This is a genomic window from Sulfobacillus thermosulfidooxidans (genome assembly GCF_001280565.1).
Lineage (GTDB): Bacteria > Bacillota > Sulfobacillia > Sulfobacillales > Sulfobacillaceae > Sulfobacillus > Sulfobacillus thermosulfidooxidans_A.
In genome coordinates this window covers 1,720,591-1,778,261 of the sequence record NZ_LGRO01000001.1, presented here as the reverse complement: position 1 = coordinate 1,778,261, position 57,671 = coordinate 1,720,591, and the positions used below count along the sequence as shown (strand labels likewise).

At 48.5% G+C, this 57,671-nt stretch carries 57 protein-coding genes, 1 tRNA gene and 3 pseudogenes (1 of these 61 running past the window's edge); 45 read left to right on the top strand and 16 right to left on the bottom strand.

Annotation, left to right across the window (positions count from 1 at the left end; genetic code table 11):
* Positions 1-845: 845 nt before the first annotated feature.
* Positions 846-1,481 carry a histidine phosphatase family protein gene (locus AOA63_RS08960; RefSeq protein WP_053959373.1) on the top strand — a complete coding sequence of 212 codons (636 nt, stop codon included), beginning with the start codon at positions 846-848 and terminating at the stop codon, positions 1,479-1,481.
* A 150-nt stretch (positions 1,482-1,631) separates the two neighbouring features.
* On the opposite strand, the gene AOA63_RS08955 is transcribed toward AOA63_RS08960, so the two are convergent.
* Positions 1,632-2,162: a cupin domain-containing protein gene (locus AOA63_RS08955; protein WP_139061539.1), complete on the bottom strand. Its 531-nt coding sequence runs from the start codon at positions 2,160-2,162 to the stop codon at positions 1,632-1,634.
* A 499-nt stretch (positions 2,163-2,661) separates the two neighbouring features.
* Here AOA63_RS08955 and AOA63_RS08950 point away from each other — a divergent pair, with 499 nt between their 5' ends.
* The 3 genes from AOA63_RS08950 (at position 2,662) to AOA63_RS08940 (ending at position 5,062) form a co-directional block, all read left to right on the top strand.
* Complete coding sequence (locus AOA63_RS08950; RefSeq protein WP_053959371.1) at positions 2,662-3,894, top strand: MFS transporter; 1,233 nt, start codon at positions 2,662-2,664, stop codon at positions 3,892-3,894.
* A gap of 397 nt (positions 3,895-4,291) precedes the next feature.
* Positions 4,292-4,621, top strand: coding sequence for a hypothetical protein (locus AOA63_RS08945; protein ID WP_053959370.1), 330 nt, complete (start codon positions 4,292-4,294; stop codon positions 4,619-4,621).
* Positions 4,622-4,774: 153 nt separating this feature from the next.
* Entirely contained in the window at positions 4,775-5,062 is a 288-nt protein-coding gene (locus AOA63_RS08940) for a hypothetical protein (protein WP_053959369.1), read from the top strand.
* 166 nt (positions 5,063-5,228) lie between these two features.
* On the opposite strand, the gene AOA63_RS08935 is transcribed toward AOA63_RS08940, so the two are convergent.
* Positions 5,229-5,807: a metalloregulator ArsR/SmtB family transcription factor gene (locus tag AOA63_RS08935; protein ID WP_053959368.1), complete on the bottom strand. Its 579-nt coding sequence runs from the start codon at positions 5,805-5,807 to the stop codon at positions 5,229-5,231.
* 292 nt (positions 5,808-6,099) lie between these two features.
* Here AOA63_RS08935 and AOA63_RS19970 point away from each other — a divergent pair, with 292 nt between their 5' ends.
* The 8 genes from AOA63_RS19970 to AOA63_RS08895 all read left to right on the top strand — a co-directional run bounded on the left by AOA63_RS19970 (position 6,100) and on the right by AOA63_RS08895 (position 16,142).
* Positions 6,100-7,065, top strand: a complete 966-nt coding sequence (locus AOA63_RS19970) for a tetratricopeptide repeat protein (protein ID WP_197648383.1) — start codon at positions 6,100-6,102, stop codon at positions 7,063-7,065.
* A gap of 200 nt (positions 7,066-7,265) precedes the next feature.
* A complete protein-coding gene (locus AOA63_RS08925; RefSeq protein ID WP_053959367.1) occupies positions 7,266-7,892 on the top strand; it encodes an ATP-dependent Clp protease proteolytic subunit in 627 nt (208 codons plus the stop codon).
* Between the two features lie 186 nt (positions 7,893-8,078).
* Positions 8,079-10,628, top strand: coding sequence for a M1 family metallopeptidase (locus tag AOA63_RS08920; RefSeq protein WP_053959366.1), 2,550 nt, complete (start codon positions 8,079-8,081; stop codon positions 10,626-10,628).
* Between the two features lie 409 nt (positions 10,629-11,037).
* Complete coding sequence (locus tag AOA63_RS08915) at positions 11,038-12,618, top strand: hypothetical protein (RefSeq protein WP_053959365.1); 1,581 nt, start codon at positions 11,038-11,040, stop codon at positions 12,616-12,618.
* Positions 12,619-12,680: 62 nt separating this feature from the next.
* Positions 12,681-13,244 (top strand): GNAT family N-acetyltransferase, encoded by a 564-nt coding sequence (locus tag AOA63_RS08910; RefSeq protein ID WP_053959364.1) that lies wholly within the window; start codon positions 12,681-12,683, stop codon positions 13,242-13,244.
* A 416-nt stretch (positions 13,245-13,660) separates the two neighbouring features.
* Positions 13,661-14,908 carry a hypothetical protein gene (locus AOA63_RS08905; protein WP_053959363.1) on the top strand — a complete coding sequence of 416 codons (1,248 nt, stop codon included), beginning with the start codon at positions 13,661-13,663 and terminating at the stop codon, positions 14,906-14,908.
* 16 nt (positions 14,909-14,924) lie between these two features.
* Positions 14,925-15,491 carry a hypothetical protein gene (locus AOA63_RS08900; protein WP_139061538.1) on the top strand — a complete coding sequence of 189 codons (567 nt, stop codon included), beginning with the start codon at positions 14,925-14,927 and terminating at the stop codon, positions 15,489-15,491.
* A 198-nt stretch (positions 15,492-15,689) separates the two neighbouring features.
* Positions 15,690-16,142, top strand: coding sequence for a hypothetical protein (locus tag AOA63_RS08895; RefSeq protein WP_053959361.1), 453 nt, complete (start codon positions 15,690-15,692; stop codon positions 16,140-16,142).
* 1,482 nt (positions 16,143-17,624) lie between these two features.
* Here the strand turns inward: AOA63_RS08895 and AOA63_RS08885 are convergent.
* The 6 genes from AOA63_RS08885 to AOA63_RS08860 form a co-directional block, all read right to left on the bottom strand.
* Complete coding sequence (locus tag AOA63_RS08885) at positions 17,625-18,062, bottom strand: hypothetical protein (RefSeq protein WP_139061537.1); 438 nt, start codon at positions 18,060-18,062, stop codon at positions 17,625-17,627.
* On the bottom strand, positions 18,046-18,375 hold the full coding sequence (locus tag AOA63_RS08880) for a hypothetical protein (RefSeq protein ID WP_053959358.1): 330 nt from the start codon (positions 18,373-18,375) through the stop codon (positions 18,046-18,048). The genes AOA63_RS08885 and AOA63_RS08880 overlap by 17 nt, the downstream gene beginning before the upstream one ends.
* A gap of 767 nt (positions 18,376-19,142) precedes the next feature.
* On the bottom strand, positions 19,143-19,721 hold the full coding sequence (locus AOA63_RS08875) for a GNAT family N-acetyltransferase (protein WP_053959357.1): 579 nt from the start codon (positions 19,719-19,721) through the stop codon (positions 19,143-19,145).
* Between the two features lie 184 nt (positions 19,722-19,905).
* Positions 19,906-20,898 carry a hypothetical protein gene (locus tag AOA63_RS08870; RefSeq protein ID WP_139061536.1) on the bottom strand — a complete coding sequence of 331 codons (993 nt, stop codon included), beginning with the start codon at positions 20,896-20,898 and terminating at the stop codon, positions 19,906-19,908.
* A 679-nt stretch (positions 20,899-21,577) separates the two neighbouring features.
* Positions 21,578-21,925 carry a lipopolysaccharide assembly protein LapA domain-containing protein gene (locus AOA63_RS08865; protein WP_171822665.1) on the bottom strand — a complete coding sequence of 116 codons (348 nt, stop codon included), beginning with the start codon at positions 21,923-21,925 and terminating at the stop codon, positions 21,578-21,580.
* A 115-nt stretch (positions 21,926-22,040) separates the two neighbouring features.
* Entirely contained in the window at positions 22,041-22,433 is a 393-nt protein-coding gene (locus AOA63_RS08860) for a DoxX family protein (protein ID WP_053959354.1), read from the bottom strand.
* A gap of 124 nt (positions 22,434-22,557) precedes the next feature.
* On the opposite strand from AOA63_RS08860, the gene AOA63_RS08855 reads away from it, so the two are divergent.
* The 6 genes from AOA63_RS08855 to AOA63_RS08830 all read left to right on the top strand — a co-directional run bounded on the left by AOA63_RS08855 (position 22,558) and on the right by AOA63_RS08830 (position 28,525).
* Positions 22,558-22,926, top strand: a complete 369-nt coding sequence (locus AOA63_RS08855; protein ID WP_053959353.1) for a winged helix-turn-helix transcriptional regulator — start codon at positions 22,558-22,560, stop codon at positions 22,924-22,926.
* 254 nt (positions 22,927-23,180) lie between these two features.
* Complete coding sequence (locus tag AOA63_RS08850) at positions 23,181-23,690, top strand: GNAT family N-acetyltransferase (RefSeq protein ID WP_053959352.1); 510 nt, start codon at positions 23,181-23,183, stop codon at positions 23,688-23,690.
* 214 nt (positions 23,691-23,904) lie between these two features.
* Positions 23,905-24,825 (top strand): ornithine cyclodeaminase family protein, encoded by a 921-nt coding sequence (locus tag AOA63_RS08845; protein WP_053959351.1) that lies wholly within the window; start codon positions 23,905-23,907, stop codon positions 24,823-24,825.
* 31 nt (positions 24,826-24,856) lie between these two features.
* Positions 24,857-26,005, top strand: coding sequence for an NAD(P)/FAD-dependent oxidoreductase (locus AOA63_RS08840; protein ID WP_053959350.1), 1,149 nt, complete (start codon positions 24,857-24,859; stop codon positions 26,003-26,005).
* Positions 26,006-26,106: 101 nt separating this feature from the next.
* Complete coding sequence (locus AOA63_RS08835; RefSeq protein ID WP_053959349.1) at positions 26,107-26,634, top strand: DNA topology modulation protein; 528 nt, start codon at positions 26,107-26,109, stop codon at positions 26,632-26,634.
* Between the two features lie 421 nt (positions 26,635-27,055).
* Positions 27,056-28,525 (top strand): MFS transporter, encoded by a 1,470-nt coding sequence (locus tag AOA63_RS08830; RefSeq protein WP_053959348.1) that lies wholly within the window; start codon positions 27,056-27,058, stop codon positions 28,523-28,525.
* A gap of 153 nt (positions 28,526-28,678) precedes the next feature.
* On the opposite strand, the gene msrB is transcribed toward AOA63_RS08830, so the two are convergent.
* Positions 28,679-29,122, bottom strand: a complete 444-nt coding sequence (gene msrB, locus AOA63_RS08825; RefSeq protein ID WP_053959347.1) for a peptide-methionine (R)-S-oxide reductase MsrB — start codon at positions 29,120-29,122, stop codon at positions 28,679-28,681.
* 404 nt (positions 29,123-29,526) lie between these two features.
* Between msrB and AOA63_RS08820 the strand changes: the two genes are divergently transcribed.
* The 13 genes and pseudogenes from AOA63_RS08820 to AOA63_RS08775 all read left to right on the top strand — a co-directional run bounded on the left by AOA63_RS08820 (position 29,527) and on the right by AOA63_RS08775 (position 40,287).
* Positions 29,527-30,993 (top strand): spore germination protein, encoded by a 1,467-nt coding sequence (locus AOA63_RS08820; RefSeq protein WP_242848304.1) that lies wholly within the window; start codon positions 29,527-29,529, stop codon positions 30,991-30,993.
* A gap of 2 nt (positions 30,994-30,995) precedes the next feature.
* A complete protein-coding gene (locus AOA63_RS08815; RefSeq protein WP_053959345.1) occupies positions 30,996-32,057 on the top strand; it encodes a hypothetical protein in 1,062 nt (353 codons plus the stop codon).
* Complete coding sequence (locus AOA63_RS08810) at positions 32,024-33,202, top strand: GerAB/ArcD/ProY family transporter (RefSeq protein WP_053959344.1); 1,179 nt, start codon at positions 32,024-32,026, stop codon at positions 33,200-33,202. The genes AOA63_RS08815 and AOA63_RS08810 overlap by 34 nt, the downstream gene beginning before the upstream one ends.
* Before the next feature lie 394 nt (positions 33,203-33,596).
* Positions 33,597-33,749: a hypothetical protein gene (locus AOA63_RS19750; RefSeq protein WP_171822664.1), complete on the top strand. Its 153-nt coding sequence runs from the start codon at positions 33,597-33,599 to the stop codon at positions 33,747-33,749.
* 286 nt (positions 33,750-34,035) lie between these two features.
* Positions 34,036-35,565: an RNA-directed DNA polymerase gene (locus AOA63_RS08805; protein ID WP_053959343.1), complete on the top strand. Its 1,530-nt coding sequence runs from the start codon at positions 34,036-34,038 to the stop codon at positions 35,563-35,565.
* 135 nt (positions 35,566-35,700) lie between these two features.
* Positions 35,701-35,847, top strand: coding sequence for a hypothetical protein (locus tag AOA63_RS08800; protein WP_171822663.1), 147 nt, complete (start codon positions 35,701-35,703; stop codon positions 35,845-35,847).
* A 136-nt stretch (positions 35,848-35,983) separates the two neighbouring features.
* Positions 35,984-36,202 (top strand): annotated as a pseudogene (locus AOA63_RS08795) (IS256 family transposase); the annotation flags it as partial.
* Positions 36,203-36,519: 317 nt separating this feature from the next.
* Positions 36,520-36,657 (top strand): hypothetical protein, encoded by a 138-nt coding sequence (locus AOA63_RS20035; RefSeq protein WP_206742823.1) that lies wholly within the window; start codon positions 36,520-36,522, stop codon positions 36,655-36,657.
* Positions 36,658-36,760: 103 nt separating this feature from the next.
* Entirely contained in the window at positions 36,761-36,946 is a 186-nt protein-coding gene (locus AOA63_RS18925) for an integrase core domain-containing protein (RefSeq protein WP_082343849.1), read from the top strand.
* A gap of 398 nt (positions 36,947-37,344) precedes the next feature.
* Positions 37,345-37,632 carry a hypothetical protein gene (locus AOA63_RS08790; RefSeq protein ID WP_053959340.1) on the top strand — a complete coding sequence of 96 codons (288 nt, stop codon included), beginning with the start codon at positions 37,345-37,347 and terminating at the stop codon, positions 37,630-37,632.
* Between the two features lie 15 nt (positions 37,633-37,647).
* The gene (locus tag AOA63_RS19335; RefSeq protein ID WP_139061534.1) at positions 37,648-38,415 is read left to right on the top strand and encodes a hypothetical protein; all 768 of its coding nucleotides are present in this window, start codon (positions 37,648-37,650) and stop codon (positions 38,413-38,415) included.
* A gap of 583 nt (positions 38,416-38,998) precedes the next feature.
* Positions 38,999-39,196, top strand: coding sequence for an aspartyl-phosphate phosphatase Spo0E family protein (locus AOA63_RS08780; protein ID WP_053959338.1), 198 nt, complete (start codon positions 38,999-39,001; stop codon positions 39,194-39,196).
* A gap of 509 nt (positions 39,197-39,705) precedes the next feature.
* Entirely contained in the window at positions 39,706-40,287 is a 582-nt protein-coding gene (locus tag AOA63_RS08775) for a helix-turn-helix domain-containing protein (protein ID WP_053959337.1), read from the top strand.
* Between the two features lie 401 nt (positions 40,288-40,688).
* Here the strand turns inward: AOA63_RS08775 and AOA63_RS08770 are convergent.
* Positions 40,689-41,405 (bottom strand): annotated as a pseudogene (locus tag AOA63_RS08770) (MFS transporter); the annotation flags it as partial.
* Positions 41,406-41,719: 314 nt separating this feature from the next.
* Positions 41,720-42,466 carry an AAA family ATPase gene (locus AOA63_RS08765; protein WP_053959335.1) on the bottom strand — a complete coding sequence of 249 codons (747 nt, stop codon included), beginning with the start codon at positions 42,464-42,466 and terminating at the stop codon, positions 41,720-41,722.
* Between the two features lie 194 nt (positions 42,467-42,660).
* Here AOA63_RS08765 and AOA63_RS08760 point away from each other — a divergent pair, with 194 nt between their 5' ends.
* The gene (locus tag AOA63_RS08760; protein ID WP_053959334.1) at positions 42,661-43,212 is read left to right on the top strand and encodes a GNAT family N-acetyltransferase; all 552 of its coding nucleotides are present in this window, start codon (positions 42,661-42,663) and stop codon (positions 43,210-43,212) included.
* Here AOA63_RS08760 and AOA63_RS08755 read toward each other — a convergent pair.
* Entirely contained in the window at positions 43,209-43,406 is a 198-nt protein-coding gene (locus AOA63_RS08755; protein WP_053959333.1) for a hypothetical protein, read from the bottom strand. The genes AOA63_RS08760 and AOA63_RS08755 overlap by 4 nt on opposite strands.
* A gap of 271 nt (positions 43,407-43,677) precedes the next feature.
* Here AOA63_RS08755 and AOA63_RS08750 point away from each other — a divergent pair, with 271 nt between their 5' ends.
* The 8 genes from AOA63_RS08750 (at position 43,678) to AOA63_RS08710 (ending at position 51,255) form a co-directional block, all read left to right on the top strand.
* The gene (locus AOA63_RS08750) at positions 43,678-44,619 is read left to right on the top strand and encodes a PepSY domain-containing protein (protein WP_053959332.1); all 942 of its coding nucleotides are present in this window, start codon (positions 43,678-43,680) and stop codon (positions 44,617-44,619) included.
* A 62-nt stretch (positions 44,620-44,681) separates the two neighbouring features.
* Complete coding sequence (locus AOA63_RS08745; RefSeq protein WP_139061533.1) at positions 44,682-45,248, top strand: PepSY domain-containing protein; 567 nt, start codon at positions 44,682-44,684, stop codon at positions 45,246-45,248.
* A 15-nt stretch (positions 45,249-45,263) separates the two neighbouring features.
* On the top strand, positions 45,264-45,935 hold the full coding sequence (locus AOA63_RS08740; RefSeq protein ID WP_171822662.1) for a response regulator transcription factor: 672 nt from the start codon (positions 45,264-45,266) through the stop codon (positions 45,933-45,935).
* On the top strand, positions 45,928-47,313 hold the full coding sequence (locus tag AOA63_RS08735; protein WP_053959329.1) for a sensor histidine kinase: 1,386 nt from the start codon (positions 45,928-45,930) through the stop codon (positions 47,311-47,313). The genes AOA63_RS08740 and AOA63_RS08735 overlap by 8 nt, the downstream gene beginning before the upstream one ends.
* A 389-nt stretch (positions 47,314-47,702) precedes the next feature.
* A tRNA-Leu gene (locus AOA63_RS08730) sits at positions 47,703-47,787 on the top strand.
* Between the two features lie 333 nt (positions 47,788-48,120).
* A complete protein-coding gene (locus tag AOA63_RS20030; RefSeq protein ID WP_206742822.1) occupies positions 48,121-48,381 on the top strand; it encodes a hypothetical protein in 261 nt (86 codons plus the stop codon).
* A 1,914-nt stretch (positions 48,382-50,295) separates the two neighbouring features.
* Positions 50,296-50,880, top strand: a complete 585-nt coding sequence (locus AOA63_RS08715) for a hypothetical protein (RefSeq protein WP_053959326.1) — start codon at positions 50,296-50,298, stop codon at positions 50,878-50,880.
* 168 nt (positions 50,881-51,048) lie between these two features.
* Entirely contained in the window at positions 51,049-51,255 is a 207-nt protein-coding gene (locus AOA63_RS08710) for a superinfection immunity protein (RefSeq protein WP_053959325.1), read from the top strand.
* 63 nt (positions 51,256-51,318) lie between these two features.
* On the opposite strand, the gene AOA63_RS08705 is transcribed toward AOA63_RS08710, so the two are convergent.
* Both AOA63_RS08705 and AOA63_RS08700 read right to left on the bottom strand, forming a co-directional pair.
* Positions 51,319-52,323, bottom strand: coding sequence for a hypothetical protein (locus AOA63_RS08705; RefSeq protein ID WP_053959324.1), 1,005 nt, complete (start codon positions 52,321-52,323; stop codon positions 51,319-51,321).
* Entirely contained in the window at positions 52,323-52,922 is a 600-nt protein-coding gene (locus AOA63_RS08700; protein ID WP_053959323.1) for a ParB/RepB/Spo0J family partition protein, read from the bottom strand. Before AOA63_RS08700 ends, AOA63_RS08705 begins: the two co-directional genes overlap by 1 nt.
* A 205-nt stretch (positions 52,923-53,127) precedes the next feature.
* On the opposite strand from AOA63_RS08700, the gene AOA63_RS08695 reads away from it, so the two are divergent.
* Positions 53,128-53,481: a YgjP-like metallopeptidase domain-containing protein gene (locus AOA63_RS08695; protein ID WP_053959322.1), complete on the top strand. Its 354-nt coding sequence runs from the start codon at positions 53,128-53,130 to the stop codon at positions 53,479-53,481.
* A gap of 18 nt (positions 53,482-53,499) precedes the next feature.
* Here AOA63_RS08695 and AOA63_RS08690 read toward each other — a convergent pair.
* Positions 53,500-54,606: pseudogene (locus AOA63_RS08690) on the bottom strand (IS256 family transposase); the annotation flags it as partial.
* A gap of 187 nt (positions 54,607-54,793) precedes the next feature.
* On the opposite strand from AOA63_RS08690, the gene AOA63_RS20205 reads away from it, so the two are divergent.
* The 3 genes from AOA63_RS20205 (at position 54,794) to AOA63_RS08675 (ending at position 56,349) form a co-directional block, all read left to right on the top strand.
* On the top strand, positions 54,794-54,970 hold the full coding sequence (locus AOA63_RS20205; protein ID WP_242848303.1) for a hypothetical protein: 177 nt from the start codon (positions 54,794-54,796) through the stop codon (positions 54,968-54,970).
* Positions 54,954-55,904, top strand: coding sequence for an IS3 family transposase (locus AOA63_RS08680; protein WP_053959321.1), 951 nt, complete (start codon positions 54,954-54,956; stop codon positions 55,902-55,904). The genes AOA63_RS20205 and AOA63_RS08680 overlap by 17 nt, the downstream gene beginning before the upstream one ends.
* 121 nt (positions 55,905-56,025) lie before the next feature.
* Positions 56,026-56,349, top strand: coding sequence for a hypothetical protein (locus AOA63_RS08675; protein WP_053959320.1), 324 nt, complete (start codon positions 56,026-56,028; stop codon positions 56,347-56,349).
* Positions 56,350-56,423: 74 nt separating this feature from the next.
* Here AOA63_RS08675 and AOA63_RS08670 read toward each other — a convergent pair whose 3' ends face one another.
* Entirely contained in the window at positions 56,424-56,999 is a 576-nt protein-coding gene (locus tag AOA63_RS08670) for a hypothetical protein (RefSeq protein WP_053959319.1), read from the bottom strand.
* Between the two features lie 543 nt (positions 57,000-57,542).
* Between AOA63_RS08670 and istA the strand changes: the two genes are divergently transcribed.
* Positions 57,543-57,671, top strand: partial view of an IS21 family transposase gene (gene istA, locus AOA63_RS08665; protein WP_242848302.1) — the 5' portion only. Its footprint extends 1,080 nt past the window's final position; the window shows 129 of its 1,209 coding nt (coding positions 1-129); the start codon lies at positions 57,543-57,545; the stop codon falls past the right edge of the window.

The following is a 57,671-nucleotide window of genomic DNA, read 5'->3' as shown; positions in this document are numbered from 1 at the left end:
GTGGGACCCATCATCCAAAACTTATAGGTTGTTTTGTGTTTCGGTATTAGTCAGCACATGGCAATGCTGGTACGCTAACAATGCGGAAACCTCAATCTCATTAAGACAGCCGGTGAAATGGATGGGGAGATGAGGGAGAAAAGGGAAGTTGTTCAGGTCCTTATATTCACGGGACTATGGCAGAATTTCGGCACGGTTTGGCTTTTGATATTCCTAAAACTCCTGTGCACCCGTGAGGTCACGAACAAAAAGAAATGCCCATAAAGACGGAACGGGTAAAGCATAATTCGTGTATCGGTGACTGTAGGAATTTTAATAAAGATCGGTTTTCATGATTAATGGTCCACTCATGGTAAAAAGTGAAATGTGTGCCATGTATCATTTAACGGCGTGAAGAAATGCGGTTAAGCCGTGTGTGACTGATGTAGCAAAGCTAGCGGAATCTGAAGGTTGAGACAATCTGAGCACTGGGAAAACCGGATGATGGAGGGACTCCCTTGGGCCAGGATACGGACATATTTGCGGTAATCGCTGATAATTTGTCATCTGCCCACGCTCGCAGTCCGCCGATTCTTTCGTGGGAATCTATCGAGACAAAATTATATTGGGAGAGACAAACATGCTATCTGGTCCCCTTAATGTATTTGTTAAAAGAAAACCATAATAGGCGAATGGAATGTATGATTCATGGATAGCCTGGGTCATATTGAACTCAAGGTTCCGCTCCATGTCTGTAGACCTCAAACACAAAAAAACAGCTTATTCCGAGAGCCTGTTACCGAAACAAACTCGGTCACAGAGCGAACACCACAAGATTCATCAACATAGGGGGAACGACATTGTCGATGACCACGTTTTACTTTATTCGCCACGGAGAGACCGAGTGGAATCATAATCAAAACCGCTATTGTGGGCGCTCAGATATTGCGTTAGCCGAAACTGGGATATTTCAATCGCAGATGTTAGCCAAAATGTTAGCGGCTGTCCCTTTTGATAAGGTCTTTGCATCACCGCTTCTTCGCGCTCGCACCACGGCTTTACCCATTATAGACCGTTTGGGACTGCCATTGAATCTCGATAACCGATTAAAAGAAATCGATTTTGGAGACTGGGAGGGATTGACACAACAAGAAATCGAATCCGATTATCCCGAGCAATGGCAATCATGGCTAAATGACCCATCTTCAGTTAAAGCCGGCGGACATGGGGAATCAGGAAATGAGGTGGTCCGACGCCTAAGGAGTTTTGTCGATGACCAGGTCGCCACTCCCTTTGAGACTCTCCTAGTGATCACACACAATACGGTTCTGCGGCTTTTTATAGCACACTCTCTAGGTCTTCCTTTAACGAGTTACCGTAATTTTGAAATCGACAATGGCGATACATGGGTATTGAATATCGATGAATCGGGCATGGTCAAATGGAAAGCCGGGCTGCATATGACTCAATGCATGACTCACGGTCTAGAACCCTTGGTCTAAATATACCTATATGGGTGAGAAGTTCTTGCGGCCGTCTTTGCCTTTTATTTCCTATGAGGTGCCAAAATGTCCAATATGGCTTAGCAAATTGGTTGTCGCATGGAAAGAATCCTCCGGCCTTAAACACCAATTAAAATAAACCCCGGGGGATTAATCGGGTTCTCTGGGGGCTGTTCCCGGAATATTGGCCGAACGCCAACTGCCATCATCCTGTCGAACATAGCCATCATCGTAATGTTGAAAAAGATCCTCGGCAGAGCTTAAGGATGAAAAAACCTGGGCGCCACGCCAACCCTCGCCTCGCCATAGCAGTTCATGCTGATCAGGGTAATAAACGATGTCCTTGCTCCTCAGTTCACGGTCTGGCCAAATTTCCATATCTAGCACCGTGATGCTTTCTCCAAGAGAGGTAACCAAATGACTCGTTAAATCAGGTCCTGTGGGTTTCCCAATGAGAGTCCCAGGACCTACCTCCAACTCATGAGATCCCATTCTCAACAAAGCGCGTCCAGATAATACTAAGTAGTATTCGTCCACGGCGGAATGGCTGTGGAGGCGGGCGGTGGCACTACCGGGCGGAACTATCTCTACCCGCATGAATGCGCGACCTACGCCTAATAGCGGCATGACATAGTGCGCCGCCTCGTTGCGTCCATGAGCTGATATTGCGCCAATGGGCACATGTGTCTACACTCGTTCTTGATGGAGGATAATTGACTCCATAATCTCCAACGGATGGGCACGACTGGTGGAATCTTTGATAATCTGGTCGAAGAGCACAACGGTTTCGACGACTCTAGTGCTTCCCTGGAAAGGGTTAGAGCGGACACGCACGATTGATGCCGATGGGATATTGAACTGCGTGGTGCCTAATGCCTACGTTGAGCCTGACATAACAAATTCGGGCACAAAACGCTTGTTATTTTGTGAAATCTTGAGTCCAACAAGTAGCTTTATACGCCTCTTCGCGATTTTCCAGAAATGGAGTTTAGACGTTCTGGTTGAGCGATTAAATTTCTCGAACATATACAGTTTCTTTATCATGATGATGTCTAATATATCATCATCTCAATGCTTACAGTAGTATTTATACGGAACTAGACAGCGATTTTGTGTTGCACCGCTCAATAGACTCGAATTTCGCTGAGTCGTGGCACATCTGGACCAAGGAGTAGACAATGTGAATGGTTACCGGAGACTTATCAGCAATCGGATTTTTATCCTATATTGGGGCGGATCGACCTTCGTACAGTTGGCCTTGCAGTTCGTCACCATTGCGCTCGCATGGTTTGTTCTCCAAACTACCGGATCCCCCATGCGTGTCGCGTACGTCTTGGCGGTTATTCCCATCGCGCGAATGTTCACGAGCCCGTTTATTGGCTACCTCATCGATCGCCTTCCTCGCCGTGCTTTGATGATCCTTGATAACACAAGCCAAATGATTCTTTATGCGTCCATACCCATGCTGGAATGGCGGCATGTCCTCACATTTCCCCTGTTACTGGCGGTGGTAGGGGCAGCGGCGGCGTTGTCGCCGCTATCCATGATAGGACGAGGTGTTCTCTTACCGAACATTGTTTCCGAGCATGATTTAGAACCTGCCAACGGGCTCATTCAATTACGTAGTAGCATGGTGTACTTGATGGGCCCTGCATTAGGAGGGATGTTAGTGGCGTTCCTTGGGGCACCGGGGACGTTGCTCGTCACAGCAGGCTGCTATGCGGTGTATATCGCATCTTTATTAACGATTCCGGTGAGGACATATGATACGGGATCCGGTGACCCGCTTGCAGCTCAGACGCATTCCCGGCTTAAGCCATGGCATTTTCTTCGGCATAATCCGGTGCTCTTGATCTTGGGCGTGGTCACGCTATTCTTTAACATTACCTACGGACCTTTGGAGCCCGCCCTGCCGATTTTGGTTTCGCGCGTCTTTCACGCTGGAGCCTCTACGTTGGGGCTCATCTGGAGTAGTTTTGCAGTCGGCGCGTTGGGGGGAACCCTAATGTGGGAGCGGGTCCGGCCGCGATGGTCTCTGCGCTTTGTCGTCGCCGGAATCATCATGAGCTGGGGTCTGTTCAGTGCCTTGGTCGGTTTGACTCAACATCCGTGGCAGGCGATGGCACTGCTGTTTTGCGGGGGATTCACGTACGCACCCTATAACATTGTGGCGACAACGTGGCAACAACGACTAATTCCCAATTCGATGCGCGGAACGGTCTTAGGCACGATCCAGTCGGTGACGAGCGCGGGACTTCCCATAGGTCAACTCCTTGGCGGAATGGTGGTCAGCGTGGTCGGTGCCCAGACGACGATTGCGATGGGGGGAGCCGCCACGGTGGTTCTTGGACTGAGTGTGGTCTCACTTCGTGCGTCATGGGCTCATTTACCGCGTGAAAACAGCTCTTGCTAGTAACAACTGTACCCGATAATCTGATGAATCGGCTGAGAATTATCGTTTGTTGCCCTATGTATCGAATGGGGGGATAGGATTGCTGAAGGCTGCTCTTCACCGAGCCATAGTCATTGACGCGGAATGAGAAGAGCTAATACTGCAAGTTTGAGTGAAAGAGGGGTTTGACTGAATGGCGCAGCAACTGACCGTGTCAAGACGATTTCTTATGGCTCTTAGTTGAGAACTCCATTGAGTCTTCCGTTGTGCAGATGCTGCGTTGTGAAAACAAGGTGCTTCTTTGGATATCCAAAACATTATCAAGGACGAATCATGGGAACTCACATCGTTACGTGAACACTTTGCAATCCTATCCATATTATGGAATGGTAACCAGCAAATTGGAAGGAGAATGACAATGCGGGTTCCAAAACGATTGGATCAAGCTTGTGGTCCTTGCCGTTATGGGCAAAAACCAACTCCCATACCCTCTCTTCCTCTGCCGACACCGATTCCCGAAATCGATGCAAAGGGAGATCATAATGTGCCGCCTGCTCCTTATACCGAACCCTCGGAAATTTTCAATTTTCGCGGGCGGGTGGCCACCGCTATTTTGGCAGGATGGGGCCGTGACCATGAAGGGCATATAGTACGCTTTGGAGGTCCAGGCACTGACGTGCGCTTTATGCAGGGCGAGTATGTGACGGAGGATGGAGAAAAGCATTACGGCACCTTTATTCATCTTTGACTCGATCTTTATCCAAGCTCAGTGAGCTTTCCCAGTGTCAATGACCAGTTGCACAGTTTTCATCAGCCGATTGCATCTAACGGACTTTTTTGGACCACGCCTATCCCAGATGATGCACTGAGGATCAGCAAAGATGGACAGGTGGCCGAGGTCGTGGTTTGTGATTATCCGGTGATTGATCAACCCAAATTTCCTGCCCCTGGCCCTACTTATCAGGCCACAGTGAGTGTTCGCATTCGCTGGAAAGGTCTTGGACCGGAAATTGGTTGGTCTAATCCCCAAGAACAATATCAAATAGCTTTTCACCGGGCTACAGCGTCGATTGTGTTTGAGGCTTCTGTACCGGAATTAGGTTTTTCCTTCATGAGCCGGGATTACGACAACTCGGAATCATTGTTTGCCATGATTGGTAAAGAACGTAATGGCTTTTTCTTTCAATAATTCTCATGCTGTATATTCGTCGGGATTCTTCAATTGTGCTAACCCTCATGGCTTCCCGACTTACCCCGGATTTCCCGTGCTTTTTGGCGAATCCGGGGTATTGTTCTTAAGCTATTTGGTCGCATTCACCAGGGCAGCAGAGCTTTCTTGACAGCATGAGTTGACGTTAATCATATGAGGTGACAGTTTCGGGCTTTGTGCGCCAATAGATTCCCTGAGTACGTGCTAAGAGTTGGTGACCGATTAATTCCCGTCTTAGAGTCGCGTAATCGGGGTGATGCCGTTGGATAATGGCATTCACCTCGGATTCTTTATAACGCACATCCCAGGCAAACTCGTTGGCTAGCCATTGCAAAATAACCAGACGTTTTTTCCGGCTTGCGGGAATTTCTTTGAGTTCTTCCCCATTTAAGAAATCCCGTAAGACTTTGCGTTCCCACGCATCTTCGGGTATCGCGCCGGTTAACGTCGATAAATGTTCGGGTGTGAGTAAACGACTAAGCTGCTGCAAATTCTCGGTACGCAACTTGTAAATATGCGTATTACCTTCGGCACGCATATAAACTAAGTTCACTTCGCGTAAACGGTTTAGATGGTGGGATACGGTGGGGGGCTTTAAATTGAGTGCTGCTGCCAATTCTTCAACACTGGCATCACGTAAGGCTAATAAGCCTAAAATACGTAAACGGCTCATATCCGATAACACTTTGAGAAACGTGATTAAGGCGTCCTGATCATCATTCATCCGTTTGCTCCTTTTAACATGCCATATTGTCTAGCCCAATAATCTTATCATAGATATCTAATTAGATACAAATAAAATTAGTTGAATGAAATAATAAGAAAATCATAATGTGATCTGGAAGCTCAAAACAGAGTAGGAATAAGATTAGCGTCTAAAAACCGCAATGCATTCCAAAAGCTGCCCTTAGGATTCTATATTTGTGGTGATCTGGCCAGAAACGATTAAAGATGAGAGCATAGAGCATATGGCTATCACATCTTGGACTTGGGAACAAGAGGCAAGGAGTGTGCTCATGAAGGATAACGATATCGAGGAAAAGGCACGGCAGGGATGGACCGTATTCGGAGATGATGCCGAAGCTCTGAGCACCTACTTTAAAAATCTTGCCGAGGCCTATCCGGACTCTGGACGCGCAAAATTCGAATGGGCGAATGTGCTCGATTTTCTCTCCCGGGAACATGAAGCGATTGCCCAGGGATTAAATCCCGAATATGAGGCGTATGCCAAGGTGCAGTGGGCCAGTTCCTTATGCAATGTGGGGCGCGCCGAGGAAGCGGTTGGGCTATTGCAAGAGGCATTGGCTGTCTTTCCTCATTTTCCCGCATTTGCGGTATTTATGGGGTTGGCGCAAGACAAGCAAAGAAAGCCACGAGAAGCGCTTCAGTGGGTTCTCGATTGGATCTTGAACCACATTCAGAGTCCGGATTTGGATCGCTACCGCCGTGCCCTCACAGATTATGTCCAAGCCATGGGACCTTCTGTTCCTATGAAGGGCGAGACAAAACGTTCCCCCTCATATGATTTTCACCCGGTAACAAATGCAGAAGACATTCCATGGTCCTTATTATTATTGGCAGACCCATCAATAAAACGCATTAAGAGCTATGTCCACAAAGGACAATGCGTGATAGCGAAGGGGTCCGGTGCCGTCATGGGCGTCTACGTGGTGGCAGAAACCCCAGAAAAACACATTGAGCTCATGAATATTGCTGTGCATGAAGATTGGCAAAGGCTCGGAATCGGCAAAGCTCTTTTGGATCATGCTGTAAATTGGGCTCGTGAACAGGGATACCAGTGGATGGAAGTAGGAACAGGTAATTCCAGCCTAGGTCCTTTAGCTTTTTATCAACGTGCAGGTTTTCGTATAAGCGGTATCATCCCAGATTTTTTTGTGAACGATGATGATCCTCCGATTATAGAGAACCACATTGTCTGCCGAGATATGATACGGTTAAGAAAGAACTTAGGTGAAGGCTGATGTCACAAGATATTTGGACATGATGACTAGCACCCAAGATCTTGAAAAACTGGGCTGAGTGGGAAAAATTTTCATCTTATTAGGTTTTTTAGGATAAAAAAGAGAAGACACAGACAGCGCGGGAGATTATCCTTCGGGTGTTGACCGCTGTTTGTACAGCAAGTGCAAGAGGAACTAAAGGACAAACAGGAGGGATAGCCTTGCCATTAGTGCCCATTGTAGTAGAACAGACTAACCGTGGGGAACGATCGTATGATATTTATTCCCGCTTGTTAAAAGAGCGGATTGTGTTCTTATCCGGTATGGTACAAGATGACATGGCTAATTTGGTTGTGGCTCAGTTACTCTTTCTCGAAAGTGACGATCCCGATAAAGACATCTATTTATACATAAATTCTCCGGGAGGATCAGTAACAGCGGGCATGGCCATATACGATACCATGCAGTACATTAAGCCCGACGTTGCTACCTTGTGTGTGGGTCTTGCCGCGAGTATGGCCTCGGTATTGTTAGCGGGAGGAGCACCGGGAAAACGCTATGCATTACCCAATGCGCGGATTATGATTCATGAGCCCTCAATTCAGCAATTAGGCGGAAAAGTGACCGACGTGGACATTTCAGTGCGGGAACTCATTGCTACGCGAGAACAATTGGCAAAGGTACTATCGCAACATACCGGACAATCTATTGCGACCTTGCTTCATGACCTGCAAAGAGATTATTGGATGACCGCCGACGAGGCGAAGCACTATGGCCTCATTGATGATATTACAGTTCCTCGCCGTGTAGCGCGAGAAGGAGAGTCTAAAGAAGGTGCTCCCCAATAATGAGGTAATCTTGAGTGCCGGACTATACCGAGAAAATCCCCAACATGATGATGAGCCTTAAACTAAGGGAGCACGCCCAGCATCTATGGGGTTTAACACAGTTCTTTACTGTCCGGATTTTCAGAGGAACGGTGTAATGCTTTTAGGATATGTCAAAATGGGCAGGATTTGACCAGGAGGGATTTCATGACCGAGAATGCACAGCAATACCGGTTGCCACGGACCGTCATTCCGCACCGGTATCAAATCGAGATCACACCGAATTTAACGACGGAAACTTTCCAGGGACTATTACGGGTTGAGGTTGAAATATCCAGTGAAACGCACAGCATTATCATGAATGCGGTGGATTTGTCTTTATCAGACGTCGTGATCATGGCCAAAACCGGAGAAAATTACCCGGGTACCGTTAGCTATGAACCGGAGTATGAGCGGGTCAAACTGGAGTTTGCCTCTTTATTGACTCCCGGATCATGGACATTGTCTTTAGCCTTTGAAGGTCACTTAGGCCACGATCTGCGCGGATTTTATGTGACAACGGTCAAACAAGAGAATGGGGAGAGTGTCGTTATCGCTTCCACACAGTGTGAGGCTACCGACGCACGCCGCATTTTTCCCTGTTGGGACGAGCCAGACTTCAAGGCCGTATTCGCCATCACCTTGGTCGTGGATGCCGATCTTACGGCGTTGTCTAACGCTCAGGAAGTGAGTAGTGTGGTGGATGAAGCGGGGAAAAGACATGTACAGTTTGCCGATACGATTCCTATGTCTACCTACTTGGTCGCTTTAATAGTCGGGCCATTGGAATTAACCGATCCTGAGCCCGGACAACGCATTCCTTTACGCGTGGCGGCGCGCCCAGGATTTTCGTCCCTAACAAGCTATGCCCAGGCGCAGGCGGTTAACGCGCTCAATTTTTTCGAGCAATATTTTGATATTCCCTATCCTGGAGATAAACTGGATCATGTGGCTATTCCAGATTTTGCTGCAGGCGCGATGGAAAACTTGGGCTGTATTACATACCGGGAGGAAGCCTTATTAATCGATCCGGCGCATTCCTCACCCATGGAGAAATTGCAAGTGGTGGGCACCATTGCTCATGAGACGGCACACATGTGGTTTGGGGATATGGTCACCATGCGTTGGTGGAATGGCCTATGGCTCAATGAAGCCTTTGCCACCTTTATGCAATTGTTAGCCACGGATAGCTTGCATCCGGAATGGGATGTTTGGACCAATTTTGGGGTGCACCGATCCTATGCGTTTAAAATTGATGGATTAGCATCGACACGGCCGATTGAATATCCCGTAATTTCCCCCGCGGATGCTCAAGGCATGTTTGATGTTCTTACATATGAAAAAGGCGCTTCGGTTCTGCGTATGATGGAACAATATTTGAGCCCGGACGTGTTTCGCCAAGGTGTCAAAGCCTATCTTACCCGCTACCGATTTGCCAATACGGAAACCCAAGACTTATGGAATAGTCTTGAAGCGGTATCAGGTCAACCCGTCAGGCAAGTTATGGAGTCCTGGGTATTCCAAGGTGGATATCCCTTGGTCCGGGCTCAATGGAATGAAAAAAATCAGGAAATTGTTCTGTCCCAAAAACCCTTCCGGTATGAGGGAGAAGGAACGGGAACATGGCAGGTTCCCGTTGTGTTAGGGATCCATACCCGTACCGATGATGTGGCTAAACCTGTTTTGTTAGGATCAAAGAGCATAAGCATGACGGTGCCCAATGATGTGGAATGGATTATGGTCAATCGCGGGGGCTATGGATTTTACCGTGTCGCCTATGATGAGTCCTTATGGAAACGATTGATGGGAGCATTGCGACAAATGACTCCTTTGGAACGCTTAACCTTAGCCGATGACATCTGGGCTGAGGTATTAGCTAATGAGGTGCCGCTCTCTCAAGCGGTTCAGTTATGGCACACGCTTGTTGATGAAGATGAACCCGATGTGTGGAGTTTAGTGTCGGGGCATATGATGCTGGTGGATCACATAGCCGATGATTCCGGCCAAAAGGCATTGCAGGCATTGGTGAACCATGTTGCCGGACCTCTCTTCCAGCAATTGGGTTGGACTGCCCAAGAGGAAGAGGATATTAAGATGGGACGATTGCGGGCTCAACTGGTGCGTATTCTGGGGACGTTGGGAGCCAATGAGATGGTGCGATCCGAAGCAAAAGCCCGGCTCGATGCCCACTTTCAAGGTCATGAATCTTTGTCCCCGGATCTCATTTCGGCCGTAGTGGATGTCGTGGCTAGCAATGGCGGCGAAAAAGAATGGGAAAGCATGTACGAGCACTTTAAACAGGCCACCACTCCACAAGATGCGGAACGCTATCTGATGGCGTTAGGCAAGTTTCCCGATCCGGCATTAATGGTGCGCACATTTTCGCTCTGTTTGTCACCGGAAGTGCGTATTCAAGATGGACTGTATGCTATTGGTCAAGGATTACATACTCGTCAGGTACAAGAAACCACATGGACTTTACTAGAAGATCATTGGGATAAGGTGACCGCCAAGTTCCCGTCCTATATGATGCATCCCGTGGTGTATGCGCTACCGAGTATCATTGATGATTCATTGGCTGAACGGACGGTGCAGTGGTTTAAAGCCCATCCCTTACCGGAAATGGCCCGGCAGTTAGAGCAAACCATGGAGTTACAGAGGGTGCACCGCAATTTTGCGCACCGTGTGAAAGGACACCTGGCGAGTATTGTGCAGTAAATGAGTACACCTGACAAATAATGAGGAACCCAAGTCGAGAAATGGCCTTGGGCCAGGATGATTTCTCTCGGTTAAAAAAATGAGCGTCGTTATAAACTGCACTGCCCTTTTTCAGGTTACGACTTAAGAGAACAGTGCCGGAACACGACCTCGCAAGATAACCCCGCGACACAAATGCTGGCATTTTGTCGTGGGGTTTTATTATTCAAAAACTTCCGCTCTTTTGTTGGTTCTTTCTTCTTCTTTCTTCTTTCCTTGACTTTCGGTTAAGAAGCGTATAGTTGTTTCCACATCTTTGTCTTTTCAAGATTTTAAGACGATTTTGTCTGTGAGTTATCCCATTAAGAGGACTTTAGACGTGTGGTAGCGAAAAGAAAATGTGAAGGTCAAGGCGACAGGGGAGGACACTATGAAACAATTAACACGGTCCATGATGACAGAAGATGTGGAAGAGTTAGTGCAGTTGTTGGTAGAGAGCCATCCCGATCCTTTTCGCCACTTTGGCGGTCCCGTGTCTTTTTACGATGCGGCCACCCGGCTTCTTGATTCATTGCCTGAGACGTCTTCGCCGACGCAGTTTTGGCGGCTGCTTAGCCCTTTTGTGGCGCGACTGCGCGATGGGCATACGCGAATTTTGTGTGAACAGCCGCCTGACGCGGGGCGTTGGCCAGCCGAGTTTGGGATAGTAGGGGAACAGTTGTATGTGCAGTCGGTTCGGCAAAGAGACTTGTTGCCGTTGTTAGGGGCACAACTCATGGGAATTGATGGCGTGTCGTGGTCAGAATTATGTGACCGCCAGCAACAGTTGCAGGGATCAGATAATGTAATCGATAATCTTCGCAGGTTGACCCAGAACATGGCTTCGCGTTCATTATTGGCAGCGCTTTTGGATTATGACCAGAAAATGAACACAATGCGCTTTGCACTGAAGCGGCCTCATCACCAGCAAAGCGAGATCTACGAATGGTCGTGGGATGCGTATGACCACGATGTGATAGTGCCCGCTAGTACGGTTCACTGTCCGCCGTTAGATACGGGCAGCATTACTTGGGGATTTTTAGACGAGAATCACGATATTGCCTGCCTTCGTGTCGGCGAATTAATGAATTACCGGGAAGCTTTTGAGGAGTGGAATCACATGGGATTCCAGCGCCCCATTGAAGCCGCATGGTCGAAGCATTTTCCTGATGAGCCTTTTCAGGTCCAGGCACTGCCAAAGCTTTTATCCCGCATTCCTTCGGCTTGTGAGACGCTGGAAAACTTGTGGCAAGCCGCTCTGACAAATCACACAACCTGGTTAATCGTGGATTTACGCGGGGCGATCGGGGGAAATTCTCTATTTGAAACCATCTTGCTCTATGGATTATATGGACTCGATGCCGTTTTGGAGAATGATGGCGGTTATCAAATTCCCCGGTATTCGCCATTATACCTTAAAAATTATCGAGTTTTGCCGGATGGTGCCTCACTAAAATTGGGCGGGTATGATTTTCGTGATCAAAGGGAATGGCAAAAAAGGCGGCGTACGCCTCTTTGCTCCGCCAGTCGGAAACAGGCAGAGGCGGAGAAGCAATGGGAGCAATGGATCGAAAGTATCCCGACTTTAGCCAAGTGGGTTCATCGTCAAACAACAAAGAAGACGCGTTGGAGCCCCAAGGTTCTTATGGTAACCGGCGCGAATACTTATAGCGCCGGCTTTGATGTGGCGGCGATGTTATGGAGCCATGGTGCGAAACATTTTGGTACGGCTCCTGCACAAGCTGGCAACTGTTTTATTGACGTACTGCATTTTGCGCTTCCTCATTCGTGTTGTTATGGGACGATTTCCTATAAAGAAAGTTGGCGATTTCCGGAAAATCCTGAAATCGGCACAATTTTGACCCCGCAATTTCCTCTAACTTATGAAATGTTAAGCCGGTATGATTTTGATCCGAATGCATCGATTCGGATGGCACTCGAATACATTCAAAGACGCAGGGAATCAGTGTAAAACGTCCTGAAAAAAACCTGGTGATAGCTGATGGATTTGATTAAATAACTCGGAGGTGTGCCATGTTTTCTTATTCTATTAATGAGAATGTGTCCTTACGGTTGTTGGAGGTGCGCGATGCGGAGCGTGTCTACAGCCTTGTACGAGAATCCGAAAGTTATTTAAGACAGTGGTTACCGTTTTTGGACAATGTCCACTCGGTTCAAGATATTATCCATTTTATTGAGTCGGGACTCAGCCGTTATGCGCATAATAACGGAGCGGAAATTGGCATTTGGTTTCAAGGACACTTCGCGGGTATCCTCGGCATCCATTTCATAAATTGGACGGATCGGACAACAAGCTTAGGATATTGGCTCGGTGAAAAATTCCAAGGCCGCGGAATTATGACCCAAGCCTGTAGCGCTCTTATTGATATCCTGTTCGGGGAGTATGAGTTAAACCGTGTGGAAATTCACATCGCCGTCGACAACCGAAAAAGCCGCGCCATTGCTGAGCGTTTGGGATTTCGTCAAGAAGGCTGTTTGCGGCAAGTGGAATGGCTATATGATCATTATCTCGATCACGTGGTGTATGCACTTCTAAAAGACGAATGGCTGGCGGAAAAACAGGCAGCACAGACCTAAGAGAAGATGTCTGCGCACAACTATGTCCTATTATTTCATGCCCCCGGTAAGGATGGGGAGGATGACAGAATTTTTGGCGGGTTTCTGAGATGAACAGCATCTTTGTCAGACACAATACTCTGTCTTTACGCCGTTTACTCTCGGTATCTCACGTTGAAGGGATCTTTGATCGTGCCGTATGTCACAATCTGCTGAAAATGTGTGGAATTAGATATAGAACTGCAACGAGGTTTCGCAGACATCAACGAGTAGTGGGCGACTTTTCAAGTACAGAAGTGATAAAATCGCGGCCTGCTTTCACTTCTGTAAGAAGCTTAAGCCGCAGATTAATGTTTGACTTGTTGATTACAGCATTTGAATAGAGCAATGAGAACGTCGCCAAAACTGCCCGCTATGTAACGGAGGGGGAATATCTGTTGAAACTTCTCTCGATTAATGATTTCATCACCCGACTTCATGACGCGATACAAGATTTAGATGTTGACGCGGATATTCTTCCTATTGGCACATCCAGATCCGGGCATGTTATTGAGGCAATCAAAATTGTTCACATGCCCCGCCATGCATTGTTTTTGGGCTTCCCTCACCCTAATGAGCCACTCGCCGAACTTATTATGGAGGCCATCGTTGAAGAGGCTGCTCTTCGGCAATCGCCAAACAACCACGCCTGTTGGTATCTTGTTCCTGTATGGGATGTTGATGGAGCCTTGAGAAATCAAGCATGGTGGTCCGAAACGCTTTCTATCGGAAGCATGATCGCCCATTGGTATCGTCCGGCTCCCTCAGAACAGGTCGAGTGGACCTTTCCCTTGAATTATGGGGGCGTGCATTTCGATCAACCGCTTCCCGAAACAGAAGCGGTCCGGCGATTGATTGACATGGTGAATCCTGAGTTGCTGGTGTCTTTGCACAACGGTATATTCCCAGGTGCGTATACATTGATTTCTTCCCACGGTTCGCAACTCGCTCCAAAAATCCGCGATGTGTTCCACACTTACGGTTTGGATCTCAAAACGCGAAGTCCCATACCCTATGTCGAAACCTTTGCAGAAGGGGTGTTCGGGCTACCGCACGCACGCTTGGAAATTGATTATCTCCGAAATCTTAAGTTAGAAGGATCAATTAGCTTCTATGATAATGGTGGTGCCAGCTTCGACTACGTTAATGCCTCGTGCCTGTCTCTTGTCATGGAGCTACCGTTGTTTAAATGGATTGGTGGATCTTTGGTAAATTCCCCAGTTCGTCGGCGGGATCTGGCGGAGCGACAGATAACATGGTGGGAATCGTTGGAACAAGATTTGGCTGACGCCTTCGCCGATCCAGAACTACTGTACAGTGAACATCCCCTTCTGTCTTCTCCGCGTTACTTTTATCAGCGACGCGAATCTGACTTGGCAACAATCAAGCAAGAGTTGGCTTATGCACTAAAAAATGATGACCTTGCGCAAGAATCCGATCTTACAAATTATATGTCTGCGTTGTTTACGGTCTCCACACAGTACTCGCAACTATTTCGTGGTTGTGGACGGTATACGAACACTGCCAAGAGCGTTCTCCACGAGCTCGAAACATTATCTAAAGACCATCTCAGCGAACTGGATCCGCGTGTAATTACCAATGTAGGACGTACCATTATCCGTCACGTTCTTGATAGGGTGCGATAACATGGAGCAGGGCGCAATGACAGACCAATGGCAACCTAACTTTTCGTGGGTCACGGTGGTTCAAGACGGTGAAGATGATTTCGTCATTGGTAACGGGTTATTGTTTGTCTATATTCCAGAAGTTGGGGGCACATTAATAAAATTGCTAGACCGATTTCGCACGATTGCTGAGGCTGATTATCTACTCGGCAAAAGGCTGGGAATGGAGGTCGATGCGCTAGATTTCTTCGTTCAAACCCTAAGAAATGCACCCATCCTAGACCGACCGCCAGTGCAACATAGTCAGTGTGAGAAGTTGCGCCCAAATCATGTGATCTGGCTATTTAGTTGGCCATCCTTTAGTGGAGTGGCTTTTCTTGTGGTCTCGTCACTTATTACCTTTGTGACACTTCCATACTATTTTGCTAGGTACTCTTCTGTGTATCCACTCAGCATTGATTTCCATGGTTATTTTTCTTATTGTCACTTGGACATCAGTATTTCTTCACAAAATGAGTCACATAGCTGCCGCGTGTTCGTTAAACATTTCCGTTTCCATCTCTGTCGGGACGTGTTTCCAATTTTTGGTTGTGAAGGAGTCTGATCCGGACCAAATGTTTACCGTTCTCAAGACACTGGGATCCATTTCCTTCGCTGAAGAGGGTAACCGGCTAGTTTGCATTATGGAAGCTTGCGGACGGAGGCGTTTCGTTAGCAAGTGAAACACTCGCCCCATATGCCGTGAGAATGGCAACAAATCATGCTCCAAACGTAGGAGATATATTGAAGGGAGTGAGACTTGGTGACTATCAGAACCACGCTGTTCGTGGCGATAATTGGTGTGACCATCGCTTTCGCTCTATGGATTTTTTTCGTTCGCCAGCGTTATGCTTCGTGGCCAATTTGGGGCGCTTGGGCCGTTTTGCCTTTAATAGCGGTTGTTAGCCTATTATGGCCGACGAAACAGACTGGTGCTAAGATCCCTTGGGCCTGGCATACGTTAGCATCAAGTAACCATTTCAGCATTGCTCTGCGAAATCAGACTGGCGAAACAGCTTACCATGTCTATTTAGTTGTTGCTGGGAACGAACACACTCTCCAAATAGCCATTCCTGGAGAAATCATGAATGCTGCTGAGGTAGAGCACGAGGTGATAGGACCGTCGATTACAAACCTGTCCCGCATCATGATTGAGTGGCGGTCGAAGCCCAACGGGCGAATTCATCGATTTGAGCAGCGCTACAGAGCGCGATAACAGGGTAAAAGCCGAAAAGGGCTTAAAATAAAGATGAGAGGGTAAAGGGCGCATGTCTTTTTTTCAGGTGGGGAAAGAAGTGGGAGAGATGGAGAACAGAGAAATCCGTCGAGCGAAGAGTGCGAAGATCGAATGAGTGGAACGAAAAGACCAGCCGACAGGTAGAGGCCGGTGAGGTTGGAGTAGGAGAGCTCGCATATATTCTTGTCTTCATAAAAATTCCTCCTGTGGGCGAACCCGATGAGGCTTCACGGTCCGGTTCCCCTGATTGTCAGGCTGTGAGGGGTTTTTTTATGCTGGTCTCACAGGTCGGGAACGGGATGATGGCCGTTACCGACAGTGAACGGGTGATGGTACAGCGGGTCGCACAATTTTCTTCATGTGGCTCGTCTATGTACCTGCTCTATATTCGTTTAAGGGGAGCCAACTTGCTTTTTTTGCATGACTTGTCCTTGGATGGTTACGTTAGTTGCTTCGTTAATGCGGGCAGATTTTCTGTGCCATTAGTGTGGTGATTTTGAACCTTTAATTCCCTCGAAGCGCAGACCGTCAACTTTTTGTCCCGGCGGATCACACCTAGCCGGTGGCGACCATTTTAACCGCGTTGGGCTTCAACGACACGATTACCACGCAGATGCCACGCCACCATCGGGATAAATTCCACTTCTTTCACCCATCACGTGCGGAAGAGTAGCCATACGGTTCGGTAGAGCAGGATTCGCAATGTGAAGTAAATGTTAGTTATAGAATCGTGCAAGCCGAAGCCCAACCCGTCGCCGGTTAGGAATGGCGCCGACAAGGCTGCCGCAAAAGGTGGTCTCAATGCGAGGGAAACCCCAGCTCCCGAACGTTAACGACATTTCGATACGCGTCGACTAGCGTTTCCAGCACTGTCACAAAATGTCCCCAGTTAATTCACGGTTCATAGAGGCTCGCGCAGCCATGAGGACTATGAACTAGGACTAAATCACTGGAACATCTGAGTGATCATCATTACAGATCTTGGCCCCGGCTTTTAAGGAGAGCTACCTGTTGATCAATGGTGGCGGCGGGCTTTACACTTTATGCCATATAGAGTGCCCTTGATCACAGCAAATGGCCTACCGGGTGCCCATCGCTTGCGTAGGCGGGACGAGTACTATCATTAGTAATCGTATAAAAAAGGACATCTATTCTTGTCAATCCTGTTGTATCCGGCTTATAAGCGTCAGGATGATGTCATAAACGTTAGACTGAAGCACAACACCAGGCATTGTCCGACGATTGGCCGCTGCCGAATATACGGCGGATAAAAGTTCCGCAAGACTTCTGGTCTGTGCAGTTTCATTGCCGGATCGGCTATGCCAAATCTTCTCCGTCGTCACGGTTCCCACATCCCGACTCTTTTGTGCTGTCCCGCCTTGTCGCGCGCAAAGCGGGATGGTGTTTAGTGTGGTTTCGCTTTGCACGCCATGCCACTTTCTTTGCGAGGCAACCGAGGGTTTAACATGGTTCGACATTAGCCGATTGGTTTAGAGCGAGGAATCGGACGATATATTCTGTTAAATCGACTTCCCTCAATTCGCGCATATTATCCCAACGAAAAAACCGGATGCGTTGCAATATGTTTCTCAGATTATTACACCGTAATAGTTGCAAGATCAGATTACCTTTTGCTGTTTGAGTTTTCGAGGGGGTTAATGACGCTGCCGCATTTTTTATTAAAAACCGGATTATTCCTAGCAAAGCGTCGATGAGTTCCAAACCAATCTCTTTACCCTTAGGAAGAAATTCTGGCTGTTGAGGTACGGTAAAGTGCTCACCTCGATATAAGGCCTGAAGATTTAATTGTTTATATAAAATTTCCGGCAACTGTAAGGTGCGATATTCTGTTGCGTCCTCAATCATCACATGAGCGTATGCGTCATAAGGTCTTTTCATAAATGAGCTGGTCGACGAATTTCGCGAAATGGGCTGTTTGACGTCCCGGCGATTGATAGGCAATGACATTTCCGGTTATGAAGTCTGCATAAGGAGCTACCACGCGTATTAATTCAATAAAATGATTCTTGGTCGGCTCATGTCCCGAATAGTCCGCCCAATGCAAGGACATCTGGCGGTTTTGAAGACGTTGGGACAAATCCGCAAACGGGGAATGCGAATATATGACGCCAGGAATCGCCAAAGCTCCCATCAAATTGAGTCCGTTCGAATCGTTTTTTCCACTTTCATCAAAAAATATTCTTAAATCCATAAAAACCTCCAAATTTTTTGAGTTAAAATCAGTATATCGTGTCCACAAGGCGCTATGTTGACTGGTCTTGATCAACAACGTATACTTTACTTAGAATTAGTGTTTTTCCCTTCGCCCGATGGACGGCGGGAATCATTAGTCAGCTCCTTCGCCCGATGGACGGCGGGGCTGTTTTGTTTGATGTATCAAACAAAGAATTATTGCGCATAATTCACGTATGCGGTGTTCCATTCTCAATCCGTGCGGCATCGGACGACCCAGAGCGGCGTCTGACACGGACGCATACCCGGAATCCGTCTGGCACTGGACAAATCCACGATCCCACAGTGGTTTATTCAAGTAAGTTGGTTCTATCGGCATATGGGGAGTTCCTCGAAGTTATGGCGCATTGGCCCTATTCCTGTCACGGCGTTTCCGCCGTGGAGCACTGAAAAAGAATTCAGATTAAGGCGATAGACTTGGCGATGGCCATTTACCAGGATCTTCTAAAAAGCCCCCGGGCCTCTCTGACCGATGTGAAGTAGCCTCCCAGTGGATTCCGCGAGGATACCCGCCCACCCGCGCGTGTCAGTTCGCCGGAGTGGCCCGGGCAACGCCTTAGGTTTGGCGGATGCGATGGCAACGCTCGGCGTCATGGACGTCGAAACGGGGAGGAGGTCGACCCCGCCAGGGCTCTGTGTGGATGTCGGGCGGAACCCAAAGGGCCGAAGGCAAGTCCTGGAATGGCTCAGGGCGTTGATAACGGTCGGCGACGGACCATGTTATAGCTATCGGACGTGGATCACGTGGCTCCTCGGGAGACGAGAATGGTAACGCTTTCGTTCCATAAGCCAGCAGTCGTGGTCAATCCCTTCGTGCCGTTCATGACCTATGAGTCGCTTGACTTTACGAAATCCGCATTTTTCATAAACATGAATGGCGCGCAAATTGTCGATCCGGGGATCGACAACAAGACAATCAGGCTGGTGATGTGTCTCCAGCCAGCTACATACCGTCTGCATTAGAAACGTACCGATGCCATGGTTCCAATACGCCACTTCGCCAATAAATTGATCCATGCCCAAGATTTTTTGGGAATAACAATACCCATAGGCGTCAAATTCTTCGCGAGATAAGGGATAAATTTGCATATATCCTATGGGCTGCTCTTGCCAAAGGATAAGCTCTCGGTTAATATGACGGGCGCTTTGGGTGAAATACTTGGCGCGAATCATGTCTCGCGAAAAGGGATGATCCCGTCCCTCATAAAACGCTAAGACACGCTCGTCCGTGAGCCAGCGCTGAAGCGCGTCAATATCCTCAGGGTGTAAAGGGCGAACGGTTAAGTCGCCTTGAGAAATATGCATGACCCACCTCACAGTTAAGCAATTATCTTTGATTTTCAATCCGCATAAATACCAAAATCGGTGTATCGACATTTGTCAATGCGACATGCTTATTGAGTCTGATGATGGTGGTAAAAGCCTATAAATGATGGCTCAGATAGGCGCCTGGTACCTGAAATTAAGAAGGCCTTGGGTTTGGGAATATTTAGGATAACAGACGCGCAGGTTTGGGATTTGACGAGGGCACCGGACTTTGCCCCATATTATTCGGTACCGGATTCAATCCGAGATAAACAACATACCAACCTCTGTTCGTATAGGCTTCGATAAACGTCCATTGAATATACCCTTCGGCCCAATGAGAACCATCACGGAATACAATGGTTGACACGGGTTGACCCACTAAAATCGTTCCCGGCCCTTGTTCGAGAGTGTACCCTCTAGGAAGCTGAACTTGGGGCGCACCGCCTTGTCCGGGGACATAAGCGTGAAATACCGTATAATTCACCGGCCCGTGGGCAGAAGCCGAATACGTGGGCGCCAAAAAATTGGTGCCGACACTCACAATCTGAATGGCATGCGGATCACGTTGCTGAAATCCTTTGACACCCATGGTTTCGGTAAACAAGGTGGGAATATAAAGATTTTGAAATCCCGGATTTTGGTCGGCGATGCTGCCATGAAGTTCCTGGTCAATGGTATTTAAGTTCGACGATTGAAAAATAGTACCGGCTCCCTTAAGGACATCGCGGGATACCAGATTAAACCGCTTGGGATAAGCAAGATTGTCCACGGTATCCACCATCAGCAACATCGGGTTATTCCGGGTAGTTGTTCCTTGATAATACCACGGCACATGGTGAAGAGACGGCCCAAAAATCTCCGGAATTAACTGTTTCAGAGGGAGCTGAGATCGTCCGGGATAACTAGGAGAAAAGTCTGGAAGATTAATAGAGAATCCGTCTGCAATAAAAGCGGGTAAAGAGCTATGTATGGATTGTGGCAAGACTTCGGTGGCCGGTCGTGTAGGCGCTAGCACGGTGGTTTGGGGAATTCCGCCTGGAAATTTATTATTGTTAATGGGGTGTTTGGCGAACAATACGGACGGTGCGGAAACGTTACTTGGCTGCACTCCGCATCCTGCAATGACACCCAAAAGATTTGCCGCCATTATGCTGGCAATCCACCTGATTTTCATCTCCATGTCGCTCTCCTTACCTGGATGATAGTGGACCATTGCTGGCATCCGTGATTAATGCCAGTGTGCCACAGCACCCCACATTGTATCATGCACTTTGTGGTGAGTTTGGACTAACTCGTTAAACTAGTCGTGCCTGATTACGGGCGAAAGAACGTGGCAAAGCAAGTAGCGATCACAGGAATTGGAATCTCTCCTAACTGAGGACACCAGAGATTTTGGGGAAATCACCATGGCTTTGTCGTTGAATCATGAATCATGGGAGCTGTTCTCCAGAGTGCCACCCTTAACCCATCAGCAACATCGGCCGCATTTGGCCGCCAATACGCCTTAACAATCCGCTCAAGGGACTGTTAAGGGGATAGGTGTTTCGTGAGACGACGAACAGTGTCCGGGAGCGAAGGACTCCATGCATCTGGTTGAGGATCTTCACTGTCCCGCACCGTCACCGTGTGCCAAATACCCCAAGCGCTCCCGATAGATAGGCGTTGCCATCTGGTTGAGATAGCTGCAGTGCGGATGCGTTTTGGACATTTAGGCTTCACGAATTTTCACGAGAAAGATGCCATGACTGTTCTAAGTCTGTTCCAAGCGCCAAAACGTCATTGCTGGAGTTTCTTAATCCGCGGGTTTGATAAGCCTGCCTATGTTCAAGGCAATTTGGTAATAGTTCCTTATCTTATTGTGAAGTGGTATCTGGTGGGGAAACTGGAGAATCATCAGGCATACCGTCTATTGGAGAAGAAGACAACATAGAGGACGGGTCGTCCTCGGGAGGAGTAGGAGCAACATGTTTCATTCGATTTTGAGATTTGTAACGGTCCCATAACATGCCGCCGGCCCCAATGCTGGCGCCAAGTAATAAACTCAACAATACAACCAAGGCTAATGAAATGTGTGGAAGCTGCCAAAAAAAGACATGTAATGAGACAGGATGTTGATTTTGCAGCGCTAAAATAGCAATAATCACGGCACCGAATAACCACACAATAACCTTTCGGAGACCACGACTTTCAGGATTCACCACGATCCCCTCCGCTCCGACATATAGAAAAATATGTCTTTAAGAAATATTTTACCACAAATAGACACCGGGCCGATTTGTGGTGGCATACCGCCCGGCGTCCTATGCAGTCAAAATCTTATGAGAAGAGGTGAATTGCGTAAGAACCCGGACCAATGATGGTCATAGCGAGGATGACGACAATGAGAATGAATGGATATTCAAAACCATTTTGGGTAACCCAGTATCCGTTTTTCCTATGTACCGTGATGATCGCAACGACCATGGTGACAATTAACAAAATCGCGGCAATAGGCCATAGAGTTCCCGCTGCAAATAAGAGTCCCCCAATGAGTTCAGAGAGTCCAGCTAAAAGGGCCATCAGCTTTCCCGGTTTGAGTCCGATCGATTCCATCCACTGGCCAGTTCCGGTTAAGCCGTAACCGCCGAACCAGCCAAATAGTTTTTGACTGCCATGACCCGCGTAGGTCAAACCAATAACAATCCGCACGAAAGCTAACGCGGAATTCATCTCATCACATCCTTAATGTAATTAACTAACTTAAAATAATTATCTTTACATACGTAATAATAGTAAGCCGCTTATTCATTGTCAACAGCTATGGTAAAATAAGTAACAGAAAGAAGGGATTAAGATGGATGATTTGAAAATATGCCCCAAATTTGAAGCGGCTTTCGCCTTGTTGGGGCAAAGATGGACAGGCTTGATTATCCGTGCTCTTCTTTCAGGACAACACCGCTTTTCAGACATTACCCAAATGATTCCTCATTTAAGCGACCGGATGTTAGCCGAGCGGCTCAAAGCCCTCGAGGCGGAAGGTATCGTAAAGCGTATCGTCTATCCAGAAACTCCGGTGCGAGTGGAATATGAACTAACCGATAAAGGACGAGAACTAGAACCCGTGATGGATCAAGTTCAGAGATGGGCCGACAAATGGTATAACTATTTGAGCCCTGAATTGTCCTTGTCTCACCCGGATTCAAATTCCTTAGGTGATTCCTAGGAGTGCGGATGGGAATCTTTCTCGTGCATCCCGTAGGTATCTAGGAAGTCTTTCGACTAGGGAGTCCTCATAAATATCAATAAAACAAGATGTCACAAGATCCCTCGTTAAGATGTCGTGACGTGACGGATAAAAACAAGAAGATATCTGGCTACGTAAAACCGCCACTTTCTCACATGCATCTACATCATTATTTAGAGATAAGGATTTTTACATGTATGATGAACAGATATGCACCGTAGGGAGGACAGGCTGTGTGGACAATTCGGCTGATTGACAAGAAGGATGCCGGAAAATTCATGGATTTGCAAAACGCGTTGGACCAAGAGACACGGTATATGTTAATGGAGCCTGGTGAACTTTCAGATAGCGTGGTCGAATGGGAAAAACGTATTTTACCCTTCATTGATCAACCGCAAAATGTCTTTTGGGTTGTCGAGAATACCGATGGCGCATTGGTCGGATTTTTACGTGCTAGGGGTCATACTCCACGTCGCCTGGCGCATTCTGCCTTGATTGTCATTGGCATTCGTCAGGCCTATTGGGGACAGGGCATAGGGACTCAACTATTTCAAAAAGTTGAAGCATGGGCCAAAGAGCGCGGGATTCACCGATTAGAATTAGAAGTCATGGTGTCAAACCGCCGGGCTCTAGGGTTATATCACAAAATGGGCTTTGTGGTTGAAGGATTACGCCGTCATGCCATTCGTTATGCTGATGGACAATTTGTGGATGAGTATATGATGGCCAAATTGCTTGATTAAATCACCTAATGGGCATAACTACAGATTTTCCCGCTGCTTAGTAAATGGGGCCATAACCGATAAAGAGTGGAATATGGACATTGTGATTCTTGCCATGTCCTTTGTTATAGTGGCCCTATCGACAAAGGACAGAATTCGTTAGTGTGAGATCGGAGAGAAAACACCCTGGCTAGGGGTTTGACCCGGTAAAACGGGAAAAGATGGAGGAAAACTCATGTGGCTTGGAGCTAAGGATCTGGAAGCCCTGCTTGATGACGAGATCTTGCGGCGGCATGTGGCAATGCGACTTACTGCGCCATTAGCCGGAGAACCCGTGCGCGTTGTCCAATCGGATGACAAGGGCCATCTCATTTTAATGGCAGCGAGCTGGCAGGATTTGAGTCTTTCTGTGGTTAAGGTTCTGTATGAGCGGCCAGACAATAAGTCCAGAGGAAAGGGTAAGCCAGTTTTGAACGGAACCGTCAGTATTTACCGTGATGATGGGGAAGTCATTGCCGTGGCTGATGGAGCGGCCTTTACGGGACTACGCACCGCCGCGATCGCAGCACTAGCGACACAGTGGCTAAGTGTATCTCATTCCTGTCAATGTATCATTGGCGCAGGATTTGAGGCCTATTATCACGCCAAAGCGCTTTCTTGTTTGCCTGGTGTTCAGACAATTCGCTTGTGGAACCGGACACCTGAAGCGGCATATGCTCTTCAAGAAAGGTTGTGTTCCCTTCCCCGGTTTTCGCACTTGTCCGTTACCGTCCACAGGGCAATCGAAGAGGCGTTAGCCGATGCAGATGTTATCACGACGGTAACATCCTCGCCAACTCCCTTATTGGACGTACGCATGATTAAACAGCCAGTGCTCATTAACGCCATGGGAGCTTACTTGCCTAACACCCGAGAACTTTCCAGTGATATTGTGGCTCAGGCTACCTTGTATGCTGACTTTCTTCCGGCTTGTCTCAGAGAAGCCGGTGACTTTCTGATTCCTGCTGGGGAGGGCCTTGTGGATTTGACCAAAATACGTCCTTTGGCCAGTGCACCCCATTATGGGCCCGAACAGGGTATTACGGTCATGAAAAGTGTCGGCTCAGCTGTTTTTGATTTGGCCTGTGCGGAATGCTTAGTCGAGTTGATAGAATAAACGCCTAATGCCAAAGAGAAGGAGAGAGTAGATGGCGGATAACGCGGAAGTGATTATTATCGGGGCTGGACTTATTGGCTTATCCATTGCGTATCATTTGGCCAGCAAAGGAATTTCCAATGTGGTAGTAATTGAGAAAGAGTCTCTATGGGGCCACGGCTCGTCAGGGCGCAGTGCCGGTGGGATACGTCTTGAATTTTCTCACCCGAGCGCCGTCAAATTTTCTCAGTATGGCCTCGAAATGTTTCGCCATTTTGAAGAACTGTTCGGCATTTCTGCCTCGTTCAATCCATGCGGTTATCTGTTTTTGACCCGAGACCCCGGCAAGTGGAACGTGATGCAAAATTTATCCTTCATGCAGCAGTCTTTGGGTGTCCCTGTAACGTGCTTGTCGCCTCAAGAGGTGTCTTACCGGTTTCCGTATGTGCAAATACCAGACCTCGTAGGGGCAACGTTTTGTCCAGATGATGGTGTTGCTGATCCGGGAGCGGTCCTTTACGGGTTTGCCAAACGGGCTATGGACCTCGGCGTCACGATTCGGCTCGGCGAACAAGTGACCGGGATTCTCGTGCACCATGATCAAATCGCCGGGGTAAAAACTAGCAAGGGGATGATTAGTGGACGGGTGGTGGTTAATGCCGCAGGACCTTACGCCAGATCGGTAGGTCACATGGTTGGCGTGGAGATCCCTGTGCATCCTTACCGCCGCAATATTTATGTCACTACGCCCTTTATGAAACTTCCCCAAAATATGCCCATGACCTTGGACTTGGAGACTACCTCTTATCTTCGTCGCGATGGCGACAGCATCTTATTGGGCATGTCCGACCCCGATGAACCGAGTAGTTATCATACCGAAACCGATCATCAGGCCTTGGAAAAACTGATTGAAACCCTGTTGCACTGGGTTCCCATTTTGGCGGATGCCTCCATTTTGCGCGGTTGGGCCGGATTATATGAAGTGTCCCCGGATGACACGGCAATTATCGGTGAGGTAGAGGGCATCTCAGGCTTTTATTGTGCTAATGGCTTTAGCGGCCATGGTTTTATGCATTCTCCCGCGGCAGGCCGGGTTATTGCCGAGTTGATTACGGGGGAAGAGCCTTTCGTGGATCTGAAACCTTTTCTCCTCAAGCGATTTACGGACAATCAGCCCACAACGGAGACATTTGTGATTTAATTGACCAAAAAGGAGTGGGTTTTACCTGGGTTGGACAAGAACAAGTAGGTGAGACCTAGTCCCCGGCTCATCGCAAAATATCATAAGGAGTCTCCCGCATTATGAAAAAGGTTCTCGTGATTGGATCGCCTGGTGCGGGCAAATCCACCTTGGCCCGGCGTTTAGGCGTTATCACTGGACTTCCCGTTATCCATTTAGACCGCTTATATTTTAAGCCGGGATGGATTGAGACGCCTCTTTCTGAATGGATCCGCATCCAAGAAGACTTAGTCAAGCAGGCGGAATGGATCATCGATGGAACGTATGGGAAAACACTTGATATCCGACTTCGGCAAGCTGACACCGTGATCTTTCTCGATGTTTCTCGCTACATTTGCTTATGGCGTGCGATGAAACGCATACAACAGCACTACGGTGATACCCGAGGTGACATGGCTGAGGGCTGTGAAGAGCGACTTGACGGCGAATTTTTGCGCTATATCTGGCGATTTCCCCGTGATCAGCGTCCCCGAATTCTCAGCCAATTGCAGCAAGCTCACTTACGGGGGAGCAAGATTATCCATCTCCGCCATTCATCCGAGATTTCGCATTTCCTTGAAAGCCTCATGACCGCTATAGAAAAGGAATAACATCGCTTTGGGTCAGGCTCCTTGTGCACGATGAACCTCGCGAATCGTTCTTTGTGTCATATTTTGCTGATCTCTATTTCCACAGTGGATTAATGGAACCATTTGCTTTGGCGTGGAACGGCATGGTGGCTGGAAGCCGTCACTTTTGCTATACTATATATAGTATTAATTTAAGGATTATCCTCTATATCATCACGTTTTACGAGAAGACCATATTGACATGCTTTGGACACAACGACACGGATGCGTGGTGGTATGGCTCTTAATCGTATTCCTATGATGGATGAAAACGCCTATGATGCTTCCGTCCGAAGATTAGGTGCTTCTCGACAGACACCGTGTATGCACATCATCAGGCATGGATTGCGCCCCGAATTACACTGGGTGCAATACAGTCTGCGCAGAAAGGTGGATGACGACGATGACAAATGATGAAAACGCTGTTTATCGTACGGATATTCCGGCCCGATTAGATCGTTTGCCATGGAGTCGGTGGCATTGGCTGATTATTATTTCGTTAGGCATTACGTGGATTCTTGATGGCCTGGAGGTAACGATTGTCGGTTCGATTGGCTCGGTCTTGCAAGAAAGGGTGGGACTAGACCTGACAGCCGGCCAGGTGGGTTTGGAAGCTGGATTATACTTAGCAGGCGGTGTCAGTGGTGCCTTGGTTCTGGGATACTTAACGGATAAGTGGGGACGAAAACGGTTATTCCTGTGGACTTTAATCTGGTACGCACTTTTTACGGTATTAAGCGGATTCTCATGGAATTTCCTAAGTTTTGGTATTTTCCGGTTTTTAACCGGCGTAGGAATTGGTGGAGAATATGCAGCGATTAATTCGGCCATTGATGAACTGATTCCAGCTTACAGACGTGGATGGACGGATTTAGCCATTAACTCGAGTTGGTGGATTGGCACAATGATAGGAAGCGTGGAAAGTATTATTTTGCTCAATCCCCACGTTGTCAATCCGTATTGGGGATGGCGACTAACCTTTTTGCTTGGCGCAATTTTAGCGGTGGCCGTGTTGTTAGTACGAAAGATGGTTCCCGAAAGTCCCCGGTGGCTTTTAACTCATGGACGCGGACAAGAAGCGGAACGCGTCATGAATCAAATTGAGCGGGTCGTGGTGTCGTCGACCGGTAAAACTCTGGAAAAACCGCAATGGACTATCGATATTGATCCGAAAGAGACCACGTCGCTCCGAATGGTAGCGCGCACCCTCTTTCGGCAGTATCCGCGCCGTACAGTTCTTAGCTTGTCGTTAATGATTACGCAAGCATTTTTGTACAACGCGATATTCTTTACGGAATCGTTAGTTTTAACTACGTTTTTTGGGGTCCACGCGGCAGATGTCGGTTACTACATTTTTCCTTTTGCCATTGGTAATCTTTTGGGACCGTGGCTCCTTGGCCCGTTGTTCGACCGAATAGGCCGCAAGCCAATGATTGCCGGAACCTATTTACTCTCGGGATTCTTACTATTTATATCGGCCGAATTGTTTTTGCACCACGTGTTAACGGCGACGACCATCACCATCGCCTGGTCGGTTATTTTCTTCTTTGCTTCGGCAGGAGCGAGCTCAGCCTATTTAACCGCTAGTGAAGTCTTTCCTATTGAAAGCCGGGCCATGGCCATTGCTTTCGTTTATGCAATCGGAACCCTGGTGGGCGGTGTCGTTGCCCCGCCAATTTTTGGAGCTCTCATTCAAACCAAATCCGTCGGCAATGTGTTTACCGGATATCTTGTGGGAACATCATTAATGGCCCTTGGGGGCGTTGTCGCGTTGTGGCTAGGGGTTCAGGCCGAGCGGCAACCGTTAGAAAAGGTGGCCCGTCCGCTCACGGAAAGGGTGGCCAAATCACTGCATTCCGTCAAGAATGCGTAAACCGGTAAACATTCATAATCTCGATAACGGAAAGGGCAATGAGGATTTGAGGCATTAGCTCACCTCATTGCCCTATTATTTGGTACGGTCAAAATTTCGAAATCAGATGGTCCGAAGTATGGTGCCATATTGTTGGTGTTGTCTTTTATGCCATTAGTCAGGATTCGAGTCGTCAAATAGATAAAGGTAATCTCCGTATCCTTCTTTTTCCATATCATCCTTGGGAATAAACCGCAGAGCGGCTGAATTGATGCAGTAGCGTAATCCGCCCTTATCAGGTGGCCCATCGTTAAAAACGTGTCCTAAATGCGAATCAGCCGTATGACTGCGCACCTCGGTACGAATCATGCCATGGCTGAAGTCTGGCTTTTCTTCAATTTCTTGCGGATTAAGAGGGCGAGTAAAACTGGGCCAGCCACATCCACTATCATATTTGTCACGAGATGAGAATAGCGGAACTCCTGAAATGATGTCGACATAAATCCCCTCGTCATGATTGTCCCAATAAGCATTGTGAAATGGGGGCTCAGTCGCGGCATGTTGAGTGACCTCAAATTGCAAGGGGGTTAATTGATACCGTAACGGTTCCTTATCCATGCTCCTGCACTCCTTTTTCTGACTAGACCCTCAAAGAGACCTTCTTATTGCTTTTAGTATAACGGTTTGATGAAAGAACACACCGTTTCATAGACAATACGTCTCGCAACGTTGGCTCGTGATCCGCGGTAATCCTTCGAAAGAGTTTGAGACATCGCCGGCATGGCTAAGATGCTGTTCTTTACTTCTGGATAGAACTTAACCAGTAACAGCATAAATCGGCCACACTTTGGAAAGGATTCTTTTATGCACAGTTCATTTTACGGGTAGGAGGTTGAGGTGCTCTGGACCCATCTCATGTTAAAGCGGTAAAACATATTCAACAAGCCGCGTCCCGCCTGCTCGCAGAGATTAATGCCTGGAATCCCCAGGTTCCTGATGGCATTGCCAAAGATATCACGGCGGTGGAAAAATATTTAAAAGAGCAATTACTAAAAAGTCCAGACTTCATATCGCGCATTATCAAAACCGCACGAGGCGAACGGGTTTTGATAGCGTACATTGACGGACTCGTTGATACCACCATGGTCGATCAAGATATTATTAGTCCTTTATTAAAGACCACGGTTTCCTCATCATCGTGGAATCACGAGTCTTTGCATACCGGACATGTGAGCCGGGAATCGCGGTGGGAGAAAATTTGGCCCAAGTTGTTGTCTGGAAACACCATCTTAGTTCCTGAAGGATCTGCATATGCCTGGATAGTGGATACGGTGAAATATATGCAGCGCTCTATTGGACGTCCCGAAACGGAGGCGTCCATTCGTGGGCCGCAAGAAGCGTTCAATGAGGTGGTCCTCACGCAAATGAATCAGATTCGCCGCCGCCTGCGTGATAGCCGACTCAGCTTCCAAGCGCTGCAATTGGGACATCTTGATCATCATCAGGTCATTGTGGCAGCATTACGCGGCGTGGTCAACCCTGGTTTGTTGGAAACGGTGTTGTACCGCCTAAGGCGCATCCGAATTGATGCAGTACCTAATGCGACCCAAATTGGTAGCCTCATCCGTGACCATCCTTACAGCATCTTTCCGACCTTGCGCTATAGTGAACATGTCGATTTTGTCGTATGGGCGCTAGAACAAGGCAAAGTGGCGGTTCTGGTGGATGGGGATCCTTTTGTGATAATTCTGCCGGCAACGATGTGGGATTTTTATAAAACCCCAATGGATTATAATTCGTCGTGGTATGATGCCTCGTTTGTACGTTTTATTCGGATGGCAGGGTTTTTTGTTACGTTGTATTTTCCGAGCCTTTACATTGTGTTTACGACCACCAATCAAAATTTAGTACCCTACCAGCTTTTGACGACCATCATGGGCAGTCACATTGGCTTGCCCTTCCCTCCTGTTTTAGAAGCGGTGGTCATGATTTTTGTGATTGAGATCATTCGGGAGGCGGCGCTTCGTTTACCCAAGGCATTATCCACCGTTCTTGGCACCATGGGAGCCATTGTGGTGGGGACGGCAATCGTGAAGGCCGGCTTTGTGAGCAATCAAATTATCGTTATTATGACCGTCACCGCGCTCAGTTTTTACTCGGTTCCGAGCTACGAATTAGTCGGGACGTGGCGCCTCGTGAATTTTCTTTTGTTAGCGGCTTCCCAGCTTTGGGGATTATTTGGGGTATTATGGGTGTCATTGGCTTTAATTGTAGAGTTAGACAGCATGGTATCATTTGGCGTGCCTTATTTGTCGCCGGGAATTCCTATCAATTGGCGAGATCTTAAAGACAGTATTGTACGCTTACCCTTGGCCCTTTGGAAACGACGTTTGAGTGCGGTGCGACCCTTACGTTTTGTCTGGCGCTATCCCCTCCGAGGAAAAAATATGCAACCGCGGCTCAAACGCCATCAAGTGAAGGCGCGATGAGAATGCGGTTGTGGTGGAAAATACTGGTGATGGCTACGGCGATGATGCTATTGCCTGGCTGTGGTACGGTGGCAGGCATTAGTCAAACCGGCATTGTGTTAGCCCTTGCCGTGGATCCTGGTCCAGCCGGGCAATATACGTGGAGCTTTATGTTTCCGAATCCGACTATCACGCCGAGTAGTGAGTCCAGTATTAAACCCTCTGAGGAATTTTATGTTTTGCAGGCTCAAGCACCGAGTTTAACGCAAGCGGTGGAGGATGTGAGCACTCTAACTGATCGTTATGTTTATTTGGGGGATGTTCAATTTGTTGCGCTAAATGTTCAATTTCCGGCTCCAGATGTGGTGCATTTAATTCATCTTCTCATTAATACCGGAGAATTTCCGCCACGGGCCTGGGTTACGATGGCATCGCCCTCGGCTAAGGCGGTACTTAAAACATCGCCACCGGAAGAAGTTGTCCCCACGGTGTTTCTCTCCAATTATTTCAGCTGCCATGTTTGCCACCCTGTGCAGCTCGAAACCCGCGTGTGGCAGGTCTGGGACGATTTATTAGTGCCGAGTCATACGGCGGTGATTCCGTGGAGCATGGCTCACGACAGGACACTCATGGTCAACCGCTCGGTATGGCTAACCCCACAGCAAGTAATCAGATGTAGTCACAGTCAAACCATCGACTGGGCCATGGCCATGGGGAAATATGACAAAGGGGCCTTGATGCTGCCCGGTGGCAAAGAAAACGGGTTTGCCGAAAGTCTTCGCCTGTCCTCGAGTCGCCAGATTACCCGCGTGCACTACGGGGTGATGGCTAAGTGGAATCTCACCTTGAATGGACATTGGGAGGCCGTCGGAGAAGGTGATCGCGAACAGCGTTTAAATCAAGAAGCTGAACACCTCGTGCTGCATCATATTTTGGTGCTTTACCAATGGGCTAGGAAGCATCATGCTGATCCGTTTGGAGTGAGAAATCAAGAGGTATGGACGTCTTTTGCCCCGTCGTCTCAGATGCCACCTTTGGAGGTGACAGTTCATTGCCGCATCACGCCTACCGCACGCACCGGATAAAGTTGTCGGTGGGTCTCGAACCCATGGGTATTTTTGAATATGCGACCGTGTTGATTGCAAGCTATGTGGCGGGAGGAGTGTACGTCTGGCCCAGGAGTCTTTGTCTCATCGCTGGGTCCAACGGCATATTAGCGTTAATTCTAGCAGGATTGTGGGGACTCTTCATTTTGGGAGGTGTGGCCTATTGGGCTTCTTTAACACCGGGAAAGACCGCCTATCAAAAACTCGAAATGACGGGGGGGAGATTTTGGAGTGTCCTGATTGCCGGGATGGCCGGAATATTAACGATGACCTATATTGCGGCCATCGGGGCCTTATATATTACCGTCTTAACGACGGTCGTGATTCCGGGACACCGGGCATGGGCATTAGGCGTTATTTTGATGGGATATATTTTTTGGTTAGGAACGCGGCCTCCGATCTCGGTGATTCGATTGTTTACCTTAACGATTCCCGGTTTGACGCTGTTAACGTTGATTACGGTGGGATTAGGTTTTGAAAATATGCAATTTCCCAACGCCTTACGCCCGCATGTCCCGGTTCAATGGGCCAATGTGTACGAGGCCACCATTTCCGGCACTTATTTTTGGGTACCGATCCTGCCCCTGGCGACGGCTGTCGGTTTGGTGCGAGGACGGGTCTCGTCGAAAGTGATGCCGACTACGTTATGGACTGTGGTGATACAAATTTTTCTCTTACTCCTCTTATATGGACTCGCGGTGGTGACCCTTGGACCTGAAGGGGTAGCCCATGCCACCTGGCCCATAGTGTTTGTGTTTGAGAATATTGACCTATCGAACTTCTTTATAACCGAAATTGGATTAGGTGTGGCCATTATTTGGACCGTAAGCTTTATTGGTTTTATTGCTTGGCATGTCTGGCACCAGTCGCTTTTGATTGAGCATCTGTGGAGAAGAAGACCTGGGGGTTTCAACCCATTTGTTGTCGCGTTGATCATTGCGGCCGCCGCCATAGCGGTATTGCGTCTTAGTTTGAATCCCGAGACTTTAGAGGCTTTTTTACTCGATACTCTGGCACCCATTAATTTTTGGTTTAGTACTCTTTGGGTTAGTATCGTCGTGATTCTTACGCTGCGGAAACGCCGGCATCTCCACCATGTCCCGCATTCCCAGTCAGATGTCTAGGTGAAAAATACAGACAATGCATCTTTTCCAAGGCACGGTCATCGTATTGAGACAATCAACCCTTGTTCGAGGTTGTTTACCGCATTGACCGAGATACGAGACAGAGGATAGAAGACTAGGGATGTTTGTGCGTTTCTTCGCTCTTCCTGCGCACAGGTAACTTCTATGGTAGGGTAATAATAAGTATGAGGAAATTTTGTCAAAGCCTCTTGTTGGGCTAAATCTTTCGAGAAGGCAGAGCCACTTAAGCCTGATTTAGGGGATGGCTATCTTGGGATCCGGTATGCGTCATGATTTGTTATGGGGAACGTGATCTGCATGACCGGATCGACACAAGCCATGTTGGCACGGATCTTCTCTTAAGGTGATAGAGAGATAACGGGGGAAGGGCCAAATGCATGTTGACACCTCACAGGGAATCGTCATGGTCGATGTTTATGGCCACAGCGACGAAGTCTTGGTGCTATTGCACGGCTTAGGCAGTGCTCGCACCACATTTGCGGGAATTGTGCCCTTTATGCAGGACTATCAGCTCGTTATCGGCTAGCTTAGCTGCCGCTAAGTGAAATATCGTGGAGCTCCGTGGTGTAGGATGAACAAAATTGGTGGGGGTTGTTCTCCTGGGATTGGGGATCATCTTAGTTGCTGTCTTTCCACTGTTGTTTAAAGCCAGACGGCACAATACTCGGAATAACACACAGGCGGGTCCGCGTCCAGTCAGTGGACACTGGATTGATTTGATAAAATGTGATAAACGTTTAAGTATAGTTCATTCCCAACACAATTTTAGCCCGTGAAAGATGCACATGGACTAGAAATCAACGGGGGAATACATGAAACTTAACGCAGATTCTGTAACTTGGGCTTTCAGTCATCTCGTAAATTTTAATGATTCTGATTTGTTTCCCAAGCCTGTGGAACTGGATATCGTGGCGCAATATGCCGAATCTACCAGCATTATTTCGGGATTAGACCTGGAAAATTTGGATCCTAATCCACATCGAAGATTTATCGTACCGAAGGATGACCTGTCCTATAGAATAGCAACGCAGTTAGACCCTTTGGATAGTGTGATTTTGGCTGCCCTCATTTATCAGTTTGGACAAAATATTGAAGACAGGAGAAGGTCGATATCTGAAAGATTCGTATTTAGCCACCGATTTAAGCCAGATGATAAGGGAAATTTTTATGATGACTCGCAGTCTTGGAACGCGTTTTGGGCACAATGTTTGAGCTATTCCAGGTCACATTCCTATGCCGTTGTAATGGATATTGCCGATTTCTACAATCAAATCTACCACCATGTTATCGAGAACCAATTAATCAACAGTGAGTTCCCTAACCAAGCAGTGAGATGGCTGTTGCATCTCATAAAAAGTACCACTGCCCAAGTATCAAGGGGGATTCCCGTTGGACCTCATTCCGCTCATATGCTGGCCGAAGCGTCCATGATTCCTGTTGACAACAGCCTTGCTGCGCGGGGCTACATTTTTTGTAGATACGTTGATGATATTATCGTCTTTTGTAACAGCGAGATGGAGGCAAAAGAAGTGGTGCTGGAAATGGCTAATATTCTTGATAAGCAGCAGAAATTGCTGTTACAAAGGCAAAAAACTAAGATAGAAAGCCAATCAGAGTTTCAGCAACGTTGTGCCAAAATGCTTGAAGACAGACCGATTAACGACTTAGAGAAGAATCTGCTCGAGATCTTCAAAAAGTATACTCGCAACAATCCGTATCGGAGATTACGGGTCAGCGATTTGTCCTCTAATGACTTAAAAGCGTTCGATAAGGCAAGTATTGAAAAAATCTTGAGTGAATATCTTGAACCGCGTGAGCCAGATTATATTCGACTCAGGTGGTTCATCAGACGTCTGGCTCAAGTTGGCCACCCGGCAGCCGTCGATTATTGCATCAAACACATGGACTCCATGGCTCCAGCCATGAATGAAATAGCCAACTATTTTGTATCAGTAGGTGGTTATCAAGGAGATTGGCTGTCCATTGGAGAGGAACTTTTAGCGTTATTGGATCACCCATTAATCAAGAAAAATGACTATCTTCAACTGTCTGTTCTTTCGCTTTTCAACAGAAGGGTTGAAGTAAATCACTTCGATAAATTGATTCGCAAAGCTGACTCGTCCATTGCCAAACGAGAGCTAATATTGTCCGCATGGAAGAACAACTACGCGGATTGGATCAGAGAACAAAAAGAAAACTTCCCAAGTATGGATCCGTGGACGAAACGAGCTTTTTTAGTGGCGGCCCAAACTCTTCCTGCCGAGGAGAGAGGATTTTTTTATCGTTCGGTGCATCCTGACACCTTAGATAACATCATAATAAAATGGATTAAACAGTCCTAAGATGTCTGCTAGTAATGCTGTGGGGATTAAAGGGATTTAAGTTACAGTGCCAATTATGAACCATGCGCCCTCTTTAGTGGGTTAAGGAGGAGCCTAGTGCACTTTTCGTTCGGTTACTATGAAACAAGCCCATGTGTGAAAAACTACCTCGTATCACAGGACTGGGCGGTCAGCGCTTTGGGTTGGGTGCCTGATGTGGCGCATGGTGCCCACAACTGTCCGGCAGCGCCCGATGAAGTCATTCTGAATACGCCTCCGATCCTTTTAGCCAGCCGGTGGTGAACAAGGACAGCACCCTAGTATCGTTGAAGGCGGTTCGACCCCGCAAGTCTAGACAAGTTATCGATCGCTGGTCCCGGAGGCTTGCGAGCCATGGTTTATGGCAGACCAGGCCAAAGGGTTATGGCGCAAGGCACGAAATGCCATGGAATCGATTAACAGTCCATGCTGCACCCATGCGCAGAATGTCAAGCACTGGACCAACGGGCAACAAGTTTTACGTTGGTTGGCATCGGCCAGCTTGTTCATCGGGGACACCTTGACGCGAATCCCGGGATATCGTGAGATGTCCGTGTTGCAACAGGCCTTAAAAGCCCACGTTTCTCAAAAACCCGACCGAACCGAGGAAATGGGTTAAATCTCACGAAAGGATGCGCTAGCGAATTTCCACGACGTATGGGACAACCTCCAATCGTCAGGATGCCCGTGGTCGGCGTGATCGGACTCGACGACGCCGATTGGCGACGATGAATTGTGCTAAATTTGGACAAGGAAATGCCTCCTTTCATTTCGAGGGGAATTGGGCTCTGTGTGTATTCGTGCCAAGGGGTAGCCATCCTCTTTCTGACTCATCCATGCGGGATCGACGATTTGGCGCGCCCCCTGTAACAACACTACCCGGGGTGTCGTCTGTGCGGTGGCAGGCTTCTGGGACGAGACAGTACTCCGACCACCATGCCAAAGTCGGTAGCTGGTTTGACGATTCTTCTCGGGTGTGGGCATTCCACATCTCTGGGGCTGTTCTCGCTGTCACTAGTGACACCGGAGGTGGGTGGCGGGCATGGTCTTCTGGTTACGTCGGGAATGGCTTGACCGCGAAACGCCCTGGGCCCCGAGTGCGAATCCCACCCGTCATGAAAGCCTCAAAAACCTTATTTAATTATCCACAACCCGAGATGATAATATCAGGAGCGGAATGGGGCCTCGTCCCTGGCCAGCATTTAACTACCTGCACGACTATTTCTCGCTGCGGGAAGCGCGCCAAGGGTTGGATCGCTACTTCCCGTTTGACAACCACGATCGCCCCCATCAGGCATTAGGCTACCGAATGCCTGCCGAGCGGTACCCGCTTCACGGAACCGCCGATAGCGGTCCCCCCTAGCACCAAATCCCTCGTACCATGTTTCGGGACTCATGAGCAGCTTCCGGCTCCTTCGGATGCCGACGCTGCTCATGAGTGAGTGGGTAAAAATAGACTAAGCAAAGGAGGGACAGTCGTCACACTTGGGGATATAAAAGTCTGCCTTGACAATGGGGTCCACTATACTCATCTAGAAAGAACAAAGCCTTGGCATGACAAAAGATCAATCAACAATGGATGTTGGTCATCACGAATCAGGACGGCAATTTGAGCCGTTTCGCGTTTTCTAGTGGTTTGGATCGGCATGGGTCCTGCGTGGCATTAAAAAGCTGGAAACAAAAAAAGGAGAGTCGATGATGCTGTCGAATTTAGTCATTTATGAGAACGATGCTTCAAATAGATGATGAGGAGATCGACATATGGTGCGATTTAATTGGTTTGGGGGCGGAATAATGGCGTTGTCCCTAATCTTGAGCGGCTGTGGCTCCGTCTCCACACAGGCGCACTCTGCTTCGCAAGCCCCCGTAGCGCCTTCTTCACAAGTCTCTGGAGGACATAGCGCCGTACATATTGTGGTCCAAAAGTCACAAGGTCATTTAACCGTGAGGCTTTTGACCTCGCATGCTGTGCCTGCAAAAGAATCGGCAAAATTACAGAGTGCCGTGAATCAACTAAACCAGTTGTTGGAGCAGTTACAAAATCCTTAAGGAGAGGTGAATTTTATGAAAATAACCCCTTTAGTCGCGGCATTGATGTTGTCCGTGATCGCTACCGTACCGGTCATGGCAGCGGGTCACAGTTCCGGAAATAAGCCGAATCACACATCGTATGGTGCGTCTTCCTCGGCAGCGCCGACAATGCCTAGTAATAGGAGCGTGCCGTCTTCGAGCCCGTCTAGATATGCATCATCCCCGTCTCGTGATGCTTCACAGTCTTCGTCGCCCTCCTCGCATGGGCAAAACACGTCGTCTTCATCAAGTCGACCAAGTCAAGCTTCCTCTCTTCCAACGCAAGCCACATCGCTGCCTAGTCAGGCTCGACAACATGCAACAATGTCATCCAAGCAGGGAGGACAGTCTGCAATTGTGTTAGCCGATGTTAAAGAAATGCGAATACTACAAGATAAAATCCGAAATGCTCGCCAAAATTACGTGACAGCAATTAAAGCCTATATTAAGGTTTTGTCAGGGAATTTATCCGGAGGACAGACATCCATTCAAACAGCTTTGAGCCAACTCCAAACTATTAACACAACTCTTGCCCAAACGGTCAAACGCGAGAAAACTGCCCAAAATGCATCGGCGTCAGTCGGTAATCACTCTAGCTCCCAGGCACTGTCTCAAGTTATTGCAATGTTTCAAGCTGAATTGACGGCCTTGACGCAAGCGACTACGCAAGTTCAGTCCTTAACCGCAAGCTTGAGTAGTACGGGCACCTCAACTATTCCCAGTGCCGCCATGAGTCCAAGCCCAACAACGCCTTCCTCTTGAACCTCTTCCGTCTAAAGGACGGAGATTCTAAGGGAACCACTATGGCTGCGTCGACGGGTCGTGAGACCCCGGGAGTATGCCTCCGGATTCGCCACCGTTTATCCCACCAGAGACATCAGCGGGGTTCAGCCGCTCCTACGCCTTGGCGTTCCCCGGAGGGGAACGCCAAGGCGGAACACATTCGACGGCGAGCGGGACGAGGTGCATTGGCTCATTGCTACCCCGCCTACGGTCGTGATTTCTCGACTAGTGAACAGCCTCTAGAGCTCCGGATCCGTCAGAATCGCTATCCGCGCAGGGGTCGAGCCCTGTGGGGCGATGCCGCGGGTTGCCGAGTTATTTTGCGCGATCGGCTGGTGGAGTCCCCCTCTTCATCATTCGGCAATCCATCGAACAACCGGGGACCCCGGATTGACCCCTACAGAATCAGCCCCTGATATCTCGGCCCTTAACGACGGAGTTTTACGGCGCATCTGATAAAATATTGGAGTGAAATCCCTACATCTTGTCGTGACCAAGCATCAATTGACAAATTTCTCCATGCAGCTGCGGTACAATGCAAAGATAAGGAGGAAGAATATCTGTGACAGCAACTGAGTGCCAGCAAATTTTGCGGCGAATTGCAGCTCTTCGACAACAGTTATTGGATGTCGCATCAGATTCTGACATGTTGACAGATCCGCAAGTGATTGCGTGCTCACAAGCCTTAGACCGTGTGATAGAAGAATGGTATCTGAAATCGTCTTATGACTGTGAAAGGCAGATACGTTTATCGTCATAATCAGACGCTGATATTCTAACTAAGAATGAGTTAGGATAATGTCTAGTAACATTGGAGCATGGACCGTGTAAAATGTCTTACTGCGGCGAACAAATTGGCATGGCTTTAAAGACAGCAAGATTGAACAAAAGTGGTTTATAGGAAGCATGCGATGAACGCGCAAACAGATTGGGGGAATTCATTTTCTCGTTCTCTAGCCAGTTTGGTGATGGGCATACGTAAAAGGGTTGTCAAACAGGGGAGAATGGTTCCATGCCGCAGGTTTACCTAGAATTAAACGAAGTCGGAATTCTGCATCGCATGCATGATACTTACCCGCCTAGGTGGCGACGGGATGATGTATATAAACTGATCGTCGGTCCTCACGGACCGATTGCTTACGAAACTCCGTAATCAAAAATCTCTCTACGACCAGGACAATTTATTTTTTTAACCCAGACGATCCGCATCGACAGATTTTCTGTAGTGTAGACAAAGTCCTTGTGGAGTTTTCGCCGAGACTGCTCGACGTGATAACATCGCAGATTATGGGTCACTCTTATGTTAATGTGCGATTTCGCCATATACCGTCATTTAATAGACAACTCATCACAATGACCGATATGTTAATGGCGGAATTGAGTGAACCCCGTCCGGGACAACGCGTTATGCTAGAACATTTGGCATGGCAATTTTTCATAGTGACAGTGCGAGAAACTCAGTGGCATGGGCTTGATAGTGAGTTAAAGGTTAATAAGCCGGGCATTGAGAAGGCCCTTTCCATGATGAGAGATGGCTATCGTGATCATTTGAAGCTCGATAATATTGCCCAATCAACTGACATGAGCAAGTTCTCGATGATTCATCATTTTAAAGAAATTACAGGACTTACACCTTATGAATGGCTTCAACAATATCGACTTGCCCGTGCTTGCGATGAATTGCTGAATACACGACGGACGGTATTAGATATCGCGTTGGACCACGGCTTTAGGAGCATATCATCGTTCAATCGGATATTTCGCAGAACTTATGGGTTGTCGCCGGCTGAGTGGCGGCAACTTCACCAAAAGAACGTATATTCCAACAATGATCATAATGCTGAGACCTGAGATCTCAAACAGGAATGAAACCGAAAAGAATCGGGATAAGAATCCGAAAACGAGTAGGGATACCGTATTGGAAAAATACAGCAGCATAGCTGAGAAACTAAATCCCCGGCCTTTCATGGTATCGGGGACATTATCTTGAAGCATGAAAACCCGGCTAAGGCTGGCGATAGGCATCCCCGCCCCTACGACCATCGTGAATCCGGTGATGAGGACGTCATACGGTGTCATACCAATGCCACTAAGACCCATACCCCATAATGTTGCTCCGATCATGTAATGCATGATACCAAAGGTATTGAATCGCAACGGGAGCAATAAGCTGATGATTATGGCGGTTGTGGTGAAACAAATGAGCCACAAGCTGTATAATTTGGAACCATGGTGAAAGATCGATTCGGCTCTCAGCAGTAAGCCGATTTCCCACACCCATGTATTGAAAAAACGACGAATGAAGTCGCAATAAAGAGATTGCGCAAATCTCGTGTTTTCCAAGCAAACTTCGCAAACTGGGCAATCGGTTCATATACCGTCATCACGACATTGCGAGAACGAGATGTTGATTGCGGAGGTCTGTCCATCGGCGGAATATGGAGAAACAAAATAAGGCCGGCAGTGAGAAAAAAGGTGACACTATCTGCCGCAAAGAATGCTCTAAAACCTATCCAGTGTAACAGAAAGTACACCGCTGCTGGACCGACAAGTTGTGTTCCTCTCGCACTGAGATCTACGAGACTGTTGGCGGGAACTCTGTCAGGAGACGAAATGAGCATCGTTAACATCGCGCGAGATGCGGGGTTGTAAAAGCAACCGGCGGTCTCAATGAGAAACGTAATGATAAGAATGGAGAAGTAGGTGAGTCCGTGTACTGCATAGACCATCGTAGTAGCGACAAGAATTGTTCCTTGAACCCCGTCGAGAAAGATTAAGATCGTTTTCTTCACCCGTTTATCTGCTGTGATGCCGCCAATAAGACCAAATAAGACATAGGGGACGGTTTCGGCCAACGCTATGCCCGTTGTGTCTATGCCGGAGTGCGTAAAATTGTATACCAGGAGTAGGAAGGCGATCCGAGATATGCTGCTACCAGCTTTAGACACAACGCGACTAGCCAATAGAGAACAAAATAACGATTCTGCAGAACGGTTTTATACATATGCGCATCTCCATATCCCGTACGATAGGGTGACGGGCGATGCGGCTCTACTCACATATTGTTGGGCAAGTTTGCAATATGTGCACAGATGTCTGAGAACGATAGGAATTATTAAGGGGATTTAGGGAAGTTAAAGGTCTTGTGCACAGTTTCTTGAATCACGGATCTCGATACCTGTTCTGGAAGCTAAACGCGGTTTCAAATCTTTGGCCCGTTACATGCTCAACAAGAAGATGATTTTTGCAATCGGTTTAGAATCCGGTCGATATCCTGTCATGGTTAGTCCTGATTTTCCTTAAATAATTCGCGAAGAATCCGATCGCGGTGCGTTAAGAATTGCTTGGTGATGATGAAATGGTCGGTGTCTTCGTACCGAATCGGAGCGAGAGGCGCTTGATCAAAACTCAAAATGGTGGCATGGGGATAGCCCAACAAGATGGGAGAGTGCGTGGCAATAATGAACTGCGATTGTCCAGCTTGTTCATGGTCCCAAAGAATGCGCAACAAGGCAAGTTGTCTAGCTGGCGACAAAGCGGCTTCCGGTTCGTCAAGTAGGTATAGAGCACGCCTGCGGCCTTGAAAATGGTGGGTGAAGAGGGATAAAAATGATTCACCGTGGGATTGTTGATGGAGAGATTTGCCGCCATAGGCTGCGTACACATTGTCACTCATATCGTCTTTTGCTAGGGTATCAATATATGATGAAAAATTGAAAAAACTTTCCGCGCGCAAAAAGAATCCGCTCGTTACTTTGGGCATCCATGATAGACGGATGTAGTGATGTAATGATGATTCGCTATCGGCGGTCGAAAAAATATGATTACGGTTTCCCCCTTCGGGATTAAACCCAGCTTCCTTGGCTATGGCCTCAAGAAGTGTCGATTTACCTGAGCCATTTTCACCAACGAAAAATGTCACAGCGGTGCGAAAAGAGATGCGGGATAAACCCTGAAATGCGGGAAGATTAAATGGATAAGTATCGGTGTGGGATGGCCAGTTCCACAATTGCACCTCTCTTAAAAACATGCAAGATCTGCCTTTCTCTGGGATTGTCTGGTGGCACCGGTTTGGTAACAGAAAAACACTTTCATCAATTAATTACATCTGGCATAGTGCATGATAGGGATTTTGTCAAGAAAACGTTGAAGTGGAAAAGGCCGTTAAGACGCGAATTATCCGTTTAATGGGTCAAACATGTTTCGAAACAGGTGGGATTCTTTGTGTGCAAAATTAGACTTTACGAAGTGGTAGCGCATGACACGAATTTGATTCATTGTTTATATCAATGGGAAGTAGTAGAACCCGCACGGGAACAGTATACGTGTCGACCAGTTTCTCCAGTCGCCGATTGGCCAACCTTTTTGCAAGAGATGCGTCAACGATTAGAAAATCATTCTCTCCGAGTATTTGTGGCGATGGATGCGATGACGGGGAACGTGCTTGGAAAAATTATGGCCTTTGATTATAATCCACGGAATAAAAGCGCGGAATTTGGGTACTACCTGCCTCCGGAAAATCGGGGCAAGGGCTTTGGACAAAGCATGGTTGCGAAGTTTTTGTCGTGCATGTTTTCTGATCCTGTGTGGTCATTAAACAAATTGTATGCTACCACGGCTTCAGGTAATCAACCTTCCGTACGTTTATTGCAAAGCTTGGGCTTTCATTTTGAGGGCGTGATGCGAGAACATTATTGGTTTTCTTCAGGGTTTCAAGACCAGTGGCATTTTTCGTTACTTAAGCGGGAATGGAGAACCTCAGCGAACCCGAGCTAAAGGTCGTATATGCGGAATGGACCGATGGGACGTTCATGCACGTATGCAGCCCAAAAAGTCATGTCCTGCGATTTTCGGATGTACTCACGCACGGCCTCTTCGACGCCAAACCACTCGTGTAGCGCCCCAAGGATATGAGCCGTAATCTCGCCTTTGGGTTTCTTATCCTCTATAGCACGGATATTATAATTCATTGCTAACCTCCGTTACATTAATATATCACTGAGTCTAGGGACACTAAAACGTGAACTAGAGTAACTCCTAACTGCTTTACTGCGCTGTCCAAATGAGGATCAGCATTATGTGGCGATACGCGGAGCCGTTTTATGGAAAATATCGAGCATCTATGGGCTTTGTCATTTTTCGATCATCTTCCTGCGTTAACGTAAAGAATGTGAATATCAGTCCCACCGAGTTATCACAGGGCAAATGATGAAAAAGATAATTTCCTAGGGAGGACATACGATGAAACAACAAATCTGGTTGGGAGCGATGGCTGCCGCCGGTCTTATATCTCTGCCATTGGCGGCTCCCTCCAAAGTTGTACCGAGCGTAACGGGGACATTCCATGGTGCTTCAACGTTCACGGCGACATCATATCGCATTTCACGGTATCAAGCTGGGCAAAACGCCATATCGCGGGTAGGAGGCGGTCAGATTGTCCACATTTCGAATGATACCTATCACGGGCAAGCCGTATACGATATCCATGTGTTCTTCCATCGTATCGTTTATGATGTAAAAATTTCTCAAATGTCAGGTCAAGTAGTTGAAATGAAGCGTTCGTCCGAACAACCGGGAATAATTTCATCAATTCCACCGACGGGAAGTGAGCCGCCTACGACAGCATCCCCGACGTCTCCAGGGATATCTCTGAGTCAAGCCGAACACTTGGCACTGAAAGCCCTAGGCGGTGGTGGTGTGGTCCATATTTCTCTGGATCATTTCAACGGTGCCCCTATATTCGATGTACATGTTAAAAAGTCCAAACAAATGTGGGATGTCAAGATTAGCCAATCCACGGGTGCCGTGATTGACATGCGTCTGGCCACCGAAAATACCGTGGGTGAAACACACTCGGGTTCGTCTCATCCCCAAGATCAGACACCGCAATCGTCAGACTCTCAAGATACCACTGACTCGAAAACGGGGCCCAGCGTTCCTTCAGCGAACGGAACCATTGCTTATGGCATAAAAATGAGGACTGTTCCCTCAGCTTACCAAAGTTATGTCACAAGCGCCTTGCAACAGGAAAATGGCACGTTAAAGTGGATTAAATTTATCCATAAGGATAATGGCGACATCGAAGTGAATATCAAGATTCGACGATATCAAGGTGGGAGCATCAAGGTTAAAGATCTATTCAATTCCTCTGGCCAATTAATTCAACAAACTTTGGATCATTAAGTGGCCAAATTTGTTTTACGGGCAACGAAAATGGAGTGAGACCCTAAGAGGTTTCCTCTAGGATGATAACGAGGGATGCGGCCTTGATAAGGCAAAGACCGTGGTCTATTGCGGTATATACATTGGCTCTTTCAGGAGTGTTGATGTTGCCGGGGATGGTTACTCTTCACCAGATTCCGGTCGAAACGCCATTAGCCCCCATTACGTTCAAGAAATCTTTGGCCGTTGTGCGGTCTTTATATCCTCATAGTCAAATTTTAACCGGAGTACCGGATATTTTGAATGGTCATCTCGTCTATCGCTACCGTATCCGGACGCCGAGAGGACACTTGCGGCACATTTATATTGCTACGGAGACGGGGAGAATTCTGGCTAATCAATTGTTGTCAAATACGTCACCGTCATCTTCTGCGGCGAGATATCCTACTTCGCTTAAAGCCAAAGCTATTCAAATAGCGAGTCAAGCCGTTGGCGGAGGACAAGTTGCGACGGTGAGGACTGTGAGCGAAGATCATGGAAAAACCTATATCGTGGAACTCATGTTAACTAATGGCCAGTACGCTAAAATTCATGTCAATCCGCAGTTATCAGAGATTTTGTCTGTGCAGCTGGATACTGGAGATCATTAAGCAATGGAGGAAACGATGCGGGTTTTGATCGTTGAAGATCACAGTGAATTAGCCCGTTGGCTTCAAAATGAGTTGAACCATGTGGGATGGCAATGTGATGTGGCAGCTACGGTGGACAGGGCATATACTATGGTGCATCACAGCTTTTATGATATCATCCTGTTAGATATCATGCTTCCAGACGGCGATGGAATTGCCTTGTGTCGTCAACTTCGCCATATCACGAGTGCGGCCATGATTATGATCACTGCTCGAGACGATCTTCATGACCGGGTTCATGCATTAGATGACGGCGCTGATGATTACGTCACAAAACCCTATGCCGTTGAGGAACTTTTAGCGCGAATCCGGGCAATTCTTCGAAGAACTCATGGGGATCCGGGCCCAGTATTGGAATTTAACGATTTGCGTTTGTGGCCGGAAGAACGGACGGTAGCCCAAAATGGAGTATTTTTGAGTTTGAGCCGACGAGAATTCGACTTGCTTCTGGTGTTTATGCAAAACCCGAATCGGGTATTATCCCGGGATCAATTATTGGAAAAAGCATGGGGCTATGATTTCTATGGTGAATCTAATGTGGTTGATGTTACCGTGAGACGACTTCGCGATCATCTAAGCCCAGAAGGTCATGTTATGATTACCACCGTACGGGGAGTCGGATACATGCTGCGGGGAACTCATGACTAAGCAACCGCGGCGCGCTACCTTGAGAATTTCGTGGGCACTTATGATCAGCATTGGGGTGGCGGTCATTTTGGCGGGGATTAGTTCGGGATGGTTTGTCTATTCCCTGGCCAAAAGCACTTTGATACGAGAAGGCATTCAGGAAATTGTGACGACGTCTAAAACATCTGCCCTCAAGCTGATGGAAGAAAATCACCAACATCCCACGCGGGTTCCCGTTGAAGATTTGAATGATTTAGCCACGGGCCATCTCTATTTCCTGTTGTTAACTCCACATGGGCAGTTCATCGGATCCAGCGGGCCAATGCCGCCCGGTGTGCCCCGGCAAGGGTGGGCAAATGCTGGGGTATCGGGATGGTTTAACGTTAACGGGACACCTTATGTGTTTGCTAATACGCCCTTGATATTAGATAATCGGCACCGCAACCTGATTGTAGTCGATGGGCTTACACGAACCGCCTCATTGCTTTCTACGCTCCGCACGGCTCTAGTTTTTGGGGAACTTCTGTTAGTGATGAGTAGCATATTAGCCGTCATTATCATTGTGCGCCAAGTCACTGAGCCTCTGCGATCCTTGGAGGAGGTGGCTGGCACGGTAACCCTAAACCGTAAGACCGGTCAGCACGTTGTTATTCCGTCCAACTTAACGGAAGTAGTCTCTTTGACGGAGTCATTTAATAGCATGCTGGATCGCCTTCTCAAGGCGCAAGAACGCGAGCGACAATTTATCAGTAATGCCGCTCATTCTCTTCGAACCCCTATCCACATTATTCGTGGTTACATCCACACCTTAACCCAATGGGCTCAGAATGACCCTCAAAGCCGGTCGCAGGCGCTAAAAGCGTTGGCACGGGAATCGCAGGCTATGGAAACCTTGGTGAATCGTCTTCTGCAATTATCTCGCATGGAGCAAGAGGATCCTCCTCCTTTGCATCCGCTGGAAGTGGTGCCTTACCTTCAAAAAATCCTGCCCAATTTACGGGATACGTGCCTTCATCATCCATTAACGCTAGATCTGACCGCGCAGGCGATACCAGATATTTTATCGGAGCCAGATCTTCTCGAGGCGGTACTGCGAATATTAGTGGAAAATGCCGATACCTATGCGGATGATAATACGACGGTAACATTATTCGTGATTCCTTTAACGACAACGCGCCGCGTTCGCATCGGGGTTTTAAACCAAGGACCTGGGATTTCTAAAGATACTCTCGCGCACCTTTTTGACCGTTTTTATCGGGCTGCACAACCTGCGTCGAGTCACCATTTTGGCTTAGGACTCGCGATTGCCAATAGTATCGTGTTGCGAATTAGAGGACATTGGGTCATCGAAAGTGAATCCCATCGCACCATCTTTGCTATTGACTTGCCTATGTCCTGAAAGGAATGCAGTGAGAAGATAAGGATTCAATGAAACAAAAACCACCGTCAATTGTTCACTGCAAACGACGAATCCGATTTTTTTCTTCCCAACGGATCTCGTGGAAATGTCATTGACCACGGTATCAAAGCGAATAACAAGATCGAGAGGTTTAAAAGGGCAGAAAATATCTACGAAGGATAAGTAAATCAGCGAATCCGACGATTTTACAGAATATGTGGGTATACTGAAGTCCTTCATTATTGCACTGAGCCCTCGCTTCAGTATGGGGAATCATGGTTTTCGATGTCAAAAAATGAAAAGTGCGAAATATCAAGGGGTATTTGTCTCGTGAGGAAGTCTGTGATAAAATGAAAAAGCAGTTGAGCTCGAACACAAATTTAATATGCGTCGGGATGGCGGAACTGGCAGACGCTTACGTTTGAGGGGCGTATGGAGCAATCCGTGGGGGTTCGAGTCCCCCTCCCGACACCAATTTATTAGGTGCACGCGATATTTTATTGTATAGCGTGTTTTTTTGTTGTGCGTTTCCTTTTGTGGTGCTATCGTGAAAAATGAGAAAAATAGCTTTTAATTTTTTGTTTTGACAAGGGTACAGGGTGCAGTGAACCTCGAATGCATCCCAGGACATAGTCAATGAAATATACAACAAAACTCATAAGTACCATCATAGTTTCGACAGCAATGCTATCCAGTTGTGGATTCTCTCGGCCGACGACACTTCGTCCCAACCGTTCGTGGAAGGCTGTGCAAATTTACCAGAACGGTCTTGATTCTTGGCGCATTATGATATTGCCGAGAGATGGAATGATGGCCACTTATCTAGGGAAAGCTCGTATAGGGTACTTGCATATCATTTTGTATTCAAGAAATCAGCACGAAACAAGCTGGCGTATGGGACCGACATTTACGTCGTTTCCTGGTGGAGGGAAGACGACCCAAGTAGCCTTTTTTAATATTCAACCATATTATCCTCGAAAGTCATTTAGGGGACAAGAAAAAGTCGTCTTGCAATGGCAGTTAGGAAATAAAGTTGAACATGGTTATGCCGTATTTGCAATAAGCTAAAATATAGTTAAGCAAAGAGACAAAGATGCTGTCCTCAACGATGAATCCATTGTCTTTCAAGACATACTTGGGTTTTGCTTGACATTACCGGTAATAGACTCATTGGCCTGCAGCAGAAAGAACCAGTCCTGGCATTTGGAGATCCAATGCCCCGTTCTCCGACGGAATACCGCCCCAATGAACCTCACTACTATAGGAACTGTCCTCTTCAACTCAAATCAACTGCCAGCGACCAATGTTATCAAAAATAGCGCTTCCTATGCGACCGGTCTGATAACGACACTCGAATAATTCGAGGCTCATTCTAGAAGCGATTTTTTGCCAATCTGGGACACAAATCATTCGTTGATTTTTTAAATGATATATAATTGCCCATGGCTGCCGCAGGGAGGGAAACAGGACTGTGCACATACCATTGGGTAGCGACAGCGAATATACGCATTTTTTTTGATGCATCAATGATGCGATTCGCCTTATGAACAAGCAGGCATAAGGGATAAGCAAGATCACCTGAAACTTCGCGCTATCCGTCAAGGTGTCGAATATACGGTTCTGACAGTGGAACTAGTGCTTCTTGCTGGCCTAAATGATTCAGTGTATTTACTCACAACGTCGCTGCAATGGTCATGGCATCTGCCTCCGTCTTCGGAGATGGCCCAAATCTTTTCATCGCAACAGCTAGATGCTCTCATTCGGGTCGAAGTCGCTGTTACGCAATTTTTTCTGATGTCTATGCGATGCAGACGGCATCTCGAACATTCGAACAAGCTGCTATCTCTGTTAATTCCACAGCCAACCAAAAAGTTCTGATTGGCCAGGTGAAGCAGATGATGCAACATGTATTGAACATCGTCGCGGAAGCCAACAAATCTGTGAGTTTGAAACAGGCCCACAGCGTCGAGAGCGTCAGGGAATGCCGAGGTTGTGATCATAATGATTTGTATAGGGCAAGACTTAGTTTCTTTTCTTGGAACGCCCCATCTGTGTTGGTGCCCGCTTATGATGCTCGTAACATCATAAGCAGGAAGTTCGCCCGAAAACGACTCCGCGTATCGATACTCCTCAACCGGCCGCTGTTTGCCAGTCTGTGACCCGACAGGAGACCATTTCGTTCTTCACATCATGCTTGCTGTAAAAATTCGGTAAGAGTTTAGCTCCAATGCAGGATTTTAAAGATGGGATGACGAAATAATTTACCATCAAAGAAATCCGTATTCATCGCAAAAATAGAAGATTGATATCGACTATTGCTACATTTTTGGGAAACTGTATTTTTCAAATCTCTGACGGGCAAGTGTCTACATATGAATTGTTGACAAGGTTCCTCGGAGAAAATCACGGAGCATCAGTGCGAACTATTCCCTCAAGATGAGTATTATTTCTGAAAATTGTTTTTCGCAGTCGGCCTATTTATGAAGATAGTAACAGATTGGGATTATATGGAAAAACTGATGCAATAGCAGTTTAATGCCTTTTCAGGAACATGTTGAAAACATTACAAAACGTAGGTGTTCCCAAAGTCAATCACAAGATTGTAAGTTCGCGTCACATCTTTGCGGATTTTAAACCCGCGTTAAATCATTATTTCTATTCCAGGTAATTTTGAACCAGGAGACTCTAGTAGACTAATCTTGAGTGCCTTATCGAACGCCTCGAGATGGTTGCTGAAAATGTCCCTGCGAGACAAGACCATTTCATTAAATAGAAAATAGGGACATAAATAGGGACATCGCAAAAATCGCACAAGTTTGATAGGCGTAGAGAGGATATACGTTGCTAAGATGATGGGGAGAATGCCCACGCTGTTGTTAGGTTAGGACGAAAACATTGTAGACGTTACACGGAGAAAGTTATTGAGTAATACTAGCAATAATGGCTGATCTATGTCGGAGATTAGGAGGGCAGATATATCATATGCGGCGTCAGCGTTCAGCAGTATCTCCGCCCCGTCAGAGCTTTTGGCAGACTTATGGCGGAGGCTTGATTATTCTTCTGGTCATCGCAGCGATCAGTGCCCGGATCTTCACCCGGCCTGTCAGCCCCGCTGTGCGAGCGCAACGTGCTGCAGTGGATGTGGTCACCCAAGATCAATGGCATGTGCAGCTCGTGAAGCGGTTGCCGGATCTTCCGGACTTTGCAGATCCGCATGTGCAGGATCAGGTCTGGCTCGCCCGGGTGACTGTTACCAACCCGACCCCCTATCTGGCCACCTGGCCAGCCAATCCGATTACTGTCACCTTTACGCTCGACGGTCAACTGGACGGCATCCAGTTAAACAATCTCTGGTATCCTCATGACCCCAGTGCCAGCGTCATCCCTGACCCACTCTGGCCATCCATGACTGCTCAATCGGTCTTCACCATCCCTCCACATGGTCAACGAACTGGGAATGTGGTCATTGAACTCCCCGCTTCTCAGCACACCGCCACCATCGAGGATGTGTGGCAACACCGTTCTTGGCCTCTCTTTTCAGTGAATTTGCCTTATCCTACATCATGATTTCTTTTATGATTGGCTGGTGCTCCTAACTATTGTGGCGGTGCAACGAATCTTGGATACTCTTGTCACGGAAGGGATAGTGACCCATAGCGCTTCTAAACAAAGCTGAGCGATATGTTTTATATTCCACTGCCGCAACACTATTGTGATAACAAAAGGGGTAACATTATGAGCATTGCTGCTATCATCCTATTTGTGGTGCTGGTTCTCGGCATTCTTGTCGGCATCGGCATCTATTTCTTACCCACCATCCTAGCCTTTACCCGGCATAAAACCAACCGTATTGCTATTTTAGCACTTAACGCCTTGCTCGGCTGGGGTCTGATCGGATGGGTTGTGTCTCTGGTCTGGGCTCTCTCGCAAGATCCGACTTAATCAGATCCCATCCCCGTCTCACCTGTGTAGTGATCGACGGGGATGGGAGTCTCTCAATACCCTTTAGAGGTGCTCCGCAGGCACCAACGTGCCATTGGGGTTATTCGGAGTCTGGTTGAGGGCTTGAGGTTGCACATTCACAGACACGACATACCACCCGTGATTCGTATAGGCGAGAGCCAGTTGCCATTGAATAAAGACTGCTTCCCACTGAGACCCGACATGGACGACGACAGTGGATACCGGATTCGCAATCACTTCATTGAGAGGCACCGATGCCAGATGATAACCACTCGGCAAATCGATGGTCAATCCCTGCATCCCATTCCCCAGAGTTTGTCCCGCTGTCGCTGTGAGAAACGCTGATCCTTGTGGAGGGGTGCCACCGGGTGTGGATGATCCCTGGATCCCATTCATGGGCACCACATAATTGGTGCCGACTGTGACGACATGGATGGATGCGAGGTTCCCGATGTTCAGGGGAACGGCCAAGACTTGGAGGTAATTCGTTGTCCAGTGAGCGAGTGTGGCCGAAACCGGAGTCGTCCCTCCTGGTAGCACCACTGCCGCCGACATCAAGACATCCTGTTGCACTCCTTGGGCGTGTTGCTGAGGATAGGCCAAGTGACGAATAGTATCTGCGACTAAGAGCATCGGATTGTCACGGATGGTGTTCCCCCGATAGTAGGTGGGCACCAGTTTAATCAATTGAGCTTCGGGCAAGACAGTGCCATTGGTAAAGGACGTTTGAAACATTTGAATTAAAGCTTGGAGATCAGATGGAACGATAGGTCGTAACAGGCTCAGATGTGCAAAATCCGGCATATGCAGGGAGCCACCTTGAATGACGTAAGATGGAAGTTGTGCAGCTATGGATGGAGGAAGAGTCCCCGATTGATGCGTCTGCGGTGAAGCAGAAGATGAAGACGATGTTACATGAGATATGTGTTTTTTGTGATGATCAGGAGACTGTAATGCTGAAGGACGAGCTGTACTTCCACATCCTGCAATCACAAGACTTCCGATAACGAGAGCGAGCCAATGTTTCCAGATCTTGTGTGTGAGCATTAATCGAATTCTCCTTGTATTCTGTCTTCCATAATTTTGTTAGGGACCATCCATAAGGACGTCTTGATCACGGAGTAAAAGCTCATCGGTTCACGATGGAAGTTTTCGTTGAGTTGAATCGCCAGGATTTGCGCTTCAGTCAGCGGGGGATGCACGATGACACGGATCTCGGTTTCTGGACGTCGATCGTGGAGCTCCCACCACGCGAGGCTCCGGCGAAATCCAAAGATTAAGCGATACCGGACTCCGTGACGTGCTCGGCGCAAGCGCATCACGTGAGGCGGTTGCAAAATCCCGACAGCCGCAATGGATTGCTTGAGTCGATGAAATCCAATTTCATCGGTGCTGATTTGATCACCATAGACCAAGAAACCGTGTTGGGCTTCGGGCCATCGCGCATTGTAGCTATCGGGATCGATTTCTGAGAACCGAATGACCCGTGGAGTGCCGGGCGGAATCCACTGATCCGGGGCCATCGCGATCGGGGGTTCCTCGGCTTCGGGATCGACGTTGAGATAAGGGAGAGGGGCAGCAGCCGTCTCTGGGGCGTCCGTGTCTGGAGTGGGTTCGGGTCGTTTCGGCGGGTTCGCGTTGCTCACGGTGGTCAATCCCTCCTGGGATTCTGCATCGGATTTGAGAGATTCTTTTCGCCATCGCGTCCCAAATTTCCTGCTGGTGGGGGCACTTTGTTGTCAATTCTTTTCCCGGGTTCTCGGGCATAGTAGGGAGAAAATCTTCGGAACCCCCTAGCTGGAAGAGAGCTGGGTGCGGTACACTGCTCACCGAAGGAGCGCGAGAATAGACATGCCGATGATCACTCTCGGTCAGACGACCATTGCTTATACCGTGGAAATTCGACCCCGTCGCCATTATCCAGCGATTGAGATGGATGCGCACAAGGCGGTGACCGTGCTGGTGCCCCCCGATTGGCCTCCGGAGCAGATTGAACCGTTATTGCATCGGAAAGCGCGATGGTTGTTGCACCATTTTGAGACGACCCAACCCGTTCCGGTGCATCCGCCCAAAGATTTTGTGAGTGGTGCCGGGTTCTTACTCCGAGGCTCATCCGGCTCAAAGTCCACACACGGCCCGAGAGCGAGCCTTGTGTGGTGTTGGACGGACGACGAGGTTGTCCCACGCTTCGTGGAATTTCGCTAGCGCATCCTTTCGTGAGATTTAACCCATTTGCTCCGTTTTTCGTTCCGGTGTTTTTGGACACGCGGCTTTTAAGGCCGTTTGCAACAAGGGGATCTCGCGATAGCCGGGGATCCGCGTCAAGGTTTCTTCAATGAAAAAACTTGCCGACGCCATCCACCGGAGGACTTGTTGCCCATTGGTCCAATGTTTGACATTTTGCGCATGGGTCCGCAATTGACTGTTGATAGATTCCATGGCATTGGTGTTCGCCAACGTTTGGCGCAAGAGGCCCGGGAGACCCAAACGATGCACGGTTAAGGTCTCGGCGAGCCCTTCCCGGAGGCTCCCGGCGGCGCCGGGATGATCCTTTTCGAGCTCTTTCGCGAGCGCTTCCAATGCCTGCGCGGCTTGATCCGCATCCGGTTCTTGATAGGCTTTCCGTAAGCGCTGGCGGACGCGATTTTCCGCCGATTTCGGCAGGTGGTCGAGCACATTCCGTTGCTTGTGGATTTGGCAGCGTTGAATGAGGACTTGATCTCCCCAGACCTCGCGCACCGCTTTGGCTAAGGCCTTGGCGCCATCGATGACCACGAGTAAACCGTGCGCGGCCGTCAGGCCGCGGGTGATGAGATCCTGTAATAATGCTGTCACCACCGTGTGGTTTTCTGTAGCCCCTTCGACTAATCCCAACACGCGTTTGTGACCGTCGGCATCAATGCCTAAGGCGCCAACCCCCAGAGGGTCGGAGACGCGCAACCCATCGATCATTACCACCACCCAAGTCCGATCATCCAATCGGCGCTGCAGAAAGCGGTCCAGGGCCTGTTGGGTCGCTTGAATAAAGCGGCGGCTCACCGTGCTTTTGCTGGGGCCCGGCTGCTCCATCGCGGCTTCAAAAGCGGCATCGGCATGGCGCTGTTGGCGGCTTGCTAAGCCATACAACATCCGTTCCAGTACGGCTTGTGTCGCGAGCGTCGGATCCTGACACGGATGGTAGGTGTCTAACGGAATTTCCTCCGAGCCATCAGCGGCCCGCACCCGCGGGTGCGGGACGGAGATTTTGCGATCTCCCACAAAGACGCTGCCGACATCAGTCCCATGTCGGACAGCTTGGCGTTGCGGATCATGACGTCCTTTGGGCCCGGCCTTTTAAGCCCCCTAAGAAGACGAGACAATCGCGATCTCTCCTGGTTGGATTATTATCAGTTCAGAGGAGAGAATGTACACGATGAGTCAAACCTATTCACCGGAATTCACAAAACAGATTGTTCGAGAAGCTCAAGACACGCAAAATGCGCCATGAGTCGCTCGTCGTCATCAGCTGAGTCCATCCATGGTGCGTCGCTGGGTGCGTGAGGCGGTGAAGGCGGCCCACCATCCCCACGATCTCCTGAGTCTGGTAGACGAAAATGAACGGTTAAAAAAATTACTTGGGGAAAAAGATCTGCCGATGGCTATGCTTCAAGATCTGCTGCAAAAAAGGGGATCCGTCCGTGACAGAATTGTGTGAACACGTGATGGATTGGCATCACCGCGCTCCTCAGGTGCCCCTTCGCCGATGGTGTGCGACGATACGCCTTTCCCGGGCCACCTTTTATGCCTGGCGTCATCGCCAACGCCATCCCGTACCGGATCGGCGCCATCAGGCGCCGGGTCGACCTCCGCGAGGATACAGCGTCACACAAAATGGCCAGAAAATCGCCGATGGCCCGATGATGGACTGGATTACCGATATTCTGACGACGGAGAATGCGGCCTATGGGTATCACAAAATCACAGGGGTCTTGCGACGACGCTATCATCTACAGATTCGTGTCAAAAAGGTGTATCGACTCCTTCGACAGTGGCACTTATTGTGGCCTCAGCGAAAACGCCGCATCCGGCATCCGCGCCGGCTGGCGCGGAACCGCATCATTACGGCTCCCAATCAGCTCTGGCAAACGGACATTACCGATGTGTATATTGCGGGTGAAGATCGGTTTTTATATCTCCAAGCCATTATCGATGTGTGTGACCGCATGATTATTGCCTATCACATGGGGCTTCATTGTCAGGCGACGGATGTTGTCCGGACCCTGCAACACGCGGTGATCCGGCGTCAATCGGAATGGCAAACGCCTCCTATTCTCCGGACGGACAATGGCCCTCAGTTTATCGCTGAGGCATTCGAAACGGCTTGTGCTGCCTATGGTCTGGAACATGAGCGCATTCCGGTGGCCACGCCGAATAAAAACGCCTTGATTGAGTCGTGGCATGCTCAGTTGGAGCGCGAGTGTCTCACTCAAGAATTTGCCACATATGGCGAGGCCTATGCAGCGGTTACGCGATGGATTGCCTTTTATAACGAGGATCGGCTGCATGGGAGCCTAGAATTTTGGTCTCCGGCGACGATGCGAAAACGGGTCGCTGGAGGGCAAGCGACCTGGATGCCCGTCAGAGTATAGCAGAGCGAGACTTTTGCACTGGGGGACAGGGGCGAGGTGACGCCCTGGCCCCTGTCCCCCAGTCCCAGCCCGTAGGGCTGATATGATGACCCAATGCGTATCGGCGTGAACGAGATCGCAAATGTCCAAAATTGGGGAGCGGAATCGGGCGCAGAACGGCTCATTGCCCGCAACGGATCGAGGATCTGTAGCCGAAAAACCCCGAGTGTATGTGCCCCCGACGTACCAAACTGAAACGATTCAGCATTCAGCGACTCGGTACAAGGATGTGTGGAAAACAGAGTCCTATCAATATCAACCGCCGTCCTATCCGGTCACCCAAACCCACACGCAGACGAAAGTGATCAGTCAGTACTTGCAAGAAACTCAAGTCACTCCAGTCGCAGGAGGCACCACGGTCAAGCAACCGATCACTGGCAAGTGTCCGGTGCCCACCACATCTTGAGATGGCGAGCCCTGCACGGGCATCGAGTCAGACATCCCCCAGTCCGGGGTCACCGGGTTGGGGTGTGTGGTTGCTTAAGGGATCGAGACCGTGGTCAGATCCCAAGCCCGTTGTTGCCACACATCCTGGATGACAGCGGTGTGCTGACCAGTGGGAAGTTGGATCACCACATCCCCAGTCCGCTGACCATGTGGGGGGATGGTGAAGACCGGTGGATCAGTCGTGGCTGGCCAGAGCGGGTCAGGGATGCCGCTGGTACTGGAAGCATGAGGGAATGAGATGTCGTTTAACGGCATCCCCTCATCTTGACCGTCGACCGTAAAGCTGACCATCACCAGATTGGCTGGCCAGGTCGCCAGGTCGGGGGTCGGGTTGGTCACGGTGACTCGTGCAAGCCACACCTGATCCTGCACATGCGGATCTGCAAAATTCGGCACATCCGGCAACCGCTTCACGAGCTGCACATGCCATTGATCCTGGGTGATGACATCCACTGCCGCACGTTGCGCCCGCACAGCGGGGCTGACAGGCCGGGTGAAGATCCAGGCACTGACCGCTGCGATGACCAGCAGGATGATCAAGCCGCCGCCATAGGTCTGCCAAAAGCCCTGACGGGGTGGGGTGGTGATGGGGCCTGAAGTGACTGACATAGGAATCGCCTCCGAATAGGTGGTGTATAGTGACAGGATACCACAACAATTCGGAATTGTCAACACATTTTAGTCAATTCCACGGCCCCTGGGCAGAGCCGGGATGGGGTCAGGCCCCATCGCCACCACACCCCCCCATGCGGGGGGTTGGAGGGGGTGGGGTGCTCGTGAACAAGAGGGCGGCGGCCATGAGTGCAAAGCCGAGGCGGTGAGATTTCGGTGGCATGATAGGTGTCTCCTTTCGATTTAATAGTGCGGGAGAGCCTGCACAGTGTCAACGACAGGTTTAAAATCCCCAATAAGGACAATTCAATTTCCCCAAAAACGACAGTTGAATTTCCCCAAAACGCCAACGCAATTTCCCGCAAAACGGTAGGGTAAATTCCTCAAAAACGACCGTTGAATTTCCTCATAATCGACAGGATTATCGGGATGTTATGAGGAACGTATCAAAGGGCCTGTCCCTAGGGCGGGCACTATCCGAATACCGAGGCGATGCGAGACATGGCGTATTATCTATCCCCCGAGGAGTGTCGCAGGATCATGATGATGCACGAACAGAAGCAGACGATTACGGCGATTCAAGCGGCCACCGGTCGCGATCGCAAAACCATTCGTAAAGTGGTCACCGACCAAAAACACGGGCACGACCTGACCCGTCGTACCCGTGAG

Bases quoted from the DNA above. Each gene is read 5' to 3' on its own strand.
- AOA63_RS08960 (WP_053959373.1), top strand. From the start codon at position 846: ATGACCACGTTTTACTTTATTCGCCACGGAGAGACCGAGTGGAATCAT.
- AOA63_RS08945 (WP_053959370.1), top strand. From the start codon at position 4,292: ATGCGGGTTCCAAAACGATTGGATCAAGCTTGTGGTCCTTGCCGTTAT.
- AOA63_RS08935 (WP_053959368.1), bottom strand. From the start codon at position 5,807: ATGAATGATGATCAGGACGCCTTAATCACGTTTCTCAAAGTGTTATCG.
- AOA63_RS19970 (WP_197648383.1), top strand. From the start codon at position 6,100: ATGAAGGATAACGATATCGAGGAAAAGGCACGGCAGGGATGGACCGTA.
- AOA63_RS08920 (WP_053959366.1), top strand. From the start codon at position 8,079: ATGACCGAGAATGCACAGCAATACCGGTTGCCACGGACCGTCATTCCG.
- AOA63_RS08915 (WP_053959365.1), top strand. From the start codon at position 11,038: ATGAAACAATTAACACGGTCCATGATGACAGAAGATGTGGAAGAGTTA.
- AOA63_RS08910 (WP_053959364.1), top strand. From the start codon at position 12,681: ATGTTTTCTTATTCTATTAATGAGAATGTGTCCTTACGGTTGTTGGAG.
- AOA63_RS08900 (WP_139061538.1), top strand. From the start codon at position 14,925: ATGACAGACCAATGGCAACCTAACTTTTCGTGGGTCACGGTGGTTCAA.
- AOA63_RS08885 (WP_139061537.1), bottom strand. From the start codon at position 18,062: ATGAAAAGACCTTATGACGCATACGCTCATGTGATGATTGAGGACGCA.
- AOA63_RS08880 (WP_053959358.1), bottom strand. From the start codon at position 18,375: ATGGATTTAAGAATATTTTTTGATGAAAGTGGAAAAAACGATTCGAAC.
- AOA63_RS08875 (WP_053959357.1), bottom strand. From the start codon at position 19,721: ATGCATATTTCTCAAGGCGACTTAACCGTTCGCCCTTTACACCCTGAG.
- AOA63_RS08870 (WP_139061536.1), bottom strand. From the start codon at position 20,898: ATGAAAATCAGGTGGATTGCCAGCATAATGGCGGCAAATCTTTTGGGT.
- AOA63_RS08860 (WP_053959354.1), bottom strand. From the start codon at position 22,433: ATGAATTCCGCGTTAGCTTTCGTGCGGATTGTTATTGGTTTGACCTAC.
- AOA63_RS08855 (WP_053959353.1), top strand. From the start codon at position 22,558: ATGGATGATTTGAAAATATGCCCCAAATTTGAAGCGGCTTTCGCCTTG.
- AOA63_RS08845 (WP_053959351.1), top strand. From the start codon at position 23,905: ATGTGGCTTGGAGCTAAGGATCTGGAAGCCCTGCTTGATGACGAGATC.
- AOA63_RS08840 (WP_053959350.1), top strand. From the start codon at position 24,857: ATGGCGGATAACGCGGAAGTGATTATTATCGGGGCTGGACTTATTGGC.
- AOA63_RS08835 (WP_053959349.1), top strand. From the start codon at position 26,107: ATGAAAAAGGTTCTCGTGATTGGATCGCCTGGTGCGGGCAAATCCACC.
- AOA63_RS08830 (WP_053959348.1), top strand. From the start codon at position 27,056: ATGACAAATGATGAAAACGCTGTTTATCGTACGGATATTCCGGCCCGA.
- msrB (WP_053959347.1), bottom strand. From the start codon at position 29,122: ATGGATAAGGAACCGTTACGGTATCAATTAACCCCCTTGCAATTTGAG.
- AOA63_RS08815 (WP_053959345.1), top strand. From the start codon at position 30,996: ATGCGGTTGTGGTGGAAAATACTGGTGATGGCTACGGCGATGATGCTA.
- AOA63_RS19750 (WP_171822664.1), top strand. From the start codon at position 33,597: ATGCATGTTGACACCTCACAGGGAATCGTCATGGTCGATGTTTATGGC.
- AOA63_RS08805 (WP_053959343.1), top strand. From the start codon at position 34,036: ATGAAACTTAACGCAGATTCTGTAACTTGGGCTTTCAGTCATCTCGTA.
- AOA63_RS20035 (WP_206742823.1), top strand. From the start codon at position 36,520: ATGCCAAAGTCGGTAGCTGGTTTGACGATTCTTCTCGGGTGTGGGCAT.
- AOA63_RS18925 (WP_082343849.1), top strand. From the start codon at position 36,761: ATGGGGCCTCGTCCCTGGCCAGCATTTAACTACCTGCACGACTATTTC.
- AOA63_RS08790 (WP_053959340.1), top strand. From the start codon at position 37,345: ATGGTGCGATTTAATTGGTTTGGGGGCGGAATAATGGCGTTGTCCCTA.
- AOA63_RS19335 (WP_139061534.1), top strand. From the start codon at position 37,648: ATGAAAATAACCCCTTTAGTCGCGGCATTGATGTTGTCCGTGATCGCT.
- AOA63_RS08765 (WP_053959335.1), bottom strand. From the start codon at position 42,466: ATGTTTTTAAGAGAGGTGCAATTGTGGAACTGGCCATCCCACACCGAT.
- AOA63_RS08755 (WP_053959333.1), bottom strand. From the start codon at position 43,406: ATGAATTATAATATCCGTGCTATAGAGGATAAGAAACCCAAAGGCGAG.
- AOA63_RS08750 (WP_053959332.1), top strand. From the start codon at position 43,678: ATGAAACAACAAATCTGGTTGGGAGCGATGGCTGCCGCCGGTCTTATA.
- AOA63_RS08745 (WP_139061533.1), top strand. From the start codon at position 44,682: ATGATAACGAGGGATGCGGCCTTGATAAGGCAAAGACCGTGGTCTATT.
- AOA63_RS08740 (WP_171822662.1), top strand. From the start codon at position 45,264: ATGCGGGTTTTGATCGTTGAAGATCACAGTGAATTAGCCCGTTGGCTT.
- AOA63_RS08735 (WP_053959329.1), top strand. From the start codon at position 45,928: ATGACTAAGCAACCGCGGCGCGCTACCTTGAGAATTTCGTGGGCACTT.
- AOA63_RS20030 (WP_206742822.1), top strand. From the start codon at position 48,121: ATGATGGCCACTTATCTAGGGAAAGCTCGTATAGGGTACTTGCATATC.
- AOA63_RS08715 (WP_053959326.1), top strand. From the start codon at position 50,296: ATGCGGCGTCAGCGTTCAGCAGTATCTCCGCCCCGTCAGAGCTTTTGG.
- AOA63_RS08710 (WP_053959325.1), top strand. From the start codon at position 51,049: ATGAGCATTGCTGCTATCATCCTATTTGTGGTGCTGGTTCTCGGCATT.
- AOA63_RS08705 (WP_053959324.1), bottom strand. From the start codon at position 52,323: ATGCTCACACACAAGATCTGGAAACATTGGCTCGCTCTCGTTATCGGA.
- AOA63_RS08695 (WP_053959322.1), top strand. From the start codon at position 53,128: ATGCCGATGATCACTCTCGGTCAGACGACCATTGCTTATACCGTGGAA.
- AOA63_RS20205 (WP_242848303.1), top strand. From the start codon at position 54,794: ATGGTGCGTCGCTGGGTGCGTGAGGCGGTGAAGGCGGCCCACCATCCC.
- AOA63_RS08675 (WP_053959320.1), top strand. From the start codon at position 56,026: ATGTCCAAAATTGGGGAGCGGAATCGGGCGCAGAACGGCTCATTGCCC.
- AOA63_RS08670 (WP_053959319.1), bottom strand. From the start codon at position 56,999: ATGTCAGTCACTTCAGGCCCCATCACCACCCCACCCCGTCAGGGCTTT.